Source organism: Leptospira sp. B5-022, assembly GCF_000347035.1.
In the GTDB taxonomy this organism is placed as follows: domain Bacteria; phylum Spirochaetota; class Leptospiria; order Leptospirales; family Leptospiraceae; genus Leptospira_B; species Leptospira_B cinconiae.
Genome location: NZ_ANIJ01000010.1, coordinates 1 through 56,197, shown reverse-complemented (window position 1 = coordinate 56,197; position 56,197 = coordinate 1). Strand labels below are relative to the sequence as shown.

The following is a 56,197-nucleotide window of genomic DNA, read 5'->3' as shown; positions in this document are numbered from 1 at the left end:
TATCTTGCCAATTTGGGGATGCTCCAAAGAGCTCTCAGAAAGATCGGGCTCAGTCTGAATAAAATCAAACATATCTTCTATACTCATAATCATTTGGATCATCTCAGCGCGGTTCTCATGATCCGTTATTATACGGACGCGAAATTATACGCAATGAAAGGAATGGCCTCAGGTATCGGAAATTATCTGGAACATGTGGAAATGTTCAACAGAGCATCCAAACGATTGGTCTACAAAGGACATAGGGTTCCGGAAGATCGTAAAAGAGAACTAGCAAGGATAGAAGAAGGGAACCTAAACTTAAGAAATACATTAAGCAGAGGAACTCGTATCGATCCTATCTTAAAATTCGATATAGAATTAGTCGAAGGGGACGTGATCCATGCAGGCGGGAGAGATATCGGATTCCTACATACTCCGGGTCATAATCTTTGGCATCTTACTCCTTATATCCTGGAAGAGAATATATTTTTCACAGGGGATTTGGTCTTACAAAATATCTCTTCTATTTACGCGGAGATAGACGGGAATCTGGAAGAATACTATCGTTCTTTAGAGAGGATCTCTAAGATGAGCATTCGCAGGTTATTGCCGGCCCATGGACCGGAACCCGAGTCCCCTCAAAAGGCAATTAAACTTCTACATAAAACGTTGCAGATCTTGGAAAGAGGTGTGATCCGCAGACTTAAGGAGAAAGAATACGATCTTTCCGCTTTAACTTTAGAAGCGATGGGAGAGAAGGTGGCTAATTCAGGATATTATAATACTGCGATGGCGATCTTACATTCTATGGTCCGTAAGTTTATAGATAAGGGCTGGGTGGAAATTATAGAAACCGAACCGCCTTACGAGACATACCGCTGGATTGCTGGTCAAGAGTCACAGAGTTAGAGGAGTCACAGTGTTTTTTCGCACAGAGTCACAAGGGCACAGAGAGGTTCTTCAATAAATGACTCTTAACTATACTACGTGTCTTAGTGCCTCTGTGTGAACCATCTCTATGTCTCTCTTAGCCTTTGTGTCTCAAACCTCGGGGATCACTTCTCCGAAAAAGCGTGTTTCTTTGATCTTCAAGTTGTAAGCCTTGATAAACAAAAGTTCCAGATTGATCACATCTTCTCTATTGTATTTCAAAAGAAGATCTAACGCGTCTTGGTCGTCGTACTGAACATACTGCCACCATAATCGTACTGCATCCGCACCGTTTACTTCGTAAGGAAGATCTCTTTTGATCCCTAAAGCTTTTTCACATCCTTTCAGACCACCTTTGATCCCGAGGCTGCGAAGGATGTACATTATATCCAAATGGCGGTTCCTAAATTTTCTTCCGAATTCTTTTTCTAAAAAAGGGACATCGAATGCAGCTCCGTTATAAGTCACAAAAACTTGGGACGAAGAAAGTTCTTCCGGAAAATCATCCATATTCCTTCCTCGTAAATATGTTTTGAAATTGTTACCGTCGTAGGTCCCCACAACGGTAACAAAATCCCCACTGCCTAATCCGGAGGTTTCAATGTCCAAGTAGAGAAGATTATCTCGAATAATCGGGAATAATCTCCATTTTTGTTGGTTGGGTAGGGCAAAGAAAAAGTAATCCCAGTTCTTTCTGTCCATTTCCTTTCTGGAAAAATCCAGAGAGTCCAAAAGTAATCTGGAATGCATGTCTGAAGGGGACTTTACTTTTTCTTTAAGTATTTCTCTGAATTGTTCCCAATAAAGAATTCCTTGGTCCCAGAGTTTTCCTTCTTCGATCACGTCGATTCCGGGGAGATGGCAGAATGTGTGTTCTAACAATGATCCCCCTGGAAGTTAACCGCTAATTTTGAAAGATACCTTCTTTCCGACAAAGAAGAATAACGTGAATAATAAAATAGTATATAGATAAAATGGAAGATTTCCCCATTCCGAATAGAAGGTATTTCCACCTTCTTTCAATTTTGTTGCGGGAAGTAAAAAGGACCTTGTATCCTTTTCTCCGTATCTGGTCGGATGGTTTAAACTTCTGCCATACGGATCCACTGCGAATGAAATTCCTGTGACCGCTGGACGCACCAGAGTAAGTCCGAATTCTATCGCTCTAAATCGGACAGCTCCTCCATGTTGCCAAGCTTCCACCTCGGAAGAGAACCAGGAATCATTAGTCGGATTTACAAAAAACGTAAATGTATCCTTGGATGCGAATTTTAGGGAGTCTCTGACAAGATAAGAAAACATCGCTTCGTAACAGATCAAAGGTAGGATCTGGTAGGAAACTTTCTCCACTTTGCCGGAGCCTGTTAAAATTGGACGGAAATGATCGGGATTTTGGATCAAAGGAGTTTCTTCTTCCGTTGGAAAGGAGGGAACTCTTTCTCTTTTTAAGGAGCGATTTCCGATCAATGGTCTAGGATCTCCTCCTGTGATATAAAAGGATGTTTCCTTAAACAGCTTTCTTAAAAATGGAAACGTCGATTCGAAAGGAATATATTCCCCGAAAGCGAGTAATCTTCGTTTGTCATAACGGATCACTTCTCCATTGGAAGACGAAAGAAGTGTGACCTGGTTTTTTAAACCTTCCGGGAATCGATTCAGCTCATTGTATAAAATATCGGCGCCGGTTTTGTACGTTAGATACATTAGGGCCCCATGGAATGTGGACGAATATACTCCTTGTACCGAATTTTCGTTCGGTATGGTTCCATGAAACGGGACTGCGGACTCCGGCAAAAATAAAAGATCGGGAGGAGGGGAGGTTCCCAAAGAAGAGCGAAGGCCTAACTCTAGGCTAGTGCTGATTGTCTGTCCTACGAATTCAGGATTTTCGGCCAGTTCCCTTTTGCCCGGCGATGTATTCGGTTGTATTAAGACTCCCGAAAGTTTTAGGACATCGTTCTCGATCGCAGGAGTGGAATTCGGAACACTATAATCCGGAGCGGAATAGAGTCGAAAACTTCCCAAGGTCCAAACAATTCCAAAAATGATAATGCCTACGATCCCGTACTGTTTTAAAGAATTGTTCCTAAACAATGTTAAGGATGAACTTCCTAAAAGTAGAAAAAATCCCACTCCGAATACACCTGTCCAAGATGCGATTTGGGAAAAAGATAGATTTCCTTCCGCTAAATTTCCCCAGTACCAAGGAAACAGTTGAGGAATTGCGAGATCGGATAAAACTCCCCAAACAGGAAAAATCGCCCAGCCGAATAGTGTAGTCTTGTCCGGGGAGTTAATGTGTTTATTATATAAGAATAAACTAAAATTCCATCCCAAATAAAAAACGATCAGTTTGCAATGGGAGAAAATCCCATACACTAAAAACAATGTCCAAGAAACTATAGCACCCGCTCCCGAAATTGCGGAAATAGAGGATGGGATCCAATAAAATACGATCAAATTAATGATCTGGGAAAGACCCAAAAGCCAGAAGATCGCCGACTTAAGTTCCCATTTTCTTAATTCCAAAAATAGAATATAGGTGCAGAACGCCGAGAGCCCTCCTGCGGGAAAAAACTCGAAGGGCTCCATTCCGAAAAGAATTCCGGACGCAATCCCGATCAGGCACAAAAAGGGGCGGATCGGATTTCTGGAAAACCGGATCATTTACCTTGCAATCGTCGTTGGTCTTCTTCCAAGGCTTTTCTTCTCGCGTAAGCCTCTGCTTCTTCTTGGCCTAGGATCTTAACTCTGATCTCGTTCAGGGCCTTTTCCTTCTCTTCCGGTCTCGCTGTTGGATGAGATTTTATCCAGGCTTGTTCTTCTTGAGCGGTTTGCTCTTCCTTCTTCTTTTCCGTTTCAATTTCTTTTAGGACTTTTTCAATCCGATCTGCTCCGTCCTTTCCGAAATATTTTTCCCGAATTGCACGCACTTGAGGATCTTTTTCCGCGGCGGATAATTTGTTGAGGTCAGCTTCTTTAAAATAAAGTTCGGTTTCGTATTTATTGAACTTAGGCTCTCTTTTGTTGATTGTATTATAATAATTTCCGTAAACGCTCTTACGATATTCTTCGTATCTCGCAAGTTTTTTGTCTCCCGGAAGATTTTTGACCTCGTTTAAAAATTGGTCATATCCGAATTGGAAATCCTTTTCCGCTTCTTCCAATCCGAAGATCAATTTTGCATCCTGGTCGGAAAAGATCTCTCTTCTTTTTTTCTTTATGATTTCGTAAATTTCTTCCTGGCTTTTTCCCCTAGGCTGCTCGAACTCTCTTAAGACGATCTCATAGGAAAGATACTTTCTGAACAAACCGACAAGTCTTTCTCCATCCGCTCCCGGATATTGTTCCAAGATAAACGCTTTTACTATTTCATTACATTGTTCAGGAGTATAATCTGTAGGACATTTTCTTCTCAATTCCCAAAGAGAAGATACCAGATCTAATTCTCCATTCGCGGCGTATTTTAAGATCTCATCATAACTTAACCATTCTCCGTCCTTATACAATTCGCGAGAGGTCGCCATGATCTCCGGATTGATGATCCATTCTCCGTTCTCGTTTTGGGTCACAGTAAAACCTGGAGAATCGTCTCCGTCAAAGCCGAAGTCTCTACCCACTGAACCGGGTTCCCAGAGAAGGAATACGATCAATACGATAAGGAATAAAAAACCAGAGGCAAAAAGCCAGATTTTGGGGGGGATTTCTTTTAAACGTTCTAACATTTGAAATATTTACCGGTTGGAAAGCATTGAAGCTATTGATCGGGTGCGAGAAGGCAAGAGTTTTTACGGAAAATAAATTGGCGATTCAGGTCCTTTTTTAAATGATTCCTTCATGTCTCTTCCTATTCTTTTTTATCCGGAAGGAACCGTTGGTGCTTCGGAAATTTTCTCCTATTTCCGGAACTTAGATATAAGATCGTATCCTGCCAAATCTCCGGAAGAGATCGAAATATTTAAACCTACAATTTTGATCGCAAACACTAGGCTCAAGGTAAATCGAGAAACTTGCCTCAAGTTCCCTAGTGTCAAAATTTTTGCGACAGTGAGTTCCGGAACGGACCATGTGAATTTTTCGGATCTGAAAAAAGAATCCCGTGTTTTCATCAATTCTCCGGGAAGTAACGCGGGTTCCGTTGCGGAATATTGTTGGGTCTCACTGCTTCATTTTTTTTCGGAAGAAAAATTGAGAAAGAAAAATGTGGGTATCATCGGCTTCGGAAATACAGGGAAGAAGTTCGCAAAAATTTTAGAAGAAAAGAGAGTCCCCCATATCTATAACGATCCATTCATAAAGGATCGTTCCCAACCTATAGATGAGATATTAAAATGCCAAATAGTTAGTCTTCATGTTCCTCTTACTTTCGATGGTCCTTATCCAACTGTGAACTTGCTGGATAAAGATAAAGTTTCCAAATTGAAAGAAGGTACACTTCTTCTAAACACGAGTAGAGGAGAAGTCTGGTCCGAGGAAACTTTCCAAACTATTTTGGACAGAAAAGACCTATACAAAGTGATGGATGTGTTTTCTCCGGAGCCTCCTAAAGGAAAAATTGCGGAACAAATGGCGGATTTGGAAAATTCGATCTTTACTCCTCATATCGCAGGGTATAGCCAACTGGGAAGATTACTCGGGACATATAGGCTTGCGGAGAAATTATGTATTTTATATAAAGAGAATCCTCTTCCCCCACTTTCCGAATTTTTACAACCGAATCAACCGATCTCTACGGAAACTTTTTTAAAAGAAGAGGACCGGAATTTGAGAGAATCCTGGAAAAATCAGGACTGGGAGTATTTTGAAAGAAGAAGAAATTCTTACCCGGCTAGAAAAGATTTGGGACTTGCGGATCTATATTAGATAATTCTAAAATTTAACCCGCGGGCTTCGGAGGGGGATCTATTATTTTACCAAAGCTTTTTCGCCGGGGAACAAAAGGTATTTAGGTCTTGTCTTAGCTAAAATATCATCTATCACGAAAACTTCTCGTGTTCCTCTTTTTCTTTCAAAGGGAGCCTCGTATAAAAATCCTAAAAATACAAGCTCCGAATTTTTATGAGTAACAAGATCATCTTGCCTTACTTTACGTGTGATGTCCAAAGTAAGGACCTTCCAACCTGAAAAATTAAAGTGTGTAAGCAGGATCTTTTTCTGATCCAAACTGGAATCCCTGACTAAAATAAAAAGAGAACCTCCGCCGTCGTTTGCATACACATGGAACTTGAACTCTTTTACGAATTCTTGAGAAGACCATGGCTTCTTGAATAAGATCTGGAAAGATTGGTTTTTTTCCGCGCTGAGTTCCACATACAAAGATTTTTCGGATTCCCTTTCGGGAGTCCTAAACACGGTTGAGATCCTTACTTCCGGACTAAAATCAGGACCTAGTTTTGCTTTTACGTTATCTTCTCCGAAGATCTCTGTTTCGAAATCTTGGACCACGGATTCTTTATAAATTCCGGAAAGATCCTTGGATAAGATCGAGCCGGATAAGATAAAAATTCCGGTCCATATAAACAGGGAAAAAAATCGCAAAAAATGAGTTTGGATCTTTTTCCGGCTCATGTTTTTTATTTCGGTCAGATCTTCAAAAATAACTACTATCTCCTTTTTTTTCCTGGGATCTATTTCTCTAAAAACTTGATGGTGTTTCCGTCTTTCTAAGAATCAGTTCTATGGATCCTTCGGAAGATTCTTATTTCCCGACCCAATTAGAATTCGGAGAGGCATTCCGTTCCGCTTTTCATGAATTTTTCGGAGATGAGAAAGATTTACAGTACGAATTATACGATTTAAAGTCGGTAGGATCCGGGCCCAAGGCAAATTGGGCGACCTTTTCCATTCGAAATCCGTTGGGTGGTAGATCTCTAGTATTTAGATTCGATCCTGATTCAGGTTCCTTCTATGCTATGTTAAAAGTGCAGGTCATTCCTGGGGAAGAAGATTGGAGCCTCGATTCTCTTTTTCAGAAAAAAGGTTTTTCAGAGGTGGGCTCAGCAGAGGTACAAAATACAGCGGGAGAATGGCTATTTCATTCCTTAGCAAGGCATTATTTAGGGACAATATTCAGCCATTGTCCTCGCATTCTCGAGCCTGATTATAAGTTGGAACCCTAAACTATCTGACACAAAGCCTAAAAAATTCGACATAATCGAACGATCCATATCCCAAAAAAAGAAGGGAAAGATCTCTAGGCAATTTGTTATTAAGTAAAAGGCCCAAGACATGAAAAGGTTCGTTCTCTTACTCAGTATCTTACAGATCTTATATTGCAACCAAGCAAAGGAAGTGAATATAGACGCTTCTCAGTCCTTAGTGGGCCTTTCCTTGGACCTGACATTATCCAACCAACTCCAACCGCCTGATAACGGCGTTGAGTTTGCGGCTGTCGGTTTAGCTTGCTCTTTATGGACTAGTATTGACGGAGTTACTTGGGCTGTGAATACGGGGTCCTCTGTTTTTCCGGATTGTTCTGGAGGGAACTTATATTCGATTGCTTATGGCAATGGATTGTTTGTGGCAGTAGGAACGCTTAGTGGTGATTTTACATCCAGAACAAATAACTGCGGACTTTGGACCAGTCCTGATGCGGTAACATGGTCTCGGATTCCTTGTCCGAATTCGGTTACATACCCAGCTCAAGGAAATCTTCCACTACGCTTCATCACTTATGGTTCCGTAGGCGGAGTGAATAAATTCATCGCGGTAGGTTCTAAATTTGTGTACTCTTCCGGCGAAAAATTATACACGATCCAAAGTTCGGACGGAGTTTCGTGGACTGTACTTGAAACTATCGCAGGAGTAGATTACGGGTCTGTTGACGCTTCTTGTATACCTGCAATTTATAATAATACATTGTATTGTTCCATGGAAGTGGGATCCTATACAGCTATTTTAAGATATAATCCCGCCGCCTCCATCAACGCTTTGGAATCATTTCCTCCGGGAGGAAGTTCCGTAGAGTCGATGGTATGGAATCCTCCGACAGCTTCTCCTTATGAGATGACTACATTTCAGTTTTTCAGATCCCGCTCAAATAATCTCTATTTGGTGGGGACTAGAGCAGCCGATTCCGTATCTGTGAGTTCCAAAATGAATCCGAGCGGTACATGGCCTGCTTCTGTCGCAACAGGTTTTGGAACAAATAGCAGGCCGAACGGATTCGCAAGCGACGAATCAGGAAATATTTACACTTTTGGAAAATCTTGCAAATGGGCCTATTCCTCTAACCAAGGAAGTTCTTGGACTTCGATTAACACATTGGGTGCCTGTGGAACTACTAGTCCTTTTGAGGAATGGATGTCTGCGACTTATAGCTCAAAACTAAATAGGCTCGTGGTGGTTGGAGACTCAGGTTCCATCGGGACTGCTGGAATTTCACCGACTCTAAGTTCGGATTGGACATACTTGCAAGTTTCAGGTATCACTCTTCAAATTACTTCTGTCACAAGCAAATCCAAGTAAGCTCTTGCAAAACCTAGATCCAAAATAAATCTGGGAAGTGTATGGACCCAATTCTAATCATAGTGATCGTATCCGGATTTATCGTCGGGATCATCTACGGACTCTGGATCAAAAAAAGACATAAGAGCCTGTCCCAAAAGGTCCAGGCTCTTGAAGCCCGCACAGCGGACTATAAAGAATTAAAATAATCTAATCCTTGAGTATAGATCCCTTACTTGAGGGACTCTAAAAAAAATCCGAAAATTGACCGTCCTGCATTCTTCATTTGTTATCTAATAAATAGAGATGAAGAATCAAAAATTCAGATTAAGACTTTGGAAATTCTATCGGATCATCAGACCGCTGATGGCTATCTTGATCTCTTTAGCATTCTTACTTGTCAGCATTTATCTTCCGATCAAGGTTTGAACCTTTCGAAAGACCTCGATTCAAAACGAACCTTAAATTTCGCAGTTTTCCTGAGGAAGAAATAACATAGACTTAAAGAATACTTTCAGGATTTCTCTACCTACGGTTTGCAGAGCCCTCTTATTGGAAATATCGGATTGGATCTGTAGTCCGTCAAAAAGAGCAAGTAATGTCCTGGCAGAAAGTTCGGGAGAAAGATCGACTCGGATCTTGCCGATTTCCTGTGATTCCCTAATTGTCTTAGCGAAAAGTTTTTCCAAAGAATCATAAAAACTTAATATTTCTTTTTCCATCGCTCCGCAAGCGGTGGCTTCCGCAAATAAACGCGGACTACAATTCCCTTCTACCGCCAAACGATTCGCGAGTCTTTCTAAGTATTCCACCAGCCTGAGGTGGGGAGGGAGGGCCATTACTTCCGGATCTTCGAACCCGAATCTTTCCCAAGATAGAAAATTTTGGATCAGAGTGTCTCTGATCTCCTCTTTGCTCTCGAAATGGAAATAGATCCCACCTTTGGTCAATCCTGCCGCATCCGCAATATCCTGAACGGAGGTCCTTTCGAAACCCTTACTAAAGAAACAGTGCATAGCCGCCTGAAGGATGGATTCCTTTCGGACTTCCTCCGGCATTTTTTTCCAGCCAGGTTTTGCTTTGCTCAGTTTCATTCCTGCCCTCTGTTTCCGTATTTTTCCTTCGCTCGTCAAACGAATTCTCCAAATTTCCTAAAAATAAATACCAACCGGTAGGAATTTTAATTGACCGGGTCCGTCCAATAAATACCGAATGGTAGGAAATAACTTGAGTGAGAATTTTATGATCCAGGCATTATCTAAGGAAGGAATATCCTCCGAACTGAAACTTCCCAATGGCCAAATACTCAAAAACAGAATTGTAAAGGCTTCTATGGAAGAAGGTCTTTCGGATAAGGAATTTCTACCTAGCCCAAAATTATTCAAACTTTATGAAAGATGGTCCCAATCGGGCGCGGGCCTTCTTCTTACCGGAAACGTAATGGTGGACGTGAATGGGCTTACCGGTCCGGGGAACGTGATCTTAAGAAAGGATATGGATCTTTCTGCTATCAAACGATGGGCGGAGATCGGACAATCCGGCGGCTCCAAAATTTGGATGCAGATCAATCATCCCGGCAGACAAACATTCGGTTTTATTACGGAAACACCCGTCGCTCCTTCTCCCGTAAAAGTACATATACCGGGAAGAATGTTCTCTAAAGTTTTCGGTGTACCCAGAGCTTTAAGAGGAGAAGAGATCGAAATCCTCATCCAAAAGTTCGTAGATGCCGCTGTCCTAGCCGAAAAAGCGGGATTTAACGGAGTAGAAGTCCATTCGGCTCACGGATATTTATTGAATCAGTTCCTTTCTCCTATCAGTAATATTAGAAAAGATGAATGGGGCGGCTCTTTGGAGAATCGGGCCAGATTCCTTTTGGAAGTATTAAAAGGTATCAAATCTTCGGTTCGATCCGATTTCGGAATCGGAGTTAAACTGAATTCCGCAGACTTCCAAGGAGGGGGTTTTCAGGAAGAAGACTCCATCCAAGTTATCAGAATGCTGGAGCCGATCGGTTTGGATCTTCTGGAAATTTCCGGAGGGAATTATGAGTCGCCTGCAATGCAAGGAACAGGCACAAACAAAAGAGAAGCGTACTTCTTGGAATTTGCCAAAAAAGCGAAAGAGATCACTAAGACCCCGCTATTAGTTACAGGTGGTTTCAGAAGCAGATCGATAATGGAAGAAGCTGTGCTTTCAAAAGAAGCGGACCTAGTAGGGATCGCAGCACCTTTTGCATTTCATCCTACGTTCGTAAAAGGATTACTTTCCGGGAAAATAGAAAATGTTTCCGTTGAAATACCGAAACTTTCCAATCCTGCATTAAATTCACTTTCTAAGATGTCCGCGATCCGTCTTCAGTTCAGAAGGATGGGAGAAGGAAAAGAACCTAGGCTTCCTGGTTCTTTGATTTGGAATATGATCGCCGATCAGATTAGAGGAAGACGTAACGCTAAAAATTATAAAAGACTGCTTCGTAGACTCTTGAAGCCTGCGTAGCTGACTATCGAAAATTTTTGGAACGAAATTCTTTAAAGCGGATCGTATCTAAATGACGACTTGATCCATTGAATAGCAAACCTTAAACTGTCCGTCGGAGAAATTCCGACGGACCTTTTTTTGTTTATTTTCTGGAGAGAGAATTCTCTTGTATTTTTGCTCCTAACATCAAAGGAGATTCTTTTAATAAAAAAGACAAAGCTAGGTTCAACACACCAAGACCTATGAATATTTTTAAGAATAGATCGATTCCTAAAAAGTTCAGCCCTAAAATAAAGAAGATCCCTGAAATCTGACCGATCCAGAGTAAAAGCCCTTGCGAAGAAGATTCAGGAGCGGGAGAAGTGATCTCCGCACAGTATTGGAATCCGATCGGCGCTCCGATCCCAAGTAAAAAAAATCCGATTAAAAATGCTCCGGTTAACACTAAGGTGTAATCATTGGCTAAGGAAAATAATATCATTCCGGGTAAAAATCCGGCCATAGAGATCACAAGGAAGGGCTGCCTTTTGCCTACTTTATCGGAAATTAACGGAACAAAAATGCCTGCGATAATTCCGGACATAAGCATCATTCCGGCTATTTCTCCCGACTGAGTCATGTTCAGTTGTTTTGTTTCGCAGATCTGATCTATACAAGTGCTGACTGCATTAAATATTCCTAAACCGATCAGGAATAGGAGAAGGGATTTTCTCATATCTTTTTGGCTTAAGATATGTTTTAAACCTTCGAATACTTTAAATTTGGAATCCTGCAGATTTGCCCTATCCGGAGCCGTAGGAGGCTTCTCCTTGAAAAATGCTAAAAACAATATCGCCCCTACCAAAGCTATCATTCCGTAATTTAAAAGTATACCTGGTATCTCCTGAGGATTCGGATTTATTTCTCCCAACATTCTAGGAGTGATTGCCATTACTAAAATAATACCTACAAATTGCGCCAAGGTTCCGATCGCTACTGCAGTTGCTCTTTCCGTAATCGGGAACCATTGTACGCTTACTTTTGTGACCGCGTTTAATATGAAGGGTTGTGCAATCGCTAAACCGATCTGAGATGCGATGACTATGCTGAAATTATCTGCATATACTCCTTTGCTTAAGGAGAAAATTCCGGTAAGGGCCGCGCCCACTCCTACTCCGATCCGAATTCCGTAAGTATCTATGATATAAGAAGCGGGGATTGCCATTAACACGAATACTCCCATGAATATTAGGGAGAGAAGATCTATCTGAAGGCTTGATACATCGTAAAATACTTTAGCCTCTCTGGCAATCGGCGCAAAAGTCAGCCATTGGATCTGGATAATCGCAGTAATTAACGCGTATAGACCAAGAATCACCCATCTGTAGCCGTATACTTTTACCTGGTTTTCACGCATAGAAAGCCCCGTTTTTATTTAAATAGTGAAAGATAATAATTCGCATCACTTAGGTCCGAGGGAATCATCAATATTTGCTCGGAAGTAACAATGACAGTATAAGAGGTGTATGTTCTAGTTCCAAGCAAATTATAATTTTGGAATAAGAAGTACCCGCTATTTTCATTCCTAATTATAACGACTTAAATATTATGCGAATAAGTGATTTCGTGAAATGTAAGACGCATATAAGTGCGAGGTAATTCGGTCCTATAATTCCGTTCTTTTTTACATCACTACAGGTTGTATGTGTGAGATAGTACTTTAAGAAATAAGAAAGTTGTAAGTTTCGATTTTAAAAGAAGGACCGACTTCTTAAATTCGGACGTTCGACTTAAACAATGCGGACGACCGTTTTCTTTTTTGCCTTATGATATGAGGTAGTGGAGAAAATTTATGTTAAAAAAATGGGCTTTGGTCTTTGTATTGGTTTCCACCATTATAAAATGTGAAACAGGAAATTTAGAAGATAGGACAACGTTACCGAAATATCCGAATACTTCCCTGGAAAAAGTGATCCAATTGGATCGTCCTCCCGGCAATATTAGCGCTTCCGCTTCCGGAAGGATCTTCTTCTCCTTCTTTCCTCAAGGATCTCCCCCGATCAAAGTAGCGGAGTTAAAGAACGGTCAGGTTCTTCCTTTCCCGAACCAGAACTTCCAGAAAAATTTTAACACTGTCCTATCGGTGAGAGTGGATGATAAGAATCGGCTCTGGACCCTGGATTACGGCAATTTAGGATTAACAAGACCGAAAGTTTACGCATTCGATATAGAAACCGGAGCTACGATCCACGAGTATGAATTCCCCGTTTCGATCGCACCTAAGGATTCTTTGCTCAATGATATGCAGATCGATACGGTAACTGAGACTATCTTTATTACGGATACAAGTCCTTTGATCCCCGATCCTGGTTTAGTGGTTTATGATATCGCAACCAAAAAAGCAAGAAGGCTTCTAAAAGACCATGTTTCCGTAGTAGGGGAAAGAAACGAGATTGTTGTGAACGGAGCTCCCTTTCAAGTGGCGGGGGTTTCTATTATATTCAATGCGGACTCCATAGCATTGGACCAAAATAGAGAATGGTTATATTTCGCTCCTTTCACTTCTGGAGAACTATACCGTGCTAAAACCACCGTTTTACGGGATTCTACGCTAACCGCAGCCCAATTGGCGGCGCAGGTAGAAGAATATTCTTTAAAAACAATGAGCGACGGTATCAGTATCGATACAGGTGGGAATATTTATGTGACCGATGCGGAGCATTCTGCGGTGAACCTGATTGATCCGGATAAGAAGATTACCACATTATTTAAGGATCCAAGTTTTCGTTGGCCCGATGGATTCAGCTATGCCCCGGACGGATATATGTATCTAACTTGTAGTGCATTAAACGAAGTCTTTTTACAATTAGATAGTACGATCTTAAGTAGAGGACCTTACTATATCTATAGATTCAAACCGGAAGCGGAAGGGATCATAGGTAGATAATTTCTTTATTGGATGAGTTAGGGCGACTCTCTCGCTTCGCGAGAGATCGCGCTGCTTCGGATTCGCGCATTCGCGCTCATCCGGGCAAAGCCCGGACTAAAGTCCTGCGCATCGCTGTCGCGGTCGTCTGACGCGATTCTGTTGACACGAAAGGACAATCGCATATAACCGCCTCCTTATTCTAGAAAACATTCTAGAAAAAAGGATTGCCCTTTTGGGAGGCCTTTTCATTCTCCAGATGAGTGAGCGCTCACTCATCTGGCATATTGCCACTGCTGGGCCTCGGAGGATCTACTGCATGAAATCAAAAGTCTATGTTTTGGCTTACGATATAGGAACTACCGGGACCAAAACTTGCCTATTTGAAATTGGTAATAGACTGACTCTTGTACATTCCGCTAGCCAAGAATACGGACTCACTCTTTTAGAGGGAGGAGGAGTGGAACAAGACCCTCAAGATTGGTGGAATTCTATGAGAGATACCACTGCCCAAGTCTTAAAAGAATCCAAACTCGATCCGGCTGAAATTCGCGGGATCTCTTTTTGTTCCCAAATGCAAGGTCTCGTTTTAGTGGATAAGGATCTAAAACCGGTCCGTCCGGCAATGAGTTATATGGACCAAAGAGCCGGCGAAGAAATGAAAAAAGGGATAGAGCATGGGATCAAGATAGAAGGTTTAAATGCTTATAAACTTCTTCGTTCCTTACAGATCACCGGAGCGGTTGCCGGAAGTGTAAAAGATCCATTATGGAAATATAAATGGGTCGAGGCAAAAGAAGCCGAAAAATTTGCGAGAGTCCATAAGTGGTTGGATGTGAAAGATTATCTGACTACCAGATGTACCGGCAGAGCTACCATGACCTTGGATTCCGCGTTTGCAACTTTCTTATATGATTCTCGTCCTGGAAAAAGCCGTTGGCATAAGGGACTCTGTAAAATGTTCGGAGTCCGTCCGGAACATCTTCCCGATCTCATCCAATCCACGGACCTAATCGGCGGACTGACCGAGATTTCTGCAAAAGAACTAGGGCTCAAGGAAGGAACTGCGGTTTTCGGCGGAGGAGGGGATGCCACTCTGATCGGTATCGGAGCGGGCGCGGTAGAAGAAGGTGACACTCATATTTATGCGGGAACTTCCGGTTGGGTCTCTACGGTAACTAAAAAAAGGACTGTGGATATCAATGCGAGAATTGCGTCTATCGTAGGTGCTAGAGCGGGTTATTATAATTATTTCGGAGAACAGGAAACCTCGGGTAAATGTCTGCAATGGGTTAAGGACCATCTTGCCCTGGATGAGATAGATGTTTATTTAGAAAAAAAGAATGTAACGGAAGGAGAGGATGCGGTTCACGAAAGCCTTTTCGCATTCTTATTCGAATCTATCAAGGATACTCCCGCTGGAAGCGACGGGGTGATCTTCACTCCTTGGCTGCATGGAAACCGTTGTCCGTTCGAAGACCCTGCAGCAAGAGGAATGTTTTTTAATATAGGTCTGGATACGGGAAAAAGAAAACTGATCCGGTCCGTGATCGAAGGGATTTCCTTTCATAAACGCTGGATCTTAGAATTATCTCAGGCTAAAGTCCCTGCTTCTTCCACCGTCCGATTTGTGGGCGGGGTGGCACGTTCTCCTATCATTTGCCAGATCTTGGCGGATATTACGGGCAAAACGATAGAAACTATCGACCATCCTCAAAATGCAGGAGCAACGGGAGCGGCAGCGATCGCTGCATTAGGATTAGGTAAAATTCATTCTTTCGAAGAGATCAAAAATTTAATACCTAGTAAGCAAAGATGGATCCCGAATCCGGCGAACAAACCGGTTTATGATCGGAATTTTTCCGTGTTCAAAAAATTATACGAGGCTAATAAAGCGCATTACGCAATCTTAAATACATATAATATCCTGCCATAAAAGGGGGGAGGATATTGAAGCCTAAAATTAGATGCTTATCGATAGTGTACGTTTAGAGAAGGAATATAAATAAAAAGGACCGAGTGTATCCCATAAGGGATTCTTTGTGAAATGAACAATAGTGTATGGATATTTTTGAGATTCAAAAATATTATTCGCGAACTCGGTTCAGGCAGGGTGTCAACAAATGAAGAGAATAGAACAGTCCAATCGAGTTCGGGGGAAAATTTTAGAAGTATCCCGAAAACTTTTCGTAAGCGAAGGATATGAAAAGGCAACCATTCGTAGGATCATCGAGGAAGCAGAGATCACTACGGGAAGCTTATATCATTTTTTCAAGAATAAGGAAGAGATACTCCTCGCGATCGCAAGCGAAGTATTCAACGAAGCGGGTGAGACCGCAGAACGTCTGGTCGGCGAAATGGATCCTCCTTTGGTTTTTGCAATGGAAGTCGGATTACAATTTTATCTTTGCCAGAAAAAAATTACCATCGCGGAAACTTACTTGGCGGCGTATAAGACCCAAGGTGTTACCGATATGATCGGGAACCGCGGTTCTCATAGAAGCAAAGCTTTATTCGAAAAATATAATCCTGAATTCGACGAACAAGAATACTTGATCCGTACTTTGGCTTTCAGAGGAGTATTTCAAAGCCTTTTGGAAGAAATGGTGTATTCCGGAAAAATTGACAGACTCAGAATGATGGCTACGGTCATACAATTGGGCCTGACTACATTCGGAGTTCCCAAAGAAGAAATGGAAATCGCATTACAAAAAACGTTCCGACTTCTGAAAGAAAGAGCCTCCGAGATAGAAGCGCTTGCAGAAGGACTACTACAAATTTTCGTAAACGGACGATAAAATGCAAGACTGACGAGAGATTAAACTCTCGAAAGTCTTTCTTCCATTCCTTCCGCCACCTTACGAACGTCTTTTTTATTGATGACCACCTCGTAAGCGGCATACATGATAGGGACCTCGTTTGGATCGATTTTCATTAGGTTCGGCATTACCTTCAATCCATAGAATCCGTTAGACATCTTTTCGGAAGGATGACCGTTTGCTATATCGTATCCGGTCTTTCTGTCTTTTGCATCCGTTCCGAAACAAGATAACATAAAGTCGGTCAAACCGGATAGACCTTGGAATGTTTCCGGTTTTCCTCCCATCTGCACTCCCACTTTTACCATCTCGTTAAAGAAACGATTGGAAAGATGGAAGAGTGAATTGTCCACATTCCCACCCAGAGTCTGTTGGAAATAACCTTCTACAATTCCCATTACCAAAGCGTAAATTGTTTTGAGCGCCCCGCCAAGCTGGACTCCCTTTACGTCCGTAGGAATGATCGCAGGTCTCGGAAAAATATAACCTGTAGTTAATAATTTTTGAATACGAGGGATCAGACTTTCGTTCACTGCCGCGATCTCGAATCCTGAAATTTTTCTTTCCATGATCTGATCCGGATAAGAAGCCCCGGAAATCACTCCGATCCTGTCGTCTTCTATACCTAAACCGTGTTGTAGATCGTCCAGGATTAAACCTGCACTCGTAAATCCTTTGATAATATTGAAAAATGGAGCCTTGTTCTTAGAAAGATAAGGTTGCAGATCCGGATAGATCGTATGCAATTCCCAAGGATTGGTCCCTTGGATAAACAAGGTTGCGGTTTTTAATTCTTCCGGATCGGAGGTGAATGTCAGGTTCGGAGGAAGTTTATAAAGGGAATACGTTCTGAGATCCCTTCTTTCCGCATTGGACTGAGAAGTGTATTCTTGGTCCGGATGATAGACTAGAACGCTGATATCTTTATTCGCCAATACGGTTGCTATCGCAATTCCCATACTGCTGTTTCCGATCACTACCACTTTTTCTTTCGGTTCTTTCGGGACTTTGATCAGTTTGTTTTGGTCCCTGGCATCCGCACTATACAAGTTCCTATAAATACCATGTTGGTGTTTGTTCAGATTTTGTCCTACAAGCAGAGCTAAATTATCGATCAGGAATTGTTTTTTGTCTCCATGTTCCGGGAAAGGAAGATGTTCTATATCTTTGGGGAAATGGGCCATTTCCTTTTTGGATAATTCCCCGACTAATACCGGTTTGCCGATGGTAAGTTTACCCGCTACTTGGTTGAAGAGTAAACTTGTGGTAGGAAGGATCTTGTCCGTCTTCTCTAAAGAAATGGGAAGAATAACCTTATTCGCAACATAGTGATAGACAGTGTCCACAAAAGGCATCAGTCTTCCGTCCCTGGATCGGGTCCCTTCCGGGAAGATGGCAGCGATCTTTCCTTCCTGTTGCAGTTTTTGAGAATGTCTAAAGGCCCTCATATTAATTTTGGTCATCACATCGGAAAGACTCGGGTTATCCGCCATGTCTCTTTTGGAGCAGACCAAAAGAGTTCCGAACATATAGAGTCCGAGCCTAGTAAAATCAGGTTCGTAAGCCAATCGTCCCGCGATAAACACCAATTGTTCCGCGACTTCTCTACCTTCCGGCGAAGCATGATATAATAGTTGGAAGATTGCAGGAGCGTCCAAATGGCTGAGGTGGTTGGAAATCAAGGTAACCGGGTATTTTCCGATCAAAGGTTTTACTGCGCTTAAGTTTTCGATCCCTTCTACCGTAAAAAATTTCATGATGGGAGAAAGAAATTCGATCATGAACTCTCTTGCTTTCTTTTCAGGCGGGGTGTACACACCTATTCTTTCCAAAGAGGACGGATCCTTAAAAACATCCATGACCGGAGGCATCGGAGTAACGGAACAAAGATAAAGAAATTTCTGAAGTATCTTTTTCGCCTCTTCTTCGCTCATCCCTGATCTTTTGAATAGGTGAATGTTCTCGAAGAATTCCTTCTGCCATCTTCCGACGGATTGTTCTTTTTCTGCCATGATACGTCTCTGTCTTTAGGTCTTGCGGTTAATCTGGTTTCGGTGCTTAGAGCTCGAACTTTAAGGTTCGATACACGATTTCCGGAGAATACTTTCTATCCTTGGAAGGCTTATTGTCATTCTATTTTTTGGGAAAAACGATTTGAATTCTACCCTAGCCAAAAGGAACTGTTCTTTGGGGCTTTTCGTAAAGAACAGATGACACATAATCCTCCAGAGTTTAGTGAGAAAAAATGGATCCCGGACGGATTTCATTTTTTCGGACCGAACGAGAGTTCGGAAAGAAGGGAACTTCTAAATTCCCTGAGTTCCAAGCTCCAAGAATTCAAGTACTCTGAGGTATTTTTACCTTCTTTTGATTATTCATCTTCTTTTTTGCTTACCATGTCGGCGGAAGACTCCTCTGCTCTATATCGATTCAGGGATTCCGATGGAAATGAGATCTCTCCCAGCGCTGATCTAACCGTCCAAGCTGTAAAAGGTATGGCAGGTTTTGCGCACCGCAAAGAAAACCAACGTATTTTTTATCAGGGAAAAATTTTCAGGGACTATGGACGTAAAAGCGGTTCTAGAAAGGAGATCCTACAAGTGGGCGCGGAACATATAGGCGGTTCCGGTGCTCCGGCTATTTTAGGAATTTTGAAAGAGATTTCCGGATTATTCTCCGGAATTAAACTGCGTTCGCCATTAACCGTAGTGCTCGGTAACGTCGGGGTTTTTCATTCCGTTCTGGAGTCTTTGGAACTTTCCAGAGCTGAAAAAAGGCAATTGTCGTTTTTATTATATAGAAAGAATCTTCCGGAGATCAGTCGTTTTCTGGAAAGCCGAAACGCTTCCAGGATATTTCCGGTTTTAGAATCTTTGTGTTTGGGATTTGTTTCTCATAAGGAAGATCTAAGCAAAAAATTCGCTTCTTTAGTACTTTCTAATTCTTTCCAAAAGATTATCGCTGAAACGGCGGAAATTATAGGTTCACTCGGCGAAACGCCCGGTGTGGAATTCTGTTCCGATTATACTCTTATTCCAGATTTGGAATATTATACCGGATTCGTTTTCCAAGGGTATGTTTCCGGAAGTTCGGAACCTGTTCTAACCGGAGGAGCTTACGACCATTTGTACGAATTATTCTCCGGAACCCAAAAAGACGCCTGCGGATATGCGATCAATGTAGATGCATTGGAAGCGGTGTTGGACCAATCGGTAAAAGGCAATTTTGGCGGAGATCCAAATAAGAGACATGTCAATCGATTGGACCGACTGTAATTATATGCAAAAATTGAAATTATATACAAAAGAAACAGGAATGAAGGAATAATCCAATGCCCGCAACATTAGTGGTCGGAACCCAATGGGGGGACGAAGGGAAAGCAAAAGTAATCGATTACCTTTCCAAAGATACGGATATCATAGTACGTTACCAGGGCGGAGCCAACGCTGGACATACAGTGGTGGTTCACGGTAAAAAATACGTTTTTCATTTGGTCCCTTCCGGGGTCATCTACGACCAAACCATCTGTGTGATTGGAAACGGCGTGGTCTTAGATCCTATGTTCTTTATAGAAGAATGTGACAAACTTCAGGCGGAAGGATTTCCGGTGTATGAAAAACTTTTGATCAGCGATGCTTGCCACTTACTTTTTCCATTCCATGGACTCATTGATTCCGCTAGAGAAAGTTCCTGTGCTCCGGATCGTAAGATCGGTACCACTAAAAAAGGGATCGGTATCTGTTATGCAGATAAGATGATGAGGATCGGCCTTAGGGTAGGGGATCTTCTCGAAAACGATTTCGAGACCAGACTACAACATCTGGTGGATGAAAAAAATAAAGAGCTCGTTAAACTCTATGATGTAGAAGAGATCTCCACCAAAGAAATTTTAGAGAATATAAAAAGATTTTATTCTAAGATCCAAAAGAATATTATAAATACTCCGTATTATTTGGAATCCCAATTGAAGGCCGGTAAAAAAGTTCTCTTGGAAGGTGCACAAGGAACCGGATTAGATGTGGACTTTGGCACATATCCGTATGTGACTAGTTCCAATCCGACAACGGGTGGAGCGTTCATCGGATCCGGGATCGCATTCCATCATCTGAAAAACGTGATCGGAATTACGAAAGCGTATACCACCAGAGTGGGAGAAGGTCCTTTTCCTACGGAACTTCACGGAGAAGAAGGAGAAAAACTCAGAACTCTCGGTGCGGAATACGGCGCTACTACCGGAAGACCTAGACGCTGCGGTTGGTTCGATACGGAAGTACTCAGACACGCCGTCCGTATCAACGGACTTACATCCATTGCACTTACTAAGATAGATGTTCTTTCCGCTTACGATAAAATTCCTGTGGCAGTTGCTTACGAAAGGAACGGTAAAAAACTGGATTGTTTCCCTTCTCAAGGACTAGATCAAGTAAAGGTGATTTACGAAGAATTTCCCGGTTGGAAAACCGATATCACCGGGATCGGAGAGTTCGATAAACTTCCTTCCACTTGTAAGGACTATATCCGTGCCTTGGAAAAATTGATAGGAGTTCGTATCGATTTGATCTCCACCGGACCGGACAGAAAGGATACGATCGCTTCCGGATTCTAAAATTGGACAAAAATTTTCATCTAGTTCGCCTTCGCAAGCGGGCTTCAGGAGAGAAGCGACTATATTTTTTTCGTTTAGAAACTTCTCCAAACTGGTAAAAAACTATTGGAAATTCGTTTGACCAGTGAGGGCCGAAAAATATCGTGTTCTTACGTTCGAGTCGTTAGCTCAGTCGGTAGAGCATCTCACTTTTAATGAGAGGGTCTTGGGTTCGAATCCCAAACGACTCAAGGCTTGAGCTAAATTAAACGCCGCCATCGTCTAGTGGTTAGGACACCAGGTTTTCATCCTGGTAACCGGAGTTCAATTCTCCGTGGCGGTACCAACTCTCTTCTTTTTCTTCCCATAAATCTTACAGACTTTTTTCAAATCGCAAGACTCACATAGCTCGGCGATATAAACACTTTTACATTTACGTAAGATCCCGAGCCTGCAAAGAGCAAAGTCCATTCTCAACGGATCTTCCGGATAAAACTTTTGGAAATAATCGGTGATCTCTCTGGATTTTTTGAGATCGGAAGTCCTTCTTTCCGTAATTCCCAAAATATTAGAAAGACGATTGATATGAGTATCTAAAGGAAATAATAATTCGAATGCCTGTATGTTCTTGTACAAACCCAGGTCCGGTTCTTCTTTACGGACCATCCATCGTAAGAACATACAATAACGTTTATGTGCCGATTTAGGATTTCCGAGCCCGATCAAAAAGCCCAAACCGTAGGACTTCCAACCCGGATCCAATGAATGTAAAATTTCGGAAAGCCTGGATTGAAAACCGGAGATCCTTTTTTCTAAACCTGTATCTTTAGGATGGATCGGAGTAAACCAGGATTCTAAAAATTTTTCCCCCGATCTTTCTATTTCCAAGTAAGCCAATCGGATCGCTTGTAAGAATAGAAGAATATCCTTCTCTTTTTGGAAACGATAAGGTCCTAATTTGTTTTTCCAGATCTTGGTTCCATGATTTAGTAGATATTCTTTGGGTCGTTTACCCATCGGTTCCAAAAGTCTGGAAAGAAAACCCCGGATCGCGGTCACATTCCCATAGGCGAATAACGCGGATAACAGTCCGACAAATTCCCTGTCTTCCTGTGATTCGTAAAGATAGCATAAAAATAACGGATCGGAGTCTAAGAATTCAGGTTTGGTATAATTCCTGTACAAAAGATCGAAACTTTTTTTGAGGTTTTTCTCTTTTGGCAGGGTAGAAGGAGGCATGTTTAGTTCCGAGCGACTTCTTTTTAAGAAGCCACTTTTGCTCTTAATGCGATATAGGAACGAGAAGCTAGTTTTCTTTGTAAGATCCCTTCCATAAATGCGGAAGCCTCTAATAATTTTGAGAGATCTATTCCGGTTTGGATTCCCGACTTATGGAAGAAGTAAACCAAATCCTCTGTAGCCAAGTTTCCGGATGCGCCTTTCGCATACGGACAACCTCCGAGTCCTCCGGAAGAAGAATCGAAGGATCGAATTCCTAACTCATAGGATTTTTGGACGTTCGAGATCGCCATTCCATAGGTATCATGAAAATGTCCTGCCAATTTATTCGCAGGGATTTCTTTCAGAAGAATGTTGAGTAAATTTTCCACTTCTGCGGGGACTGCCGTGCCGATTGTTTCTCCCAGCGAGATCTCGTACGCTCCTTGGTCCAAAAGTATTTTAGAAACTTCTAAAACCTTTTTCGGATCGATTTTTCCTTCGTAAGGACAATCGATTACTGTAGAAACATAACCTCTTACTAATACCCCGTCTTTTTTTGCTTCCGCAAAAATTTCCTTAAATCCATCTATGGACTCTTGGATGCTACGATTGATATTTTTTTTAGTGAATGATTCCGAGGCGGCTGTGAATACCGCTACTTCTTTAAATCCGGAAGAGGTTGCAGCTTGGTAACCTTTAAGATTCGGAGTGAGCGCGCTAAAGTGAACATCTCCTTTCAGATCCAAAGAGGCGGAGAGTTCTTTTGCGTCTCCCAATTGCGGAATATTTTCTTTTTTTACGAAAGAAGTGGCCTCTATATGTTTTAGGCCGGCTGCAACCAGTTTTTGAATATAAACTAGTTTATCTTTTGTGGGGACCTCCGACTTTTCATTTTGGAGTCCATCTCTTGGTCCTACTTCCGTAATTTTCAAACTCATGTCTTTAAGGGATTGGTTGTCAGAATTCTAAGCAAGCACTAAACCGGTATCCGTGTCCGAAAAAAAAGAACCGATCATCGTTCTGGAAGAAGTTTCCCTCACTTCTTCCGAAAGGACCTACTTGTCGGGGGTGAACCTTCAAGTTAAGGCAGGAGAATTTCTCGGAATTTTGGGCCGCTCCGGTTCCGGAAAGTCCACACTCTTACGACTTATATTAGACCTTCCGCTCCCATCCTCTTGGAAAAAAACAGGCCGCATTCGGATTTTCGGAAAATCCAAACAAGAAGTTCCTGCCAAATGGATACAACCGGTCTTCCAAGATCCTGTTTTGGGTTTTAATCCCATTTGGACCTTGGAAAAAAGTTTAAGAGAACCTTTACAATTATTCAAAGAAGAAAACCTATACGAGTCTTTGTTGGAAAAATGGCTTCCGCTCTTAAGCTTGGAAGCTAAGGATCGAAATCGTCTTCCTTCTTTTTTTTCGGGAGGAGAATTACAAAGATTTTCACTTCTTCGCGCGTTACTTTGTCGGCCTAAAATTTTATGTTTGGATGAGGCTACTTCCGCCTTAGATCCTATCTTGAATCATCAGGTTTTACAAGCTCTCTCCGAGCTGAATAAGAAAGAGGGGGTGACCATTCTTTGGGTGACCCATAATGTAAAATCGGCGGGAAAATTCTGCTCTAGGGTTTTAGAATTGGAGAAGTTAAGTCGTATTCCGATAGACTCTCAATAAAAAGTATATTTGATCCTAAAAAAAATCGATTCTTTTGTCGGGAATTTGTTAATCCGAGCTTTATTTGTTATACTATCACATGAATGGCAGGAAGAGAATTTATGGATTTTGTATATCCCGAAAACCCGCTTAATGTTCCGAATGATCTGACGATCCCTACTAAAAATCAGAAAAGAAATCTATGGTTGTCCGTAGCCGGTCTTGTCGGATTCGCAATCGTGTATATTGCGATCGCTACTTGGTTTACATGGGCCACTTTTTATTTGGTTTCGGAAGGTTTTCATTCTCGAAATTCGAATCTATTTACTTTTATTTCCGCCTTGGCTTCCGGTATGATCTCTTTTTTTATGATTAAGGCATTGTTCTTTGTTAAGAAAGGAGAAATTTCCCAAGAATATGAAGTAAAAGAAGAAAGTGAACCTAAACTATTTCGATTCCTATATAGATTAGCGGATGAAACTGGTGCGCCTAGGCCTCATAGAGTGTTTCTTTCCTCAAGGGTCAATGCTTGCGTATTCTATGATCTATCCATTTTGAATTTTTTCTTCCCATCCAAAAAAAATTTGGAGATCGGTCTCGGGCTTGTGAATGTGCTTACAATCAGTGAACTCAAAGCGGTGCTGGCCCACGAATTCGGACATTTTGCTCAAAGAAGTATGGCGTTAGGAAATTGGGTTTATATCGCTCAGCAAATGGCCGCTCATATCATTGCAAGACGGGATGCTTTAGACGATTTCCTGAAAAGTTGGTCTTATACGGATCCTAGGCTAGCCTGGATCTTTTGGATTTTGCGTTTGGCAATTTGGTCTTTGAGAGCCTCTTTGGAATCTATTTTCAATTTGGTACTCATCGCTCAGCATGCACTTTCCAGAGAAATGGAGTTCCAGGCGGATTTGGTTGCCGTATCCGTAACCGGGAGCGATGCCTTGATCCATGCATTACATAAATTGCAAGCAGCAGATTCTACTTGGGATAGCGCTCAGAACTTTTTTTACAGACAAGCGCAAGAGTATAAGGCCGCTGCGAATATTTTCAACGTTCATTTACGTACTATAGATCATATGGGTAGAATTTTGAACGATCCGGGTTTTTGCAGAGTGGCTATTCTTCCGGACACAAATCCGAGCGAACATCGGGTTTTTACAACAGACATTGCACAACCTCCCAAGATGTGGGCAACACATCCTTATAATCATGAGCGGGAGAATAACGCTAAAAGAAGATATATCCCTGCGAAACTGGATGATAGGGAAAGCTGGGTGATCTTCGACAATCCGGAAGAATTGAAGGCAAATTTTATGAAAAAACTTCTTCTAAATTTTCCGGAAGAAGTATCCACCGACGAAGGGTTGCTTGGAAAGCTGGATGAGGAATACCAACAAGAATATTTGAATAGTAAATACCGAGGAGCGTATCTAGGACGTTCCTTTACCCTTTATGCGGAGAAGCCGGAAAATTTTTTGGATCACAAGATCGAGTCCCTTTCCAAAACTTTGGGAGAATTATATCCTCCTAGCTTATCCGAAGATTTGGAAAAGTTAAGGAATATGGAAAGAGAACTTGGGTTACTCTCCGCATTAAAAGACGGATTTTTAGTGCCGCCGGATGGGATCATTCGATTTCGAGGGAACGAAATTAGAAAGAGAGAACTGCCTAAGGTAATCGAATCGATTCGGGAAGAATACGAACAGGTTTTGGGAAAAGTTTCTGAACACGATAAACTTTGCCATTCGGCATTTTTTCAGGCAGCAAAGGAAATCGGAAAAGGTTGGCCGGAATATTTATCCGGACTATTGGAAGTATTACATTATGCGGATCATTCTAGAGCGGATGTGGACGATGCTCGAGGATTGTTGAACAACGTGTATGCAGTTGTGACTGCGGATAGAGATGTGAGTTCCAGAGAATTGGATCGATTAGTTAAAGCAGGTACCGAACTTTTTAATGCTTTAGAGATCGTTTTCAGAAACGCGGAAAAAATAGAATTGGATTCTGTACTTTTAGAACGTTTGGGAGTGGATTCTTGGGCCTCCGGACTGGGGAAATTCGGCTTTGTACCTCCAACACGGGAAAATATGAACGAATGGTTAAAAGTCGTGGACTCTTGGATAGATCTCACGTATAACTCTTTGTCGCAATTACGTTATACTTCCTTGGAAGAGTTACTTAATGTGGAAGCTAAGATCCTGAATTGGACTTTGGACAAAAAAGCAAAAGTGGAGCCCGCTCCGAAAGCATCCGTACCGGTGAAAGATTATCCTAAACTGACTCCCGGTAAAGAAAGAAAATTGCAAAGGAGACTCGGGTTATGGGATCGATTCCAGACTGCAGATGGATTCATTCCGGGTTTACTCCGATTCTCGGCATCTTCTGCGATAATCGGCGGGATCTTTTACTCTACGGTCCATTGGATCTTAGTTTTATAATAAAGAGTATCTCAAATAAAAAACCCCAAGGCTGATATCGCCTCGGGGTTCCAACAAAACTAGATCGAAGAGTTTTTTAGAACTCGATATGATACAAGTTTTTGCGGTCTTTTTTGTCCTTATACAAAGCTAACAGAATGTCTATCCGATAAATGGAAGAACGAAGACTTGCTTCTAACAATCTGAGAGCTTTGATCTGGTTTTCGAGAGACATCTCGTTGAGTCTAGTCACTTCGGTTGCTTCGAAAACTTCGTGGGTGACCTCGCTCGATTTTAAATCTGCCGGTTTGAAGACGATTTTCTTATTCTCGAACATCACCTCGTAGTAGATCCTCTTACTTTCGGATGCTAGAGTGATATCGGATACCTTCCCACCGTTGAATTGGAACGTGATGTACTTGAGCAAATTACTCTCGTAACCGTCTTCAACTTGGAAAGGAATGTCTTCCGTGACAATGGTTTGGCGTTTCTCATACTTCGGCATCAGGACCACGAGGATATCGTGTTTGCGCTCCAAGTCTTTTAATCTCTCGCTGATCGTTGTTTCCAGACCTACGATGATCTTTTTCAGGGACTTGGTGTACTCGCTGGTTTCGTCCTGAAATACGTCCGCCTCGTTGACCTTTTGTTTTTGTTGGGCCAATAACGGAACGAAGAAGAAGAGGGTCGCCAAAGCGAAAAGCCTGGTTTGGTTTTTCATTGGATCCTCCGTCCGTAAGATTGGACGAATTCTTTCGGTTTGCCAAGTCTTTTTCGGGTTTAGGTTATTGCCCTTCTTCCTTCTCCGCTTCCTCGTCTGCGGCCTTGATTTCCGCGAACCTTTTTGCCAGGTCCCTTCTTCTTTCTATAATTTTCAGGGAGAATTCCGTAAAGAAAGGGTCGTTTGGGTATTTTAGCAACTCTTCATATTCTTTTGCGGCCGTGACATAATCGCCTATCTTACTTGCTGTTTCCGCGAAGTAGAAATGGAATTTTTTATTATAAGGTCGCTTCTTCCCTTGGTCGTCGTAAAGATCCGTGTTCCGGAAGATCTTATACGCGTAGTAATCTCTTCCTCCCATAATCTCCAGGCGGGCTAAACCGAGCTTGGCATCGGGGCTATTCTGGTCTATGGATAACGCTTTTTTAATATAAATCTGGGCCCTATTTTTCAGATCGGTTTTGATATAATGTTCCGCAAGAAGCACCAAGGCCTCCGTTTGGAACTGGTTCAGCTCCACCGCTTTTTTATAATATATGACTGCTTGGATCTGTTCGTTTAGAAGTTCGTAAAGGACTCCCAAATGTAAATAAGTTCTGTAATATTTAGGGACTTCCGCGATCGCGTACTCGTATTGGAATATCGCTTTTTGGTATTTTTTTTCTATATGATAGGCTCTTCCTAAATTGTATCTGAAAGCGAAGAAGGAAGGATCGAATCTCATCCCGGCTTCCAACATGGAGATCGCCTTCTCTCTTTTTTTAGGATCTGCGGACTGTAATAACCCGACTGCTTCATTGTTAAAGATCCCGCTATTTGTGATCTGTTTGCCTTCGTATTCAAAACTTGCTTTGGAAGGAGGGGGGGCTCCTTTCCAATGTCTGCCGGCTGCCACTATAAAGTCCTGTTCGGAGCGGGCCAGGCTCCCGTCTTGGTAAAACTCAGGATCTAAAAAATCATTCTCTCCCCAGAGTATCCCTGCGTACTCCGAGTCTCCGATCTTGAATTGTGCGTAAGCGATATTGGGAAAGATCAAGAACAGCAATATGCAGAGTGGCTTGGCAAAATTTAAGCCTTGTAAATACTCTTTTAAAAGGGAAATTGTCCTCATTGGTCTCATCGCAAACATCGATCCCAGTATTGGAATGTTCCGGCCTATCGTACAGTATCGGACGAAAATCGGTTTTAAAGAACGTTTCCTTCTCCGTTTTTCCGAACGAGGTTTTATTTGTGAGAGGAATGAACGGCTCCGGAAAGACCACACTCCTCAAGTCCATTTTGCAACACGATAAATTCAAGGACCGGATCAAATTCCCTTCTTTTTCGCCTAAACTTTCTTACCTGGGGCATGATCTGGGTTTATATACTACCTTAAGTCTGGAAGAAAATCTGGAATATTTCAGAGGTATCGCGGGAGATTGCCGTCCCGAAGACCAGATCGTTTCCTGGCTGAAAGATTTTCGTCTTTGGCAAAGAAGAAAGGACCCTGTTTCTTCTTTTTCGCGGGGAATGAAACAGAAGGCGGCACTTGTCCGTGCTCTTTTGCCTAACGTGGATCTCTATCTTTTGGACGAACCGTTGACCGCTTTGGACAGCGAGGGAGAATCCAAGGCAAGAGCCGTTTTAGAGAATGTGTTGGATACTTCTTCCATTATCATGGTGACCCACGATCCTAATTTTAGTTTAAATGCAAAATTTAGACTTTTGGAATTGGGAGAAAATTCCAAATGAAAGCGATCTTAGCTCTGATCAGAAAAGAGTTCCGTCTATTGGGAAAAGCAAGTAATGGGATCTTATCATTACTCGTTTTAGTTTCCGCGATGGTGTTTTTATTCCATTATGCACTGGAAAGGAACGGAAAAATAGATCTGATCGCGCTCATTGGATTAAAATGGGCCATACTATTTGTCGCCTCATTCGTATTAGTCGGTCAATTCACCTGGGAAGAAAGAGAAGCGGGTGGGGGAACCGCAAGTAGACTATTCATTTCTCCTTGGGTTTTATATTTTTCTAAATCGATCTTAGTGTTCATCGCATTGGCTGCGGCCGCTATTTATCTAATGGGGCTTTTCGCATTGATGTTTTCCTCGTTTCCCGCGAATATAAACGAATTCGGAAGACAGATCGTATTTTTCTTTCCCGGTCTATTATGCCTTTCTTTCTTAGGAGTTTGTCTTTCCCATATCAGTTTATCTTCCCGTTTGAAAGAGATACTTCTACCGTTGCTGCTCGTACCTCTTTCAATTCCGGTATTTTTGTATGGAATGGAAGCGGAGAGAAAATTTATCTCCCAACCTTTTTCCGCCTTGGTCGGTTCTTTTTCTCTAATTTTGGCATTCGCAGTTTTTTACGGATCTATGGGTGCACTTCTGGTAGAAATGACTTCCGACGAATAGGATTATTCTTGATACAATTTGCGGATACCTGCACACTTCCAAGCGTATGAATATTCGCCTCCTGCATCCCGCCTGGGACTGGATACTCTCTCTTTTGTTTTTATCGATTTTTCCGTTTGCGGTGCTTCTGGGTTTATATTATCCCAATGTGATCTTAGAGCAGGGAATTTCTCACAGGATTTTTTATTTTCATGTGCCAGTCGCTTGGGTTGCGTTGTATGGTCCCGGAATTTCTTCCATTTGTGCGGTCGCTTATTTGGTGACCAAAAATCGAACCTGGGATACACTTTCCCTTTCCGCAAATAAGATCTCCCTTTTGTTTGCGATCGGTGTTCTATTCTCCGGACCGATCTGGGCATACTTGGCTTGGGGAACTCCTTGGGATACGACTGACGCTCGTTTAAATTCTTTTTTCGTTTTAGTGCTCAGCCTTGTGGCGTATTTTCTATTACGGTTTTTGGTCCTGGACCAAACGAAAAAGTATATCTTCTCCGCTTTTTTAAGTTTGTTCTGCAGTGTGAACGCAATCTTAACCTGGGGAGCCATTCGTTGGATGGATAATCCTGGAAATCACCCTTCTTCCGTATTGGGAAAGAAGGGAATGGATCCCGATATGAGGATCTCTTTTTGGTTAGGGATTTTGGCCTATCACCTACTTTTTCTGATCTTATACAGGTTAGTCTACCGTTTGGATAAGATCAAAGCGGTCCGAGAAGAATTGTCTGATTGAAAAATTTGCTCAATTTAATAAAATACGAATTTTGTAATGATAGGAAAGGATCGTGGATAGAGAGAAGCAAGAGAGCCAATTGAATTATTCCGACTATTCCATCCTTGCGGTCGATGATTCGGATATTAATCTTAAACTTCTGGTTCATACTTTAAAACCTCTGGGCTTCCAAGTTTTAACTGCGATGAATACGGAAGAAGCTCGCACACTTCTCGCAACCAATCAGGTGGACATACTTCTTCTGGACGTGAGTATGCCCGGCCAGGACGGATTTTCTTTCTGTAAAGAGCTCCGAGAGATAGATAGATTCAATCTTCTTCCTATATTATTCATCACAGCTTATAACAGAGAATTGGGATTCGACGAGGCGATCACCCACGGTGGAGACGACTTTCTTCATAAACCTTTTCAACCGAAAGAATTAGTCGCAAAGATCAGAGCGTTTATCCGGATCAAAAATCTTCAGGACGAACTTTTGCACCAAAAGAAGAAGTACGAAAAGGAACTGGTCATGGCGAGAAGGGTGCAGCAAGAACTCGTACCCGAAAAACAATTAGAGTGGAACGGCTTTAGTGTAAATTCAGTCTTTCATCCTTTGATGCAGATCGGTGGCGATTTCATCGACGCATGGATAGAAGAAGATAAACTTCATGTGTTTATCGCGGATTGTTCCGGCCATGGTCCATCGGCCGCCCTTCTTTCCGCAATGGTAAAGATGCAGGTTTCTAATTTAGGAAGAAGTAATACTCTTGTGGAAAAAGTTAAAACTCTTCGACAACAATTGGAAAAGATCCTGCCGGAGGATTTTTCCATCACATTCTTTTACGGTATCTTAGATAAAAAAGGCAATTTCGAATATGCCAATGGAGGTCATCCACCTCCGTTATTGTACAATAACGGCAATGTAGAAGAATTGCCAGGCATGGGACCTCTTATTATTCCGATTGAGCTTGGAACGGAGGATGAGTTCAGGTCCGTGGTCCTGGAAAAAGGCACTTCTCTATTACTTTACACGGATGGGGCCACTGAAATAACGGATGAGAACTATAATATTTTGGGCGAAGAAAGTCTGAAAAAGATCCTGAAAGAAGCCGTGGAATCCAAGGAAGACATATTAAATTTTTCTTTGGAAAAAATACTAGCACATTCGGGAAATATGACCCACGACGATGATATCGCTCTCATGGTTATCCAAGGATGAGTGAACTCCCCAAACCTTCTTATATAGGCAAAGTTAGAGACGTATACGATTTAGGAAATTCCCTGATATTATCTTCTACGGATAGGATTTCCGCATTCGATGTGGTTTTTCGCCAGATCGTTCCCGGCAAGGGAAAAGTTTTAAATAAGATCTCCGCAGAATGGTTTTCCTACTTTAAGGATATTCCGAATCATATTATTGAGACCGATGTTTCTAAGTTTCCACCTCCTTTTAAAGATCATCCTGATCTAAAGGATCGGTCCGTGCTTGTAAAAAAATGCAAACGGATCGATTTCGAATGTGTGGTCCGCGGTTATCTTTCCGGTTCCGGTTGGAAAGAATACAAACAGGACGGAACACTGGCTTTTAAAAAACTTCCTCCCGGTCTGCAAGAGTCCCAAAAACTGCCGGAGCCTTGTTTTACTCCTGCGATCAAAAACGATACGGGCCATGACGAGAATATCTCCGAAGAGAGAATGAAAAACGAGATCGGATCCGAACTCTTCTCAATTTTGAAGGAAAAATCGATTTCCATCTATACCAGGGCCGCTGAACTGGTAGCTAGGGCTGGGATTTTGCTCTGCGATACCAAATTTGAATTCGGGATTTTGGACGATAAAGTCATCCTGATCGACGAAATTTTGACTCCGGATTCTTCTCGGTATTGGGCTGAAAGTGCCTATGTTATCGGGACTACTCCGCCCAGCATGGACAAACAGATCTTAAGGAATTATCTGGAAAAATCGGGCTGGAACAAGGTTCCTCCTCCTCCGGATCTTCCGGAAAGTCTGATTATGGAATTGCAAGAGGCATATAAGGAAATACAGGACCGACTATTAAAATGTTTATCGCAAGAATCAACGTAACTCTAAAAGAATCCGTTCTCGATCCTCAAGGGAACACTGTGAAGTCCACACTCCAGGAACTGGGCGAAAAATCGGTCCAAGACGTAAGAGTCGGAAAATATATCGAGGTCAAATTGGATTCTCCGGATCTGGAAACAGCAAAGAAGACGGTAGCCAATCTCTGCGAAAAACTTTTAGTTAATCATGTGATTGAAACGTATCGTTCGGAGATCGTAACGGAATGAAAGCGGCTGTAGTCACTTTTCCCGGTTCTAATTGTGATAATGATATCGTAAGAGTCCTTTCCGAGTTTTATTCCGCGAAAGTAGATAAGATCTGGCATAAGGACCAATTCTCCGAAAAATACGATTTGGTCATTCTCCCTGGGGGATTTTCTTACGGAGATTATTTGAGATCCGGAGCAATGGCTCCTTTTTCTCCCGTCATGAAATCGGTAAAAGAACATACCGATCGCGGAGGAAAATTATTCGGGATCTGCAACGGATTCCAAATATTAGCGGAAGCCGGTTATCTTCCCGGTGCGTTAATACGTAATAGAAATTTAAAGTATGTATGTAGGACGATCGGTCTTAAAAAAGCGTCTAACGCGAATAAGATCAGCGGTAGTCTGCCCGATGATAAGATCCTCAGAGTTCCGGTGGCTCATGGAGACGGATGTTACTTCGCTTCCGAAGAGATCCGCAAACAATTAAAGGACGAAGGTCGGATTTTATTTCTGTATGCGGGAGACAACCCGAACGGAAGTTTGGACGATATCGCAGGGATCTGTTCTCCCGATTTTAAAGTGGCAGGTATGATGCCTCACCCCGAAAGAGCGATGAACCCGATCACAGGAGAAATGGACGGTAAAACCGTTTTGGATCTTCTCATCGCTTCTTAACTTTTCGCCTTGGCATGGAAATCCTAAGTTCTTTCGGTCTTTTCTAAAATTGCGATCCCGTCCGAGATTTTTTCCTTTTTAGATTTAGTCTTGATCCATCCGGAAACTGTATATAATGTTTTTATAAACTTTTCGGTTCCCAGGTTTTTGGGACGGGAGAAGCTTGCCTCTATCTCAGGTTCTAGCTCCAGCTCTAATTTCGAATTTTGATCTCGGACAATCTTACGTTTTCCGTTCCCGGTCCAGACTGCACTCCCAAGATCCGAAACTTCTCCATTGGTCCAAACTAGGATCTCATCTTCCAAATAAAGATGGACCTTCTTCTTCGTAGAAACGTTCAGATAGATCCTATTTTCCAATGGGAATACTTCCGGCCCGTACCCTTTTCCGACAGTATAAGACAAAAGTCCATTCTCCAAAGAAACGGATAGATCGTTCCAAGAGAGTTGTCCTTCTACCCTTAGATCGGGAGAATGATTTTTAAAGATCCAATCTTTGCCGGAAGGAGAAATTTGAGTGAACCAGCTGCCCTTATTCTTCTCTCCCGTATAAGCCAAAGCATCCAATTGAAAGTTCAGATTTTTTTCCCAAATCGCGGAATGTGTATAACCTTGGCGAATATTATCATCCAACCTGAAATTGAATCTTTTGTCGGATTTAGTAAAACTCCAATAACCGTTCTTAAAACTTCCCTGGTGGATAAAAGAAGAAGTTCCGTTCTCTAAAAGAGAGATCTCCTGCAGGTTCCCGGTCTCTCTATTCCAGAGTAAAAGATTTGCTCCCGATCTAAATTTGCTCGCATAGATCCTGAGTTCTAAAAAGATTTTTTCGCTTAAAATATCTACGAGCACTGAATCTACGGATCTGAATCTGGCAAAAAGTCCTGCGTTGTATTCTTTGGAATTATCGATTTGTACAGGACCGAAATATTTTCCAAACAAAGGTTCTAATGTGGAAGGATGAAGAATGGAGCTTAAATGTTCTTTCATGGATGGTTCATTTAATGACGATTAGTCGGCTATTTTCTCTCGCATAAAAACTCGTTTGAGACGGGGCTTTGTAACAAAAGAAAACAAATAATTTGCCATTATCCGGAAAAAGGGTAAGAAAAAAAGGGAATTTTCCAAGCTTTCCTCTTCATTCCTAACACTGTTTCAGGGAAATATGCTTGTGTGTAAACTTCAACCGGATTCTAGTAGTGAAGGAATCTGCATGCTCGCCGAATACGAGTCCCAACAAATTCTATCTCTGGGCGAAGGTTATTATACCCCTCATTACCAGCCGATCTTAGATGTCGGAAATCGTAATATTATAGGTTACGAGGTTTTGGGCAGAGTATTTTCTCCCGAGTCCAACGAATACCATTCCTTAGGTTATCATTTTCATAATCCGGATACGGATACCGTACGTTTAGTCCATATAGATCGAATCATTCGTGAAAAAGCGATCAAACATGTGAAGGAAACCGGTCTCAAGACTAAAATTTTCCTGAACATGATGCCCAATTTTCTCTCCATGGTGTACACGGGAGAAGTGTTGGATATCAAACGTCTTCATATTCTTCATCTGATCGATAAATACGATATTAACCCGAACGATCTAGTTTTGGAGATCACGGAAGACAAGTTCGAAGGAAATATCGAAAAACTTTTATATATAGTAAGCCTATTTAGAGAAAGAGGGATCAAGATCGCGGTCGACGATCTTGGGGTCGGTTTTTCCAATTTGGAAAGGATCGGTTATATCCATCCGGATATTATGAAAGTGGACATAAAAATTATGAGAGAAAGTTTGAATAGACGTTCTTTCAAAAATGTTCTCTCCGCGATCTCGGAAATGTCCCAAAGGCTGGGTTCTCAACTTTTATTCGAAGGAGTAGAGAACGAAGATGAGCTGTATCTTGCTCTTTCTATGGGAGCCAATCTTTTACAGGGTTTTTATTTCTCTCGTCCTACTCTCGATTTTCAGGACAAAAAACGTTTTAATAAGACGCTCAAAACATCGCTCGAAAAATTCTCCGGACTTAGGTTCTTGGAGATCCTAGAAAATCTCAGAAAAGAGCAGTCTTTCTTGGATCAATTTGTGGACTTATTCAAGGATCTGGAAACTTCTTCCGAAGAGTCGATGGCAGAGGCATTGAGCGGTGTTTTGGACAGACTTCCGCTGGAAACCACTTCCGTTTTGGTTTGTGATATGCACGGATATCAGATAACTCCTACATTTAAGAGAGAAGCTTACGATCTACCTTGGACAAGGTTACTCACCGAAGTAGGGAATAATTACGCTTGGAAACCGTTCTTTATTCGTCATAAGGCGGAAACCTATCATTCCAGCCGAGTTTCTGGATTTACCGAACCTTTTCATGATATAGAGACCAAACGTCAATATGTCTTATTCACCCTGAATCTGGGCGAGGATCACGTTCTCATTCTCCGCTTGGACTGGGAATCGTACTGAAGTCCCGACTTCCAAACATCTTTCCTATTGATCTCCGCCTCAGGAATAAAAACATAGTCCTAGGCAGGGGTCCTATACGTGGCGGAACTACTCAAAATTTTAAATCTTCGCGCCGGAGTGGAAACCGAATCCGGTGAAGTACAGGAAATCCTAAAAGGGGTAGACCTTACTATCGGCGAGGGCGAAGTCCATGCCATCATGGGTCCAAACGGATCCGGAAAAAGTACATTATCAAATGTCATCATGGGTCACCCAAAATATAAAGTGATCTCCGGGGATATACTTTTCCAAGGGGAATCCCTTCTCGAAAAGCCGACCGACGAAAGAGCCAGGGCGGGTATTTTTCTCTGTTTTCAATACCCCACGAGCATTCCCGGTGTGACGATCGGAAATTTTTTACGCACCATCTTAAAATCCGTCCGAGGCAAGGACTTACCTGTAAAAGAATTCCGCAAAGAATTAAAGGAAGCCACCGCTTTATTAGAAGTTCCTGATACTTGGATCGGAAGATACGTGAACGACGGTTTTTCCGGCGGGGAGAAAAAAAGGAACGAGATCCTTCAGATGACCCTTCTCAAACCGAAACTTTCCGTTTTGGATGAAACCGATTCCGGTTTGGACATCGACGCACTTAGAATTATCAGCGAAGGGATCACTAAAAACAAATCCGCAGATAGATCCATACTCCTCATCACACATTACCAAAGAATGTTAAATTACGTTACCCCTGATTTCGTTCATGTTTTTGCACAAGGCAAGATCCTTAAAACGGGCGGAAGAGAACTTGCCCTTGAATTGGAAGAAAAAGGATACGATTGGATCCTAAACGGAGCGAACTAAAGGAATGCTTTTGGCGGAATCCATTTCGGAATACATCAAGGAGAAGAAGGAACCTTCCATTCTTACCGAATTCCGTACGAACGCCGAAAAACTTCTGAACTCCGCAACATTTCCCGATTCTTCTCTCGAATCTTGGAGAAAGATTAGTCTTTCTAATTTTAAAATTTCTGAATATACTAAAGTTTGTCCGGATTCTTCCGTAACGGTTTCCGGAAATGCGAAGGTCACCAAATTACAGGATCTTCCTCCTGAAAAACTTTCGGAAGTCCTGAAAAAAACGGCACCTGCTATTTCCTTTTATTCCAAAGAATGGTTTCCACTTTTTGTATTTTCCAGGTTCACTCATGCGCATTATGTACAGCTGGGCTCGGATCCTTCTTCTTTACCTGAGATCAAGGTTGAATGTAAGGATGGAAATATCATTCTTCCACTTTTGATCGTGGATGCTTTTCCTGGAGCCAAGTCCAATTTTCTGGAAAGATGGGAATCTCCGTCTCAGAAAGATCTGGTTCTTATGAGCGGAGTCACCATTCTTCTTACACCTCCTAACGGTGATTTCCAGTATTCTAGTTTGGAAAATTTGGGAGATTCCACTTTTCATTTTAGAGCAACGTACGGGCTCCAGGAAAAAGATTCCAAGTTCCATGCAAGTCTTGCTTCTTGGGGCGGATATAAGGGAAAATCATTCTATGATACGAATGTTGCCGGGAAAGGATGTTGGACGCGTTATGTGGGTCTTTCTCCTTTGAAGGCGAGAGAATTCCAAGACACCGAAGTTCGTATTCTTCATTCCGAAAGCCATGCGCAAAGTTCTATTTTATACCGCACCGTCGTAAGAGAGAAGGCTCACCATGTATTTACAGGGAACCTACATATACCTTCTCATTGCAAAGATGTGGGTGCGATCCAAATCAATAATAACCTTCTGTTAGACAGGACCGCAAGAGCGGAATCCATTCCTAAATTGGAAGTATTTGCTGATAGTGTAAAATGCGAACACGGTGCCACTGTCGGAGAAATAGACGAAGAGCAATTATTCTACTTAGCTTCCCGAGGAATCTCGGAAGAAGAAGCCCGTAAAATGATCGTAGAAGGGTTCTTGAACGAAGTAGTCCGAGAATTTCCTTCCGAAACGGTTCGCGAAGAATTATCTTCCATGATAGAATCTAGGATGTTGGGGGAGTAATGGGTGACTTTCAGAGACTGGCTAAACTTTCCGATCTGAAAGAAGGAGAGATATTCGTAGCTGAAACCCGTTACCATAGGGTAGGATTAACTAGACTGGGGAACGAAGTCTGTGCATTTGCGGATCTTTGCACCCATGATGGAGAAGATATTTCGACGGGTGAATTGGAAGGGGACGTAATCGTTTGTCCAAGGCATTCCGCGAAGTTTAATATCCGTACCGGTAAGGTACTTTGTATGCCTGCAGTGGAAGATTTGCCAGTCTATAAGACTAGAATCGTGGGTGACGAAGTCGAAGTGGAATTAGAGGATTGACATGGGGAACCGAGGAGAAGAGAAACTTTGAGTTTTGATCTCGAAAAGATACGAAGAGATTTTCCGATTCTATCTACTCAGATAGGCGGCAAGCCCTTGGTGTTTCTGGACAGCGCGGCCAGTTCTCAAAAGCCTAAGTCCGTCATCGATACCATTCGTAAATATTACGAAGCGGAGAATGCGAACATCCACCGCGGAGTGTATTCTCTTTCCCAAAAGGCCACCGAAAAATACGAGATGGCCCGGATCAAAACTTCCAGATTCATCGGAGCTGCCTGCGCTAAGGTTGTTATATTCACTCGTAATACTACCGAATCCATCAATTTAGTGGCTCAGTCTTGGGGACGCACTAATATCCATGAAGGTGACGAGATCGTACTCACCGAATTAGAGCACCATTCTAATTTGGTTCCTTGGCAGATGTTGGCCCAGGAAAAACAAGCCGTCTTAAAATTTATTCCTCTCAACCAAGATTCCACCTTGGATCTTAGCAATTTGGACGAGGTCATCACTGAAAGAGTAAAGTTAGTCGCTCTTGCTCAAATGTCCAATGTGACCGGCACTATTCACGATCTATCTGCGATCATTCGCAGGGCCAGAGAAGTAGGAGCAAAGGTATTGATAGACGGTGCCCAGGGGATCTGTCATCTTCCCACAAATGTCCAAAAAGAAGATTTTGATTTTTATGCATTCTCTGCTCATAAGATGCTCGGACCGACAGGCGTAGGAGTTCTTTACGCTAAGGAAGAGATCTTAGAAACCATGCCTCCTTGGATGGGAGGAGGAGATATGATCTCCAAGGTTTGGAAGGAAAAGTCCACCTATGCGGATCTTCCTGCAAGATTGGAGGCCGGGACTCCGAATATTTCGGGAGTGATCGGATTTGGAGCCGCTATAGAATATTTGGAATCTGTAGGAATGCAGGAGATCAGAGATCACGAGTTGGAACTCCTACAATATGCCTTGGATCGATTGGAAGATTTCGGCGGTTTGGAACTGTATGGAACAAACGATCTAAGCAAAAGAGGAGGAGTAATTTCCTTCAATTTCCCAGGAGTTCATCCTCACGACGTAGGTTCCATTTTGGACGAAGAAGGGATTGCAATCCGTGTGGGACATCATTGCGCTCAGCCGTTTATGGATTTCAAAGGGATCGCCGGCACTTGCCGCGCTTCTTTCTATCTTTATAATACCAAAGAAGATGTAGATTCTCTTTTGGTAGGTCTAAAGAAAGTGAAGGAGATTTTCGGCCGTGTCCTTAAGCGATAGTCTTTACCAAGAAGTACTACTCGATCATTACCAAAACCCGAGACATCACGGAAAGATGGAACACTCCGATCTTCATGAAGAAGGTGTCAATCCTCTCTGCGGTGATGAGGTGGAACTATTCCTGAAACTGAAAGGAGATATAATCTCCGAGATCAGTTTTGTGGGGAAAGGTTGTTCTATCTCCCAAGCCTCCGCTTCTATGCTTACGGACAGTCTTTACGGTAAAACAATCACCGAAGCAAAAACACTTCTCCACGAATTTAAAGGAATGCTTTTAGAGGATAAGGTCCCAAATTTTTCGGAAGAATATGAAGACCTCGAATCCATGGAAGCGGTAAAGAAGATTCCGGCGCGAATCAAATGTGCCACGCTTGCCTGGAATACTTTGGAAAAAGCGATCGGAAAGTAAAAAAAAATTTGGCCAAAAGAGCTTGACTTAGGTGGCCCCGGTGGCTACAATTTTGACATGAGAGCGGTTGGGATCAAAGATCTTAAAAATAATCTAAGTAGCTTTCTGGATTTTGTACGAGGAGGAGAGACTATCCTTATCTTGGACAGAAATCAGCCTATTGCAGAGATCAAAAAATTCGACCAGAAATCGGATCTCACCAAACAATATTTAGAAGAAGCAATCGCTTCTAATTCTATTATTCCCGCGAAAAATCAGAAAGGAATCAATATTCCGAAATCCATTCTGTTAAAAGCTGGAATCAAATCTAGAGTCTCTACAGCTTGGAGGGAAGCTTACCAGGCAGACAGGGATTAAATGGTCTTATATATAGATACTAGTCTTCTATTAAATATTCTTTATGCAGAAGCCGGTTACAAAGACCATTTGGATTATTTCAACAGATCGGATCTCAAGTTCGGTTCTATCCTACTTGAGATAGAAAGTTTCAGAAGTTTACATTTCACGTATTCGAAAGAATCCAAACATTTACCTAAAAATTGGTTTAAAGACGCGGAAGGATTCCTGGGCAAGTTCATTTCTCAGATCAATTTAAAAAATCTGGATGACGATGTTCGGACTGAAATCCGAAAGAATAAGGATGTCCTGGAATTAAAATCCTTGGATGCAGCTCATTTAGCCACCGCATTGCATATACGAAAGTCTATCTCCGACGAATTGATCCTTTGCTCCATGGACGAAAAATTCAGATCCGTGGCCAAAAAATTGGGTTTTAAATTGTATCCAAAAAAAATAAAAATTTCTTCAGATCGCAAGAACTATCAAGCAAGAGTAAAAGTTTAAGCTTAGGATACTGGAAACAGTACCAAGGACTGTAATGGATTTCGTTCAAAAGGCTCTCTGGTTTATAGAAGGTCATTCTAAAGAAAATATTTCTCTAGAAGATGTTGCAAAGAATGCAGGGGTTTCTCCCTTTCATTTGACCCGCTCTTTTTCTTTGACCATGGGAGTTTCTTTGATGAAATATCTGAGAGGACGACGTTTGAGCGAAGCCGCAAAAATATTGGTGGAAAATGGATCCAATATTTTAGATCTCGCTTTGGATGTCGGCTACGGATCTCACGAAGCATTTACTAGAGCTTTTAAGGATCAATTCTCTATCACTCCAGAACAGGTAAAGTCCCAGGGGCATCTTGGTAATGTGAACTTAGTGGAGGCAATTACCTTGAACTCAGAACCGATTCCTAAAATCGATCCGCCCAGATTCGAAACCGTCCCGCCTAGACTATTTGCGGGTATTGTAGAACGTTACGATTGTCAAATGCCTGCAGGTATTCCAAATCAATGGCAAAGTTTCGGAGCATACCTTGGAAATATTCCTTCTCAAGTCGGAGATGCTGCTTACGGAGTTTGCTATAATTTCGATGCAGAAGGTAACTTTGATTATATGTGCGGAGTAGAAGTTTCTTCTTCTTCCGGATTACCTAAAGAATTTCAGATACTTAAGATCCCTGCGCAGAGGTACGCAGTGTTTACTCATAAGGGTCATATTGCCGGGATCAGAGCAACATTTGCCGCTGCAGGCAAATGGTTTCCGGATTCCGGTGCAAAACCTTTTGAGGGTGCAAACCTGGAAAGGTATGGTAAAGAATTTAATCCTGTTACAGGAATGGGAGGAATAGAAATTTGGATCCCGGTGGAGGATTGAACCTTCCTAAAGGCCTTGCGGCTCCTGCTCGCAGGGCTTTGGCAAATAACGGGATCCATTCCTTATCTCAACTTGCGAAATATTCGGAAGAAGAATTGTTGGAATTCCACGGGATCGGCAAGAACGCGATCCTGGTCCTTCGTTCCGCTTTGAAAGAGATCGGAAAGGACTTGAAAGTTTCCTCCTGAAATTCGAAACTATCATTTTCGAATGAAAGAAGTATTTTTCATTTTTTTAAAATTGGGCTTAGTATCCTTCGGTGGACCTACCGCCCACTTAGCTTATTTCTATCAAGAATTCGTAATACGAAAAAAATGGGTCTCGGAAGAGGTTTATAAGGAATTATTAGCAATTTGCCAATTCCTTCCCGGCCCCGCAAGCAGCCAATTGGGGATCTGTATCGGTACTCTTCGTTCCGGTTGGAAAGCGGGATGCGCGGCTTGGGTCGGATTTACCTTACCTTCTGTCTTATTGATGGTCGGTTTTGGAATTTTATTAAAATCGAATATAGTTCCTGATCTGAAATGGGTCCACGGTCTGAAATTGGTCGCCACTGCGGTTGTAGCTCATGCAATCTTGACCATGTGGAAAAATTCCAAAAGTCATCCTTACAAGATCTATTTGGTCGTCGGTTCCGCGATACTGACATTGGTATTTTCAAATGCATTTATCCAACTGATCGTAATTTTGATCGGTGGATTGATCGGATTTTTTCTATTTACAGAAGAATCGGATCTTCCTCAGATTTCTGTCTCCTTCTCCATTCCGAAACGGGTCGCATTTTGGTCCTTGGGAATTTTCTTTCTTCTTCTTTTCTTATTACCATTATTAAGGTCATTCTTCGGTTCGTTTCCTTTTACGATCTCTGATTCATTTTATAGATCGGGCGCCCTAGTTTTCGGCGGAGGACATGTGGTCCTTCCTTTATTGGAAAACGAAGTAGTACGACAAGGTTGGATCGGAAAAGAAGAATTCCTAGCAGGATATGGGGCCGCTCAAGCGATGCCTGGTCCTTTGTTTACGTTCGCTTCTTATTTAGGTTTTATGATCTTTGGGTTAAGCGGGGTGATCCTCTCTACCGTTTTCGTATTTCTTCCTTCTTTTCTTTTGGTCTTTGGATTTTTTCCCCTTTGGGAGAAGATACGAAATTATTCCAAAATGAGGACAGTCATAGACGCCATCCAGTTTTCCGCTCTCGGAATTTTATTGTCCGCATTTTGCACTCCTGTTTTCACTTCTTCCGTATATTCCGCTTATGATCTTTTCGTATTCGTTGTTTTATTTGCCATGATGGTTTTTCTAAAAGTCCCGAACTGGTTGATATTGATCTTAGGAATAAGCGCCCCGTTTTTAAATCCATTCTGATGGAAAACGATAATAGTCCTTAAAATTCTTTACACTAAGTTATTCTTCCGATAGACTGTGTTAGATGCAATTATTAGAACAACCAACTCAAGAGATCGAAAAAAGGGTCTACGCAGAGATCCATAGGGTAGAAGATCCCGAGATCGGTATCTCCGTCGCGGAGTTGGGTCTGATCTATAAGATCCAGGTAGAAGGTGATAAGGCAAAGATCGAAATGACTTATACTTCTATGGCTTGTCCTGCCGGCCCTCAAATGAAACAAGAGATCCAAGACAACGCGCTGAGAGTAGAAGGTATCAATTCTGTAGAAGTGGAAGTGGTTTGGACTCCAAAATGGGATCCGAGAGCAATGGCTTCGGAAGAAGCTAAAATGGATCTTGGGATCTTCGATTATTAAGAATCTATCTTAAAGTCCTATACAAAACAATTTCTTTTAGTGAGGTCTTTGCCTTCCCCTTCGCTTACACGTCCTGCGTAAACCTCCGGGCCGCTTCGCCATCCTGGCTTCGCTCTCAGGCAAAGACCTCACTAAAAGGAGATTTTAGAATATTTTGAGATAGGTTTTTAAGATAGGATCTATAGGTTTTTATGCAAGATCCTTCCATTTTCCATATAAAGAGCGGAAGTCCCGAAATACTCCAGATCTATTGGGTCGTGAGAGATAAGAAGAATCGGCATACTGATCTTCTTTCTTAAACTTTTTAATTCTTCTCTCATCTTCTGTCTTAGATCCGAGTGAAGCGCTGCAAACGGTTCATCCAAAAGTAAAATTTTAGGATCTCGAACAAGCGCCCTTGCAATCGAAACTCTTTGTTTTTGTCCGCCCGAGAGATGTTTCGGATAACTTTCAGAAGTCTCCTCTATCCCGAATAAATTCATAAGATAAGAAACCGTTTTTTTATCTTTTTCATTCAAAGTTCGAAAGAATTTATTCAATCCGAATTCTATGTTTTTTCGCACTGTGAGATGAGGGAATAGTCCGTAACTTTGGGGAACGTAACCTATATTTCTTTTTTGAGGCGGGATATACTTTTTGGAAGAAGAATCAAAATAAACACTATTTGCAAACGAGATCTTTCCCGAATCCGGTTTTAAAAGTCCGGCTAATGCCCGTAAGGTGAGACTTTTTCCCGCTCCGGAAGGACCGTATATTACCTGGAATTCTCCCGAAAATTCGAATTGTACATCCAACTCGAATTTTCGATTTCCATCGGAAAGTTTTTTTCGGATATCTACGATAAGTGACATTAAGGAAGTATAAACTTATATTTTAGAAAAGTTTCTTTCGATTCGGGAGATTTTTTTAAGAACTCCAGAAAGGTTTTTGCCTCTTCCGGATTTTTGGTCCCGGTTACTACGATCCCCGGATATACGATCGGTTTGTGCCCGCTTAATGTCAGCGCGACCCTGACCTTAGATTCCGCAATTGCTGCATCCGTGAGGTAAACGAAACCGGCTTCGACTTCTTCTCTTCCGACATAATCCAATACCTGTCTTACATTTTCCGCTGGTATGAATTTTTCCTTTAAGGAAATATTCAGATTGTTCTTAGTTAGGACTTCCTCTGTATATTTTCCCGCCGGAACAGAGCTTGGGTTTCCGATGGCGATTTTTTTGATCTCCGGTAGTTGTAGATCTTCCAACTTTTTGATCTTGAACCCGCCGTCTTTTGGTTGGATCAGGACTAACGTATTTTTTAGTAAAATCGTTTTGGTAGAAGATTCTAAAACTTCCGTATTGATCCCTCTATCTACGAAGTCTCGGTCCGCTGAAATGAATACATCCACAGGAGCTCCTTTTTCTATCTGTTGGTATAAACTTCCGGAAGATCCGAAATTAAATACCGCTTTGACTCCCGTTTTTTGTTTGAATGCGGGTCCGAGTTCTTTGAGCACATCGGTTAAACTGGATGCAGCCGAGACTGTGATCTCTTTTTCCTTTTCTTGAGGATAAGAAGCGGATTGGATAAATAAAAGTAGAGCAGGGAGTAATTTATGTAATTTTTTAAACATTTCGTTTAATAAATTCCTTACCAATGGGATTTTTTCAGTAAGATCCCGGAAACTGTCAATACCAATACACAAGTGATCGATGCTACGAATACTAAGATCAAAGAGAACTCGTCTTTTCCGGATTGAACGGAATCATAAATCGCAAGTGCTATTGTTTGTGTTCTTTCCGGAATATTTCCTGCGATCATGAGTGTTGCCCCGAATTCTCCCATTCCTCTTGCATAGGCCATCATGGAGCCTGCCAAAATCCCTCTCCAGGAAAGCGGAAGAATTACCATTAAGAAAGTTTCCCATTTGGATTTTCCTAAAGTGAGTGCGATCTCTTCATATTCGGGATCCAGATCTTCGAAAGAAGCTTTTACGGATCTATAAACTAAAGGAAAGGATACGATTGTGGATGCCAGAACTGCTCCATGTAAATTAAATAATATAGAATATTGGAATTGTTCCAGAAGAAAATGACCTATTATCCCTTTTTTACCGAATAAGATCAATAGGTAATATCCAAGCACCGTAGGCGGCAGCACCATCGGCAGGGTCAAAACTGCATCGGCGAATGTTCTTCCGAAAAATCGGAGCTTGGACATCCAATAGGCAAAAAATATCCCGAGTAAGGCGGCGAAAAATGTTGAAAAAAGGGTTACCTTAAGTGTCAGAAGCAGAGGATATCTGATGGAGTCCCAATTAAAAGTATCCATCAGGCTGATTTAAAGTTTAGAATTCCATAATGTTAGGGAAGAGCCGGTAGTTAATGCCCAAAAAAAACAGAATGCATAGAAGTTGAAATTATAATAATAATCCTGATCTCTTATAAAACTTACGAAAAATACGTCCGGTAATAAGATCCCAAGCAGCAGTAATATCCCGGAAAATCCTTGGAGGATCACGATTGTCTTACCTACCCATTCACTTCTCCAAAAGCCGCCGAAAAAGAATGTCAAGAAGCATGGGATGATAAAAAATATATTGGAAGCGGTTCTCACATTAACTTCTTCTATACCACTTCTGCTAGGTTCTATTCCGAAAAAACTCCCTAGTTTGGAAAGTAGATCTTGTTGGGACTCTACCCCTAAGTTGATGGAGTAATTGATCCAGCTTCCTAAACTAAAGAATAATTGCAGTAATGCCAAAACGAATATCAACTTTTCCTTTCCGGTTTTTTCGGAATAGAATTCTATAAATCTTCCTAAAAGTTGGGAAAGAAATTTTTTCCATCCGTTCAACACGACGGGTGTGGCGGGAAAAGCGAGACTTAGATCTCTGAGAAGATTTTTGATCATCCTAAAGAAACCGTCATTTCGACTTCTACGGGAGCTCCTAACGGAAGAGCGGAATTTCCGACTGCAAAGCGCGCATGACGTCCTGCTTCTCCAAAAATACTTAAGAGCAGATTGGATGCATGATTTGCAACTAGATGTTGTTCCGTAAAATCGGGACTGGAAGCAACGAATACCCCGATCTTTACGATACTCTTGATCTTATCCGGATCTCCGATCACTCCAGCAATGGCAGCTAGTCCGTTTAATGCAGCTTGTTCGGTAGCTGCTTTCACATCTTCTACGGAAAGACCGGCCCCGAGTGTTCCGGTAAGCATGAGTTTGCCGTCTTTTAGAGGCAATTGGCCGGAAGTGAATACCAGATTTCCTGTTTGTATGGCAGGTATATAGGCGGCAATCGCCTTAGGTGCAGGTGGGAATTCCAGCCCTAGGGATTTGATTTTTTCGAGTATGCTCATTCTCTTCTATTCCTGGATGGTTTCTCGTTTTTTCAAGCACGTATTTCGTTCCGGGCCGGGGGATTTTCCTTTACGTGAGGGAGACTTTATGACAAGCTTCATGTAGGCAAGCATGTCCTCAATACTCGAATTGGAACCTCATCCAGAATATCCGGAAGCCTATATGGTATGCCGTCGCACGGGGGTCCATTTCTATAAATTGGCAAAGGAAAGGGATTACGAAGATTCCTACTTTCAGGAAGAATACAAGAATCAGTACAAAAAGACCTATTACGAGGACGAACCTCAGCTTAGAAATTTAGCAAAGGTGCGTCTAGAAATGATGAGCGCATTCCAAGACCCGAAAGGAAAAACTCTTTTCGAAATCGGATCTGCTGCCGGTTTCTTTTTATCCGAAGCGGAGAAGAAAGGATATAAGGTTTCAGGCATGGAACTTTCGGAAAGTGAAGCGAAATACTCCAAATACAAATTAGGTTTGGATGTGATCTGCGGCTCGTTCCTGGACGATTCAATTTTTCCAGAAAAGACATTCGATGCAGTCTGTGCGTTTTTTGTAATAGAACATTTCCCGAATGCGGAGCTTGTTTTCGAGAGGATCAATAAATTGTTAAAGCCAGGTGGCCTCTTATTTTTAGGTCTTCCTTCTTTGAACGGACCTTCTTTTCAAACCAATCCGGAAGAATGGTTTCGCACTCATCCGTCGGACCATTTTTGGGATTACTCACCCGATTCTCTGAAAAAAATGTTGAAAATGTACGGTCTCGTCACGGTATATAGGAAACCTATGTCATACCACCCTACTAGAGATAAGGGATGGAAAGGCAAATACCTGACGCATCGGCTCTTTGTTCGTTACGCAAACCTCTCCTGCTACGCCGACACATTCCACTCAATCGCGATTAAAAAAATATGAAATTCGAAGAATTAAATCTTGAGCCTAACCTGCAAAAAGCAATCCAAGAAGCAGGTTTTACCGAGCTCACTCCAATACAAGAAAAAGCAATCCCTCCAGGAATGGAAGGCAGGGACGTAACCGGTTTAGCCCAAACAGGCACCGGAAAGACGGTAGCATTCTTGGTTCCTACCATTCACTCCATTTTGACAAGAGGAATACAAGGGATCAGCACCTTGATCCTTGCTCCAACTAGAGAGTTAGTGATCCAAATTTCGGAAGAAGCCGAAAAGTTACTGAAATATACGGACTACCGAGTGGTCCCTATTATCGGTGGGACCGATTATAAAGCCCAGAACAGGGATCTGAACGGACTCAACGGTTTGATCGTTGCGACTCCCGGAAGATTGATCGATCTAGCGAGAAGTGGAAGCGCAGACCTCGAAAAAGTCGAGTTTTTCGTTTTAGATGAAGCGGATCGTATGTTGGATATGGGTTTCATTTACGATATACGTTGGCTTCTTCATAAATGTAAGAATAGAAAACAAACCTTACTATTCTCGGCTACACTTTCCGTCGAAGTTATGCGCCTCGCATATCGTTTTATGAACGAGCCTGTGGAGATCCAGATCAATCCCGATAAATTGATCACCGAAAGGATCGATCAGAAACTGGTTCACTTGGGAAGAGAGGAGAAGTTGCCTTATATGGTAAACTCCATTCTTGCCGAAGAATTGGAAGGGCAAGGAATTATATTCACAAATTTTAAAGTGAATATTCCTAAAATAGTACATTCTCTCAGAAAATTCGGGATACCTATCACTGGGATATCTTCCGACTTGGATCAGAAAAAAAGACTGAGGCTGATGAGGGATTTTAAATCCGGAAAGTTCAAGTTTATGGTGGCAACGGACGTTGCAAGCCGCGGTATCGATGTGGAAAATATCGAAGTTGTTTTCAATTTTGATCTCCCTCAAGATACGGAGAATTACGTTCATAGGATCGGAAGAACCGCTAGAGCGGGGAGAATGGGTAAGTCTATCAGCTTCTGCTCCGAATCCGATTACGTAGAATTGGAGAAGATAGAAAAATATCTGAAACAAAAAATAGAAGTTCTACCGGTCCATGAAGAAGCGCTCACGTTCCCCGTGGGAGAATTCCAAGTATTTGTCGGAGGAGACGCCTTTGATAATGCTCCTGTCGAAAGAAACGGGAATCGAAACCATGGTAAAGATAGAGGCCCTAAAAAACAAAGAGGGGAATTTCAACGCAACGGGAACCAAAGAGGGGAGAAGACCTGGAACCAAGACTCTGGAAATCGCAAAAAGGATTTCAACAGAGACTCCAAACCGGGCAGACAAGGCGGCGGACATAAAAAAAGACCGGAAGCTGCGATCCAAGAGGCTCAGGAATTCTTACAAAAAGCGGACAGTGTATTCGGAGCTAACGGCGATCGTAAGGACAAAAACCGGAAAAATCCTAAAAAAGGAAAACAACGTCCCGAATTCCAAAAACAACATTCTCCGAATCATACAAGTAACGAGAATAAAAAACAAAAATCGAATTACGATAAGAGCAAACGTAACCTATTCGATATAAACGATTCTAAAAAATCCTCAAATAAGAAGAAGGGATCAATTTGGACAAGGATCAAATCCTTCTTTGGGGGTTAGGATTCTTTTTATTTTTTAGCGCGCCCGTTTTTGCCGAGTCCAGGATACAGACAATCGGCAAGAACGGATACGTTCCCTTCGAAGAGATCCGTAAAAAGATCCCTGGACTACAATCCAAATTCGAATCCGCTACGTTAGTAGGTTCAATTTCACATGCTTCAGGCGAAATCCGTTTTCGGATAGGAGCCTCTTTCTATGCGATCAATGGTAGTTTAGAAAAAACGAATTTACCCGTAGTTTATAGAGAGAAGGATTTTTTGCTTCCTCCCGATATTGTGGAAGCGATTTTTGTGCGATTATTGCCCGGGGATGTGAGTTACGAATTTAAAGAAGGCGAACTTGTTTTCGATCTATTGCCCAAAGCGGAAAGATTAAAACTTTCCGCGATCATAGTGGATGCGGGTCATGGGGGAAAAGACCCGGGAACTTCTTCCGATAAAGGGACCCAGGAGAAGTTCGTCTCTTTACAAGTGGCCCGGTTTCTGAAAAAATTCCTGAACAAGGTTTATCCGGAAGTTCGAGTGATCTTAACCAGGTCTAACGATTCTTTTATCGAATTAGAGAGAAGGTCGGAGATCGCAAATCGAGAGATCCAAAAGGGCGGATCGGTTTTATTCGTAAGTTTGCATTGTAATGCTTCTATTTCTTCGGATGTGAACGGATTCGAAGTCTATTATTTGTCCCAAACCCCCAGCACGGAAACCGCAAGAGAAGTTTCCTTATTCGAAAACGGGATTTCCGGCAAAAAGGGTGGGGCCGCCTACGGGAAGATCCAGGCCGGAATGATGTCGTCTATGATCCAAAGTAGAAGCCGCCTTCTTGCCAGAAGTGTCGAATCCGAGATGAAAAAAAACCTTGGTCCAAAGATATTGTCTAGAGGAGTGAAGAAAGCGGACTTTTCCGTACTCAGGGGAAGTTTGATGCCTGCCATCCTAGTCGAAATGGGTTACCTCACCCATAACAAAGAGTCCGAGGTATTGGCCGATAAATCCTACCAAGTGAAATTGGCCAAAAGTATATTAGAAGGTGTGAGAGCGTATGAACTGGCAAAAGATTAGGGAAATTTGGGATCGCTTTCTTACTCATTTGGAGACCTTCTATGTTTGGGTTTTCGAGTTAGCTACCAGAGCCGCCGATTCTAAAGAATCCAAAAGGATCTTATTCTTAACTTATTCTTGGATCATCGTATTATTATTCCTTACCGGTTTCATTCTCGCCGGAAAAAACCCGTTAAAATTGCTCGTTCCATTTACCTTATACGATCTACCTAATCTAGATCATAGAAAGGAAATCGTAATATACGGTTCGGATGGAGAAGGCGAGGTTTTTCCCGTAAAAAGAAAAGTTCTCTTAACAGGTGAGGATTTCCGGCACGATGTTATAACCTTAGTAGGAGAGGCTGGGGAATCCAGTTATTTCGACCCTACCGTTCCGAATGCTTCCGCACAATTTAGGAATTTGAAAAAACTTCCGAACCTACAGGACTCCGTGATCTCTATCTGGAAAAGAGGAGATGTATTGATCTTGGATCTGAGAAAGTCCACATTGGAAAATCTACTTTCCGATATGAAATTCCGTATCGATTATACGTATGCAAGTCAAATGACGGAAGAACAAAAGTCCGCGGAGATAGAGCGTAAAAAATTGGTCTTATTGTCTTCCGCGTTCTTGGCTGTGGAAAAGACCTTATTCGAAAATTATCCCGATCTAAATCGGATCGAATACAGGTTAGGTGGAGAAGCGGGAGATCTGCCCGGTTTAAGCTATTTACTTTCCACTTCGCATACAAGACAGTAAGATTTTCCCCGATATTCGGGGTTTTCCCGTGGAAATTAACTGGATCAAAGGGTTGTTTTGACCCTTTTCGAAGCCGATAGTATTAAAGACATGTCCGGGTCCAAACGAACAATCTTAATCGTTTTTATACTTATGATCGTATGCGGTGCTATATTGTCAGCAGCTCCGGATCTCCAAAATTCTCCGGATGTAATGAATATCAATGATTTCCGCACGGATCGTGTCGCATTCCATTATATCCAATTAGTGGACAAGGAAGGAAAGGCCCTTCCGGAAAGAAACCTGAATCGAGATACTTCTGAATCCACATTACTCATTATTGATAGAGGACAACTTACACTTTTGAAGGATGGATTCGACGATCCAGTCCAGATAAAGGAGAAAGAAAAGGATTATTTAAATAAAATTTATAAATTCACCAGATTAAAAGATTTGGAACAGGAATATTATAAACTACCGGAATCGGAAAGAACCAAACCTTCTTCTAAAACGGAACCAAACCAGGCTGAAACAAACAAGCCGAACGCGAGTGCAGCTACATCTTCCGAGCCGGAAGAGAAGAATAAGGAATTCGACCTTCTATTAAAATATGATGATGAACTCCTAAAGTCTTACGCGGCGGAGAAGGCCGCCTATGCCGAATACGTAAGGACCGAACGTATTTACGGAAAAGATTCCCCCAAAACAAGTTCGCTTAGAGCAAGATTCGAAGAAGTTCGATCCAAAACCCAAGAAAGGAAAAAATTCCTATTAGGTTTTTTGCATAATACTTCCGCGGATTCGAATCCTTATCCGGGGGATCGAAAAGAACAAGTCTTCTATACGAATCATTCCAACGGAGTACCGGATTTTTATCTACATTCTACCACTCCAAGAGAAGTGGACGGTCTTATGAAAGGAGAGGAAGAGGTCGGAAAAAAATACGGACAACTTTTCAAAACCGCAGTGGACCGATTGATCGATTCTCAAATTGATAAACTATATTATTATATTTGGAACCGGGATATGACGAATACCCGGATTAAGGTAGACCGTTTTTTAAAAGGAAAGAAAGTCACAGTAGTTACCGGAGATTCTACGGTTTATACTATGATAGATAAGGAAGGGGACGGGATCACCGAATCTTTCTTTGTAGATTCGCCCGGCCTAAAATTCTCCTGGGGGAAGGAAGTCCCCAATATCATTTCTATCTCAAATTGTACGGATCAGGCGATCTTAGCTAAGATCAAAGCTTTGGGAGACGATGTTTCCTCCGGAAGGATCCCTAAAAAAGTGGATAAGTTGGATCTTACCATTCCGGAAGAACAGATCCTTTTAGAATTAAAACCGTTATTAAAGAACTTATAGTCGTCCGGCTATAAATGCAATGTCATTGCGACAAGTATGATGTTCCGGGCTTCAAGAGCCGCTAGGCTCTTATCGTCCTTTAAAAACCGGCTTTCTCTTTTCTTCAATCGAACGAATGGTTTCTCGAAAGTCTTGAGAAAGAAAGTTCAGAGCCTGCGACTCCGCTTCTTTTCGTAGAGCTGCATTCAGTTTTTCACGATCGTAAATATTCTTCTTTAATTCGCTAAGCGCCATAGGAGCGCTCTCGCTCAGCGAGATTGCGATCTCGGTAGCTCTTTGTAAAACTTCCGCTTTTGGAACGGAATCATAACAAATTCCTAATGAATGAGCTTCTTTGCCGCTTACTGTTTCCGCTAAGAATAAAAGCCTATTTGCGATTTCCATTCCGAATAATTCTTTCGTCAGATAGCTGGATCCCATTCCCGGATGAATTCCCAATTTTACGAAATTGAATTGGTATTTTCCTTCATTCGCAAAAACCCGTAGATCGCAAGCCAGAGTGATGGAAAGTCCCGCGCCGATCGCATGACCATTAGCGGCACAGATCACCGGAACGTTCAGATCCCTAACGCTTAGGAATAGATTATAAAATTCGAACATTTCTTTTTTGTTCGTTTCGAAGGACTTTTCGGCAAAAGATTTTAATAATTCGAAATTACCACCGGCAGAGAAAATATCGTTCTTTCCGGTAATGACAACCGCTCTAGGCGGGTTCTTTTTCAGCTTTTCGATGTGAGCTTGGAACTCCAGACCCATTGAGACGGTCATGGAGTTTTTAGTTTCCGGATTATTCAGATAAAGAATTTCAATTCTTGATTCGGAAGAAAGTTCTACTGTTTCTGAATCAACCAATGCCATTAAACAGCTTCCTGCTTTAATTCAAAACTTTCGTACCAGACTCTATCGGAAACGGAAAGAGGTTTTTCTCCGATACCCATTTGATCGTAATAATCCAATAGAATTTCTAAATGAACATTTTCCTCATCTTCTAAAGTCCAGAAAGAACTATCGATGGATTTAGAAACAAGCGCCTGGCCTCTGACAGAGTCCACGAAATAATCCGGTTTATTGGAGAAAATCAGATGAGCGGAGATCAGATCGAATCGAATAGTATCCACTATTTTAGAAAATTCGGAATCAGATTTATCGAAATAACGGGAAGCTATCTCGGTCTGGAAATAATCACCCCAGGTAAGAATGTCCGGTTCCACTCCCGTGCGTGTTTTGATCTCTTGGAGTTTTTCCTCTTCTAAAAAAGGTTTGGAAGCGAATTTATCCACCAGTTCTCTTAGGGAAATCAAGTTAAGGATCTTATTCGCGGAAAGTTGTCCACGACGCATCATATCGAAAAGTTCTGGATTCAGTTCGGACTTGTTCTCTGCCATGCTTTATTTTTCGGCAAAAGTATAAAAATCCCCCGCACAATTTCCTTCCGGAAAATACTCGCCTATGTCTCATTTTCGAAAAAAAGAAGAACGTGGCGAATTCCTATCGGTAGTACTGGATTCCTAAAGTCCCGAAGTCGAAAATAAAGATAAGGGAAAATTTTACCCATACCGTTATGGCTGTAGGACGATCGGATACACTCCAGGAACTGATTACGATTTTAGAAACGATGTTTGGAGAAACAATCATCGGTTCCGATATCAATTTAGTTAAACACCTATTCTATAGTCTAAAAGCGGACCAAAGGGAATTCCCTTTCGATTACGAAGGAGAAAAGCTTACCTCCGTTGTCGAAGAGGTGGGCGAAGACACTCTCGTTCTATATGTTCCTTATCTTCAGCCAAAAGGAATACTCAGAGCAAAAATCAGTTTCGAAATCTTGAATATATTATACCAATTCGAAGTGGTTCTTTTGGATTTTTGGGAAGACCATGTCCGGGTAAAGATCCCTTCCGAACTGCAAGCAGCCGCATTCCGTAAAAATCTCAGGGTGGCAGTGGACGATCTTTTTATGAACTACGTGATCCTTTATCGTTCCTTGAGCGGTGGAGAAAGAGAGCTCGGAAAAAATCTAAGCGTAGAGCAAAGATTTTTCCATCTCATGAAGGAGATCAAAAAGGATAATCCAAGTCTGAAATTGATCAATTTAATGGTTACCGAATATATTCTTGGAATTTCCAAAGACTATGAGCTCGTGTTTTTCGGACCTGGGAAAGATGGGGGACTTTTCGGGGATTTTATCAGACAATACAACCGTTCAATTTATGTTCCGGATTGTTCTTTAATTAAAAGTTATATAGGGGAGGAGAAGGATCCGTATCTGGATAATTTCCGGGACGAATACTTACGTTTGATCCAAACCAGGGGGCAGGCAAAGGCGGATGAATTTTTCAGAGAGCTTCAGAAAGAAGAAGTCCGAAATTTTTTGATTTCTTATATAGTTACTCCTATCCGTTTATTCAATGATCCAATCGGTTATGTGAAAGTGTTCTCCACGGCCATGGATAAATTTTCCATCGTGCAGCAGCAGGCATTATATATCGAGGAACTAGGGGATATTCTCACTTACGCTCTTACGAAAGTTTATATTCGCCAAGAGAACTTTAGAAATGAAGAGGCAGTTACCCGTATCTTGGATATCAGTATGAACGGTCTCTTGTTCGAGATAGAGGATGAAAGGACTTTTAATTATTTAAAAAAACATAATATTATTAAAATGTTTATTCCGATTTCCGAAAGGAACCTGGTCCTAAGGGGAGAGGTTGTGCGATTCTTGGAGGTCGCTGACGGAAAATTCCAACTCGGAGTGAATTTTTTCGATTCTAATCCGGATGATATGGTCTTTTTACAACATTATATCTTCAGTAAGAAGATGCGGATACTGTTCGAATAACTATCCTTTCCTTCGAATCGCAACCGCTCCGTTCCCGGGCGTTTTCTCATCCGAAGGAGAACGATCCCCACTCAAACAAGTACCACCACTAACCAGCACATCCAATCCGAATACATTAGCATTCTTAATGAAGCTAAACTCATTCAAGTAGAGTTGAGAATACTTTGGAGTTATATATCCGTAAGAAGCAAAGGCAGTCTTTAAAACTCTATGATTACCTTCAGCTACTTGGTTGTGGACTCCATTCTTACTCCAACGATTCCGAGCAAATCTAAACCTATTGTCCTTTGATCTCGCAGAGTGATTTACTGATCTATGATTCCTGTATATTCCCCAAAGCCAAGGATAGCCTTGATCTGTAAAAAGTGGAGTGCTGGTCGGGAGATGCTCTTTAATAAGAGGTCCTAAAGTCTCAGCCTTTTGGTTTGGAACAGAAGAGAAGAATACTGGTCCATGCTTGATAGCAATGGTTTGAACTAAGGTCCCAATCTGTTTCCCACCAAGCTTTTCTGAAAGATATATAGAAGAGGTTTGTCCTCTGTGACTATATCTTTTCCTTCCTTGGCTTGCTCTTTCACCTGCAGAATATAATACAGCAGTGTCTACGCATACGTAGGGCCTCTTTGCCATGATCTTAGTAATATCTCTATTCTCATTTGGTGGTAGTAGGAAGTCCTTGAACTGATCGTTTAAAGCATCGTATGTTAGCTTCTTATACTTTGGGTTTTGGTCAGATGCAAAGAGTTGGAATCTTCTCTTTAGTAAGCTCGCTGCATTATATCCTATCCTTAGTCTCTTACTTAGTTCTGTTGCTGTTACTACCTTTGGATATTGGATTAGGGATTCATAAAGTAAGTATCCGAACATCCATATTGGTAGTTTGAAATGATGTAGAGGAGTGTAGCTCAGTCTTGAAGTTAGATATCTGCATTGAGGACATCTTATTAGATCTGGTCTAGTGCTGATTTCTTTATCTAAGATTCTATTGTTACACTCAGGAGTTGGGCAATGCTTTGGGTAGAAGTCATTGAGTATCTTCTTGGTTATCTTTGTGAAATACTGTGTATTAAGGGCTAAATTTTGATATTTTTTTTGAAGGTGTGGCTCATATG

59 protein-coding genes and 2 tRNA genes (1 of these 61 cut by a window edge) are annotated in these 56,197 nt (G+C 41.9%); 41 read left to right on the top strand and 20 right to left on the bottom strand.

Annotated features, from left to right (window positions below):
• Positions 1–891, top strand: the 3' portion of a protein-coding gene (locus LEP1GSC192_RS03670; RefSeq protein WP_020768571.1) for an MBL fold metallo-hydrolase. It extends 144 nt beyond the left edge of the window; only the last 891 of its 1,035 coding nucleotides appear in the window; its start codon lies off the left edge, out of view; its stop codon occupies positions 889–891.
• A 132-nt stretch (positions 892–1,023) separates the two neighbouring features.
• Here LEP1GSC192_RS03670 and LEP1GSC192_RS03665 read toward each other — a convergent pair whose 3' ends face one another.
• The 3 genes from LEP1GSC192_RS03665 to LEP1GSC192_RS03655 are packed head-to-tail and all read right to left on the bottom strand — an operon-like array spanning position 1,024 to position 4,637.
• Entirely contained in the window at positions 1,024–1,794 is a 771-nt protein-coding gene (locus LEP1GSC192_RS03665; RefSeq protein WP_036088933.1) for a ribonuclease H-like domain-containing protein, read from the bottom strand.
• Between the two features lie 15 nt (positions 1,795–1,809).
• Positions 1,810–3,579 (bottom strand): apolipoprotein N-acyltransferase, encoded by a 1,770-nt coding sequence (locus LEP1GSC192_RS03660; protein ID WP_020768533.1) that lies wholly within the window; start codon positions 3,577–3,579, stop codon positions 1,810–1,812.
• The gene (locus LEP1GSC192_RS03655) at positions 3,576–4,637 is read right to left on the bottom strand and encodes a lipase secretion chaperone (RefSeq protein WP_020768637.1); all 1,062 of its coding nucleotides are present in this window, start codon (positions 4,635–4,637) and stop codon (positions 3,576–3,578) included. The genes LEP1GSC192_RS03660 and LEP1GSC192_RS03655 overlap by 4 nt, the downstream gene beginning before the upstream one ends.
• A 112-nt stretch (positions 4,638–4,749) precedes the next feature.
• Here LEP1GSC192_RS03655 and LEP1GSC192_RS03650 point away from each other — a divergent pair, with 112 nt between their 5' ends.
• Positions 4,750–5,775 carry an NAD(P)-dependent oxidoreductase gene (locus tag LEP1GSC192_RS03650; protein ID WP_020768619.1) on the top strand — a complete coding sequence of 342 codons (1,026 nt, stop codon included), beginning with the start codon at positions 4,750–4,752 and terminating at the stop codon, positions 5,773–5,775.
• 42 nt (positions 5,776–5,817) lie between these two features.
• On the opposite strand, the gene LEP1GSC192_RS03645 is transcribed toward LEP1GSC192_RS03650, so the two are convergent.
• Positions 5,818–6,480: a flagellar assembly protein FlaA gene (locus LEP1GSC192_RS03645; RefSeq protein ID WP_306819313.1), complete on the bottom strand. Its 663-nt coding sequence runs from the start codon at positions 6,478–6,480 to the stop codon at positions 5,818–5,820.
• Between the two features lie 110 nt (positions 6,481–6,590).
• Between LEP1GSC192_RS03645 and LEP1GSC192_RS03640 the strand changes: the two genes are divergently transcribed.
• From LEP1GSC192_RS03640 to LEP1GSC192_RS20125, 4 genes are all read left to right on the top strand, one after another.
• Entirely contained in the window at positions 6,591–7,031 is a 441-nt protein-coding gene (locus LEP1GSC192_RS03640; protein WP_020768643.1) for a hypothetical protein, read from the top strand.
• Between the two features lie 109 nt (positions 7,032–7,140).
• Positions 7,141–8,379, top strand: a complete 1,239-nt coding sequence (locus tag LEP1GSC192_RS03635; protein ID WP_020768555.1) for a hypothetical protein — start codon at positions 7,141–7,143, stop codon at positions 8,377–8,379.
• A gap of 41 nt (positions 8,380–8,420) precedes the next feature.
• Complete coding sequence (locus LEP1GSC192_RS19770) at positions 8,421–8,567, top strand: hypothetical protein (protein ID WP_020768645.1); 147 nt, start codon at positions 8,421–8,423, stop codon at positions 8,565–8,567.
• 97 nt (positions 8,568–8,664) lie between these two features.
• Complete coding sequence (locus tag LEP1GSC192_RS20125) at positions 8,665–8,787, top strand: hypothetical protein (protein ID WP_255349068.1); 123 nt, start codon at positions 8,665–8,667, stop codon at positions 8,785–8,787.
• Between the two features lie 32 nt (positions 8,788–8,819).
• On the opposite strand, the gene LEP1GSC192_RS03630 is transcribed toward LEP1GSC192_RS20125, so the two are convergent.
• Entirely contained in the window at positions 8,820–9,452 is a 633-nt protein-coding gene (locus tag LEP1GSC192_RS03630) for a TetR/AcrR family transcriptional regulator (protein WP_020768654.1), read from the bottom strand.
• 133 nt (positions 9,453–9,585) lie between these two features.
• Between LEP1GSC192_RS03630 and LEP1GSC192_RS03625 the strand changes: the two genes are divergently transcribed.
• Complete coding sequence (locus tag LEP1GSC192_RS03625) at positions 9,586–10,857, top strand: NADH:flavin oxidoreductase/NADH oxidase family protein (RefSeq protein ID WP_020768564.1); 1,272 nt, start codon at positions 9,586–9,588, stop codon at positions 10,855–10,857.
• 124 nt (positions 10,858–10,981) lie between these two features.
• On the opposite strand, the gene LEP1GSC192_RS03620 is transcribed toward LEP1GSC192_RS03625, so the two are convergent.
• Positions 10,982–12,235, bottom strand: a complete 1,254-nt coding sequence (locus LEP1GSC192_RS03620) for an MFS transporter (protein ID WP_020768641.1) — start codon at positions 12,233–12,235, stop codon at positions 10,982–10,984.
• Between the two features lie 435 nt (positions 12,236–12,670).
• Between LEP1GSC192_RS03620 and LEP1GSC192_RS03615 the strand changes: the two genes are divergently transcribed.
• The 3 genes from LEP1GSC192_RS03615 (at position 12,671) to LEP1GSC192_RS03605 (ending at position 16,542) form a co-directional block, all read left to right on the top strand.
• Complete coding sequence (locus LEP1GSC192_RS03615; protein ID WP_020768569.1) at positions 12,671–13,765, top strand: L-dopachrome tautomerase-related protein; 1,095 nt, start codon at positions 12,671–12,673, stop codon at positions 13,763–13,765.
• Positions 13,766–14,063: 298 nt separating this feature from the next.
• Positions 14,064–15,680 carry an FGGY-family carbohydrate kinase gene (locus LEP1GSC192_RS03610; protein ID WP_020768672.1) on the top strand — a complete coding sequence of 539 codons (1,617 nt, stop codon included), beginning with the start codon at positions 14,064–14,066 and terminating at the stop codon, positions 15,678–15,680.
• Positions 15,681–15,867: 187 nt separating this feature from the next.
• Entirely contained in the window at positions 15,868–16,542 is a 675-nt protein-coding gene (locus LEP1GSC192_RS03605; RefSeq protein ID WP_020768617.1) for a TetR/AcrR family transcriptional regulator, read from the top strand.
• Between the two features lie 20 nt (positions 16,543–16,562).
• Here the strand turns inward: LEP1GSC192_RS03605 and LEP1GSC192_RS03600 are convergent, their stop codons facing one another.
• Positions 16,563–18,575 carry a 1-acyl-sn-glycerol-3-phosphate acyltransferase gene (locus LEP1GSC192_RS03600; RefSeq protein WP_020768626.1) on the bottom strand — a complete coding sequence of 671 codons (2,013 nt, stop codon included), beginning with the start codon at positions 18,573–18,575 and terminating at the stop codon, positions 16,563–16,565.
• 198 nt (positions 18,576–18,773) lie between these two features.
• Between LEP1GSC192_RS03600 and LEP1GSC192_RS03595 the strand changes: the two genes are divergently transcribed.
• The 4 genes from LEP1GSC192_RS03595 to LEP1GSC192_RS03580 all read left to right on the top strand — a co-directional run bounded on the left by LEP1GSC192_RS03595 (position 18,774) and on the right by LEP1GSC192_RS03580 (position 21,494).
• Positions 18,774–19,838: an ATP phosphoribosyltransferase regulatory subunit gene (locus LEP1GSC192_RS03595; protein ID WP_052005202.1), complete on the top strand. Its 1,065-nt coding sequence runs from the start codon at positions 18,774–18,776 to the stop codon at positions 19,836–19,838.
• 56 nt (positions 19,839–19,894) lie between these two features.
• The gene (locus LEP1GSC192_RS03590; protein ID WP_020768624.1) at positions 19,895–21,169 is read left to right on the top strand and encodes an adenylosuccinate synthase; all 1,275 of its coding nucleotides are present in this window, start codon (positions 19,895–19,897) and stop codon (positions 21,167–21,169) included.
• A 157-nt stretch (positions 21,170–21,326) separates the two neighbouring features.
• Positions 21,327–21,399: transfer RNA gene (locus LEP1GSC192_RS03585), tRNA-Lys, on the top strand.
• A 20-nt stretch (positions 21,400–21,419) separates the two neighbouring features.
• Positions 21,420–21,494, top strand: a tRNA-Glu gene (locus LEP1GSC192_RS03580).
• Here the strand turns inward: LEP1GSC192_RS03580 and LEP1GSC192_RS19370 are convergent.
• Complete coding sequence (locus LEP1GSC192_RS19370; protein WP_081603564.1) at positions 21,473–22,387, bottom strand: TIGR02757 family protein; 915 nt, start codon at positions 22,385–22,387, stop codon at positions 21,473–21,475. The two genes, LEP1GSC192_RS03580 and LEP1GSC192_RS19370, sit on opposite strands and share 22 nt — an antisense overlap.
• Before the next feature lie 23 nt (positions 22,388–22,410).
• A complete protein-coding gene (locus LEP1GSC192_RS03575; protein ID WP_020768579.1) occupies positions 22,411–23,307 on the bottom strand; it encodes a hydroxymethylglutaryl-CoA lyase in 897 nt (298 codons plus the stop codon).
• 52 nt (positions 23,308–23,359) lie between these two features.
• Here LEP1GSC192_RS03575 and LEP1GSC192_RS03570 point away from each other — a divergent pair, with 52 nt between their 5' ends.
• Positions 23,360–24,043: an ATP-binding cassette domain-containing protein gene (locus tag LEP1GSC192_RS03570; protein ID WP_020768683.1), complete on the top strand. Its 684-nt coding sequence runs from the start codon at positions 23,360–23,362 to the stop codon at positions 24,041–24,043.
• A 101-nt stretch (positions 24,044–24,144) separates the two neighbouring features.
• Positions 24,145–26,469 (top strand): M48 family metallopeptidase, encoded by a 2,325-nt coding sequence (locus LEP1GSC192_RS03565; protein ID WP_020768581.1) that lies wholly within the window; start codon positions 24,145–24,147, stop codon positions 26,467–26,469.
• A gap of 76 nt (positions 26,470–26,545) precedes the next feature.
• Here LEP1GSC192_RS03565 and LEP1GSC192_RS03560 read toward each other — a convergent pair whose 3' ends face one another.
• Positions 26,546–27,169 (bottom strand): hypothetical protein, encoded by a 624-nt coding sequence (locus tag LEP1GSC192_RS03560; protein WP_020768682.1) that lies wholly within the window; start codon positions 27,167–27,169, stop codon positions 26,546–26,548.
• 64 nt (positions 27,170–27,233) lie between these two features.
• Positions 27,234–28,280, bottom strand: a complete 1,047-nt coding sequence (locus LEP1GSC192_RS03555) for a lipopolysaccharide assembly protein LapB (RefSeq protein ID WP_036088927.1) — start codon at positions 28,278–28,280, stop codon at positions 27,234–27,236.
• Between LEP1GSC192_RS03555 and LEP1GSC192_RS03550 the strand changes: the two genes are divergently transcribed.
• From LEP1GSC192_RS03550 to purQ, 7 genes are read left to right on the top strand one after another with little or no spacing between them, the layout of a single operon-like run.
• Positions 28,280–28,900, top strand: a complete 621-nt coding sequence (locus LEP1GSC192_RS03550; RefSeq protein ID WP_036088924.1) for an ABC transporter ATP-binding protein — start codon at positions 28,280–28,282, stop codon at positions 28,898–28,900. The two genes, LEP1GSC192_RS03555 and LEP1GSC192_RS03550, sit on opposite strands and share 1 nt — an antisense overlap.
• Entirely contained in the window at positions 28,897–29,565 is a 669-nt protein-coding gene (locus tag LEP1GSC192_RS03545) for a heme exporter protein CcmB (RefSeq protein ID WP_020768633.1), read from the top strand. The genes LEP1GSC192_RS03550 and LEP1GSC192_RS03545 overlap by 4 nt, the downstream gene beginning before the upstream one ends.
• 46 nt (positions 29,566–29,611) lie before the next feature.
• Positions 29,612–30,295 carry a cytochrome c biogenesis protein CcsA gene (gene ccsA / locus LEP1GSC192_RS03540; protein WP_020768542.1) on the top strand — a complete coding sequence of 228 codons (684 nt, stop codon included), beginning with the start codon at positions 29,612–29,614 and terminating at the stop codon, positions 30,293–30,295.
• Positions 30,296–30,347: 52 nt separating this feature from the next.
• Entirely contained in the window at positions 30,348–31,496 is a 1,149-nt protein-coding gene (locus LEP1GSC192_RS03535; RefSeq protein WP_020768614.1) for a PP2C family protein-serine/threonine phosphatase, read from the top strand.
• Positions 31,493–32,362: a phosphoribosylaminoimidazolesuccinocarboxamide synthase gene (locus LEP1GSC192_RS03530; RefSeq protein WP_020768698.1), complete on the top strand. Its 870-nt coding sequence runs from the start codon at positions 31,493–31,495 to the stop codon at positions 32,360–32,362. The genes LEP1GSC192_RS03535 and LEP1GSC192_RS03530 overlap by 4 nt, the downstream gene beginning before the upstream one ends.
• Positions 32,338–32,586 carry a phosphoribosylformylglycinamidine synthase subunit PurS gene (gene purS, locus LEP1GSC192_RS03525; protein ID WP_008593368.1) on the top strand — a complete coding sequence of 83 codons (249 nt, stop codon included), beginning with the start codon at positions 32,338–32,340 and terminating at the stop codon, positions 32,584–32,586. Before LEP1GSC192_RS03530 ends, purS begins: the two co-directional genes overlap by 25 nt.
• Positions 32,583–33,242, top strand: a complete 660-nt coding sequence (gene purQ / locus LEP1GSC192_RS03520) for a phosphoribosylformylglycinamidine synthase subunit PurQ (RefSeq protein ID WP_020768622.1) — start codon at positions 32,583–32,585, stop codon at positions 33,240–33,242. Before purS ends, purQ begins: the two co-directional genes overlap by 4 nt.
• A 23-nt stretch (positions 33,243–33,265) precedes the next feature.
• Here purQ and LEP1GSC192_RS03515 read toward each other — a convergent pair whose 3' ends face one another.
• The gene (locus LEP1GSC192_RS03515; RefSeq protein WP_020768657.1) at positions 33,266–34,231 is read right to left on the bottom strand and encodes a hypothetical protein; all 966 of its coding nucleotides are present in this window, start codon (positions 34,229–34,231) and stop codon (positions 33,266–33,268) included.
• A 223-nt stretch (positions 34,232–34,454) separates the two neighbouring features.
• On the opposite strand from LEP1GSC192_RS03515, the gene LEP1GSC192_RS03510 reads away from it, so the two are divergent.
• The 12 genes from LEP1GSC192_RS03510 (at position 34,455) to LEP1GSC192_RS03455 (ending at position 43,187) form a co-directional block, all read left to right on the top strand.
• Positions 34,455–35,699, top strand: a complete 1,245-nt coding sequence (locus LEP1GSC192_RS03510; protein WP_020768646.1) for an EAL domain-containing protein — start codon at positions 34,455–34,457, stop codon at positions 35,697–35,699.
• A gap of 78 nt (positions 35,700–35,777) precedes the next feature.
• The gene (sufC, locus tag LEP1GSC192_RS03505; protein WP_020768608.1) at positions 35,778–36,539 is read left to right on the top strand and encodes a Fe-S cluster assembly ATPase SufC; all 762 of its coding nucleotides are present in this window, start codon (positions 35,778–35,780) and stop codon (positions 36,537–36,539) included.
• 4 nt (positions 36,540–36,543) lie between these two features.
• On the top strand, positions 36,544–37,725 hold the full coding sequence (locus LEP1GSC192_RS03500; RefSeq protein ID WP_020768687.1) for a SufD family Fe-S cluster assembly protein: 1,182 nt from the start codon (positions 36,544–36,546) through the stop codon (positions 37,723–37,725).
• Complete coding sequence (locus tag LEP1GSC192_RS03495) at positions 37,725–38,039, top strand: non-heme iron oxygenase ferredoxin subunit (RefSeq protein WP_020768670.1); 315 nt, start codon at positions 37,725–37,727, stop codon at positions 38,037–38,039. Before LEP1GSC192_RS03500 ends, LEP1GSC192_RS03495 begins: the two co-directional genes overlap by 1 nt.
• 27 nt (positions 38,040–38,066) lie before the next feature.
• Positions 38,067–39,308: a cysteine desulfurase gene (locus tag LEP1GSC192_RS03490; RefSeq protein ID WP_020768616.1), complete on the top strand. Its 1,242-nt coding sequence runs from the start codon at positions 38,067–38,069 to the stop codon at positions 39,306–39,308.
• Entirely contained in the window at positions 39,292–39,717 is a 426-nt protein-coding gene (gene sufU / locus LEP1GSC192_RS03485) for a Fe-S cluster assembly sulfur transfer protein SufU (protein ID WP_020768644.1), read from the top strand. Before LEP1GSC192_RS03490 ends, sufU begins: the two co-directional genes overlap by 17 nt.
• A 57-nt stretch (positions 39,718–39,774) precedes the next feature.
• Positions 39,775–40,074, top strand: a complete 300-nt coding sequence (locus LEP1GSC192_RS03480; RefSeq protein ID WP_020768568.1) for a type II toxin-antitoxin system Phd/YefM family antitoxin — start codon at positions 39,775–39,777, stop codon at positions 40,072–40,074.
• Positions 40,075–40,560: a PIN domain-containing protein gene (locus LEP1GSC192_RS03475; RefSeq protein WP_020768663.1), complete on the top strand. Its 486-nt coding sequence runs from the start codon at positions 40,075–40,077 to the stop codon at positions 40,558–40,560.
• A 34-nt stretch (positions 40,561–40,594) separates the two neighbouring features.
• Complete coding sequence (locus tag LEP1GSC192_RS03470) at positions 40,595–41,425, top strand: AraC family transcriptional regulator (protein ID WP_020768671.1); 831 nt, start codon at positions 40,595–40,597, stop codon at positions 41,423–41,425.
• A complete protein-coding gene (locus LEP1GSC192_RS03465; protein WP_232420947.1) occupies positions 41,422–41,613 on the top strand; it encodes a DNA-directed RNA polymerase subunit alpha C-terminal domain-containing protein in 192 nt (63 codons plus the stop codon). The genes LEP1GSC192_RS03470 and LEP1GSC192_RS03465 overlap by 4 nt, the downstream gene beginning before the upstream one ends.
• A 22-nt stretch (positions 41,614–41,635) precedes the next feature.
• Positions 41,636–42,790, top strand: a complete 1,155-nt coding sequence (gene chrA / locus LEP1GSC192_RS03460) for a chromate efflux transporter (protein WP_020768664.1) — start codon at positions 41,636–41,638, stop codon at positions 42,788–42,790.
• Positions 42,791–42,854: 64 nt separating this feature from the next.
• A complete protein-coding gene (locus LEP1GSC192_RS03455) occupies positions 42,855–43,187 on the top strand; it encodes a metal-sulfur cluster assembly factor (RefSeq protein WP_008593331.1) in 333 nt (110 codons plus the stop codon).
• Positions 43,188–43,366: 179 nt separating this feature from the next.
• Here the strand turns inward: LEP1GSC192_RS03455 and LEP1GSC192_RS03450 are convergent, their stop codons facing one another.
• The 5 genes from LEP1GSC192_RS03450 to LEP1GSC192_RS03430 are packed head-to-tail and all read right to left on the bottom strand — an operon-like array spanning position 43,367 to position 46,537.
• Positions 43,367–44,038 carry an ATP-binding cassette domain-containing protein gene (locus tag LEP1GSC192_RS03450; protein ID WP_020768595.1) on the bottom strand — a complete coding sequence of 224 codons (672 nt, stop codon included), beginning with the start codon at positions 44,036–44,038 and terminating at the stop codon, positions 43,367–43,369.
• On the bottom strand, positions 44,038–44,802 hold the full coding sequence (gene modA / locus LEP1GSC192_RS03445) for a molybdate ABC transporter substrate-binding protein (RefSeq protein WP_020768535.1): 765 nt from the start codon (positions 44,800–44,802) through the stop codon (positions 44,038–44,040). Before modA ends, LEP1GSC192_RS03450 begins: the two co-directional genes overlap by 1 nt.
• Before the next feature lie 17 nt (positions 44,803–44,819).
• Positions 44,820–45,500 (bottom strand): molybdate ABC transporter permease subunit, encoded by a 681-nt coding sequence (gene modB, locus LEP1GSC192_RS03440; RefSeq protein WP_020768593.1) that lies wholly within the window; start codon positions 45,498–45,500, stop codon positions 44,820–44,822.
• Positions 45,501–45,509: 9 nt separating this feature from the next.
• Positions 45,510–46,082, bottom strand: coding sequence for a hypothetical protein (locus tag LEP1GSC192_RS03435; RefSeq protein ID WP_020768662.1), 573 nt, complete (start codon positions 46,080–46,082; stop codon positions 45,510–45,512).
• On the bottom strand, positions 46,079–46,537 hold the full coding sequence (locus LEP1GSC192_RS03430; RefSeq protein WP_020768599.1) for a RidA family protein: 459 nt from the start codon (positions 46,535–46,537) through the stop codon (positions 46,079–46,081). Before LEP1GSC192_RS03430 ends, LEP1GSC192_RS03435 begins: the two co-directional genes overlap by 4 nt.
• Positions 46,538–46,649: 112 nt before the next feature.
• On the opposite strand from LEP1GSC192_RS03430, the gene LEP1GSC192_RS03425 reads away from it, so the two are divergent.
• The 5 genes from LEP1GSC192_RS03425 (at position 46,650) to LEP1GSC192_RS03405 (ending at position 52,246) form a co-directional block, all read left to right on the top strand.
• Positions 46,650–47,450, top strand: a complete 801-nt coding sequence (locus LEP1GSC192_RS03425) for a bifunctional 2-polyprenyl-6-hydroxyphenol methylase/3-demethylubiquinol 3-O-methyltransferase UbiG (protein WP_020768623.1) — start codon at positions 46,650–46,652, stop codon at positions 47,448–47,450.
• Positions 47,447–49,102 carry a DEAD/DEAH box helicase gene (locus tag LEP1GSC192_RS03420; RefSeq protein WP_020768561.1) on the top strand — a complete coding sequence of 552 codons (1,656 nt, stop codon included), beginning with the start codon at positions 47,447–47,449 and terminating at the stop codon, positions 49,100–49,102. Before LEP1GSC192_RS03425 ends, LEP1GSC192_RS03420 begins: the two co-directional genes overlap by 4 nt.
• Positions 49,069–50,160, top strand: a complete 1,092-nt coding sequence (locus tag LEP1GSC192_RS03415; RefSeq protein ID WP_020768567.1) for an N-acetylmuramoyl-L-alanine amidase — start codon at positions 49,069–49,071, stop codon at positions 50,158–50,160. The genes LEP1GSC192_RS03420 and LEP1GSC192_RS03415 overlap by 34 nt, the downstream gene beginning before the upstream one ends.
• The gene (locus LEP1GSC192_RS03410) at positions 50,141–50,899 is read left to right on the top strand and encodes a hypothetical protein (protein WP_020768550.1); all 759 of its coding nucleotides are present in this window, start codon (positions 50,141–50,143) and stop codon (positions 50,897–50,899) included. The genes LEP1GSC192_RS03415 and LEP1GSC192_RS03410 overlap by 20 nt, the downstream gene beginning before the upstream one ends.
• 90 nt (positions 50,900–50,989) lie before the next feature.
• Complete coding sequence (locus tag LEP1GSC192_RS03405) at positions 50,990–52,246, top strand: hypothetical protein (protein WP_020768651.1); 1,257 nt, start codon at positions 50,990–50,992, stop codon at positions 52,244–52,246.
• 69 nt (positions 52,247–52,315) lie between these two features.
• On the opposite strand, the gene LEP1GSC192_RS03400 is transcribed toward LEP1GSC192_RS03405, so the two are convergent.
• Complete coding sequence (locus tag LEP1GSC192_RS03400) at positions 52,316–53,104, bottom strand: enoyl-CoA hydratase/isomerase family protein (RefSeq protein ID WP_020768548.1); 789 nt, start codon at positions 53,102–53,104, stop codon at positions 52,316–52,318.
• Positions 53,104–53,631 (bottom strand): hypothetical protein, encoded by a 528-nt coding sequence (locus LEP1GSC192_RS03395; protein WP_020768607.1) that lies wholly within the window; start codon positions 53,629–53,631, stop codon positions 53,104–53,106. The genes LEP1GSC192_RS03400 and LEP1GSC192_RS03395 overlap by 1 nt, the downstream gene beginning before the upstream one ends.
• Positions 53,632–53,807: 176 nt before the next feature.
• Between LEP1GSC192_RS03395 and LEP1GSC192_RS03390 the strand changes: the two genes are divergently transcribed.
• Positions 53,808–55,085, top strand: a complete 1,278-nt coding sequence (locus LEP1GSC192_RS03390; RefSeq protein WP_036088913.1) for a PilZ domain-containing protein — start codon at positions 53,808–53,810, stop codon at positions 55,083–55,085.
• Here the strand turns inward: LEP1GSC192_RS03390 and LEP1GSC192_RS03385 are convergent.
• Positions 55,086–56,197: transposase (locus tag LEP1GSC192_RS03385; protein ID WP_020768553.1), on the bottom strand; the 1,112-nt coding region annotated here is incomplete at its 5' end.

Excerpts from the sequence above, each read along its gene's own strand:
- LEP1GSC192_RS03495 (WP_020768670.1), top strand. The coding sequence starts at position 37,725 with ATGGGTGACTTTCAGAGACTGGCTAAACTTTCCGATCTGAAAGAAGGA.
- modA (WP_020768535.1), bottom strand. The coding sequence starts at position 44,802 with ATGTTTAAAAAATTACATAAATTACTCCCTGCTCTACTTTTATTTATC.
- LEP1GSC192_RS03590 (WP_020768624.1), top strand. The coding sequence starts at position 19,895 with ATGCCCGCAACATTAGTGGTCGGAACCCAATGGGGGGACGAAGGGAAA.
- LEP1GSC192_RS03595 (WP_052005202.1), top strand. The coding sequence starts at position 18,774 with ATGACACATAATCCTCCAGAGTTTAGTGAGAAAAAATGGATCCCGGAC.
- LEP1GSC192_RS03620 (WP_020768641.1), bottom strand. The coding sequence starts at position 12,235 with ATGCGTGAAAACCAGGTAAAAGTATACGGCTACAGATGGGTGATTCTT.
- LEP1GSC192_RS03430 (WP_020768599.1), bottom strand. The coding sequence starts at position 46,537 with ATGAGCATACTCGAAAAAATCAAATCCCTAGGGCTGGAATTCCCACCT.
- LEP1GSC192_RS03605 (WP_020768617.1), top strand. The coding sequence starts at position 15,868 with ATGAAGAGAATAGAACAGTCCAATCGAGTTCGGGGGAAAATTTTAGAA.
- LEP1GSC192_RS03640 (WP_020768643.1), top strand. The coding sequence starts at position 6,591 with ATGGATCCTTCGGAAGATTCTTATTTCCCGACCCAATTAGAATTCGGA.
- LEP1GSC192_RS03400 (WP_020768548.1), bottom strand. The coding sequence starts at position 53,104 with ATGGCATTGGTTGATTCAGAAACAGTAGAACTTTCTTCCGAATCAAGA.
- LEP1GSC192_RS03405 (WP_020768651.1), top strand. The coding sequence starts at position 50,990 with ATGTCCGGGTCCAAACGAACAATCTTAATCGTTTTTATACTTATGATC.
- LEP1GSC192_RS03390 (WP_036088913.1), top strand. The coding sequence starts at position 53,808 with ATGGCTGTAGGACGATCGGATACACTCCAGGAACTGATTACGATTTTA.
- LEP1GSC192_RS19370 (WP_081603564.1), bottom strand. The coding sequence starts at position 22,387 with ATGCCTCCTTCTACCCTGCCAAAAGAGAAAAACCTCAAAAAAAGTTTC.
- LEP1GSC192_RS03455 (WP_008593331.1), top strand. The coding sequence starts at position 42,855 with ATGCAATTATTAGAACAACCAACTCAAGAGATCGAAAAAAGGGTCTAC.
- modB (WP_020768593.1), bottom strand. The coding sequence starts at position 45,500 with ATGGATACTTTTAATTGGGACTCCATCAGATATCCTCTGCTTCTGACA.
- LEP1GSC192_RS03450 (WP_020768595.1), bottom strand. The coding sequence starts at position 44,038 with ATGTCACTTATCGTAGATATCCGAAAAAAACTTTCCGATGGAAATCGA.
- LEP1GSC192_RS03530 (WP_020768698.1), top strand. The coding sequence starts at position 31,493 with ATGAGTGAACTCCCCAAACCTTCTTATATAGGCAAAGTTAGAGACGTA.
- LEP1GSC192_RS03515 (WP_020768657.1), bottom strand. The coding sequence starts at position 34,231 with ATGAAAGAACATTTAAGCTCCATTCTTCATCCTTCCACATTAGAACCT.
- LEP1GSC192_RS03655 (WP_020768637.1), bottom strand. The coding sequence starts at position 4,637 with ATGTTAGAACGTTTAAAAGAAATCCCCCCCAAAATCTGGCTTTTTGCC.
- LEP1GSC192_RS03615 (WP_020768569.1), top strand. The coding sequence starts at position 12,671 with ATGTTAAAAAAATGGGCTTTGGTCTTTGTATTGGTTTCCACCATTATA.
- LEP1GSC192_RS03545 (WP_020768633.1), top strand. The coding sequence starts at position 28,897 with ATGAAAGCGATCTTAGCTCTGATCAGAAAAGAGTTCCGTCTATTGGGA.
- LEP1GSC192_RS03660 (WP_020768533.1), bottom strand. The coding sequence starts at position 3,579 with ATGATCCGGTTTTCCAGAAATCCGATCCGCCCCTTTTTGTGCCTGATC.
- LEP1GSC192_RS03560 (WP_020768682.1), bottom strand. The coding sequence starts at position 27,169 with ATGAAAAACCAAACCAGGCTTTTCGCTTTGGCGACCCTCTTCTTCTTC.
- LEP1GSC192_RS03575 (WP_020768579.1), bottom strand. The coding sequence starts at position 23,307 with ATGAGTTTGAAAATTACGGAAGTAGGACCAAGAGATGGACTCCAAAAT.
- purS (WP_008593368.1), top strand. The coding sequence starts at position 32,338 with ATGTTTATCGCAAGAATCAACGTAACTCTAAAAGAATCCGTTCTCGAT.
- LEP1GSC192_RS03425 (WP_020768623.1), top strand. The coding sequence starts at position 46,650 with ATGTCCTCAATACTCGAATTGGAACCTCATCCAGAATATCCGGAAGCC.
- LEP1GSC192_RS03510 (WP_020768646.1), top strand. The coding sequence starts at position 34,455 with ATGCTCGCCGAATACGAGTCCCAACAAATTCTATCTCTGGGCGAAGGT.
- LEP1GSC192_RS03410 (WP_020768550.1), top strand. The coding sequence starts at position 50,141 with ATGAACTGGCAAAAGATTAGGGAAATTTGGGATCGCTTTCTTACTCAT.
- ccsA (WP_020768542.1), top strand. The coding sequence starts at position 29,612 with ATGAATATTCGCCTCCTGCATCCCGCCTGGGACTGGATACTCTCTCTT.
- LEP1GSC192_RS03480 (WP_020768568.1), top strand. The coding sequence starts at position 39,775 with ATGAGAGCGGTTGGGATCAAAGATCTTAAAAATAATCTAAGTAGCTTT.
- LEP1GSC192_RS03650 (WP_020768619.1), top strand. The coding sequence starts at position 4,750 with ATGTCTCTTCCTATTCTTTTTTATCCGGAAGGAACCGTTGGTGCTTCG.
- LEP1GSC192_RS03420 (WP_020768561.1), top strand. The coding sequence starts at position 47,447 with ATGAAATTCGAAGAATTAAATCTTGAGCCTAACCTGCAAAAAGCAATC.
- LEP1GSC192_RS03645 (WP_306819313.1), bottom strand. The coding sequence starts at position 6,480 with ATGAGCCGGAAAAAGATCCAAACTCATTTTTTGCGATTTTTTTCCCTG.
- LEP1GSC192_RS20125 (WP_255349068.1), top strand. The coding sequence starts at position 8,665 with ATGAAGAATCAAAAATTCAGATTAAGACTTTGGAAATTCTATCGGATC.
- LEP1GSC192_RS03500 (WP_020768687.1), top strand. The coding sequence starts at position 36,544 with ATGCTTTTGGCGGAATCCATTTCGGAATACATCAAGGAGAAGAAGGAA.
- chrA (WP_020768664.1), top strand. The coding sequence starts at position 41,636 with ATGAAAGAAGTATTTTTCATTTTTTTAAAATTGGGCTTAGTATCCTTC.
- LEP1GSC192_RS03635 (WP_020768555.1), top strand. The coding sequence starts at position 7,141 with ATGAAAAGGTTCGTTCTCTTACTCAGTATCTTACAGATCTTATATTGC.
- LEP1GSC192_RS03555 (WP_036088927.1), bottom strand. The coding sequence starts at position 28,280 with ATGAGGACAATTTCCCTTTTAAAAGAGTATTTACAAGGCTTAAATTTT.
- LEP1GSC192_RS03630 (WP_020768654.1), bottom strand. The coding sequence starts at position 9,452 with ATGAAACTGAGCAAAGCAAAACCTGGCTGGAAAAAAATGCCGGAGGAA.
- LEP1GSC192_RS19770 (WP_020768645.1), top strand. The coding sequence starts at position 8,421 with ATGGACCCAATTCTAATCATAGTGATCGTATCCGGATTTATCGTCGGG.
- LEP1GSC192_RS03565 (WP_020768581.1), top strand. The coding sequence starts at position 24,145 with ATGGATTTTGTATATCCCGAAAACCCGCTTAATGTTCCGAATGATCTG.
- LEP1GSC192_RS03610 (WP_020768672.1), top strand. The coding sequence starts at position 14,064 with ATGAAATCAAAAGTCTATGTTTTGGCTTACGATATAGGAACTACCGGG.
- purQ (WP_020768622.1), top strand. The coding sequence starts at position 32,583 with ATGAAAGCGGCTGTAGTCACTTTTCCCGGTTCTAATTGTGATAATGAT.
- LEP1GSC192_RS03435 (WP_020768662.1), bottom strand. The coding sequence starts at position 46,082 with ATGATCAAAAATCTTCTCAGAGATCTAAGTCTCGCTTTTCCCGCCACA.
- LEP1GSC192_RS03600 (WP_020768626.1), bottom strand. The coding sequence starts at position 18,575 with ATGGCAGAAAAAGAACAATCCGTCGGAAGATGGCAGAAGGAATTCTTC.
- LEP1GSC192_RS03475 (WP_020768663.1), top strand. The coding sequence starts at position 40,075 with ATGGTCTTATATATAGATACTAGTCTTCTATTAAATATTCTTTATGCA.
- LEP1GSC192_RS03470 (WP_020768671.1), top strand. The coding sequence starts at position 40,595 with ATGGATTTCGTTCAAAAGGCTCTCTGGTTTATAGAAGGTCATTCTAAA.
- LEP1GSC192_RS03395 (WP_020768607.1), bottom strand. The coding sequence starts at position 53,631 with ATGGCAGAGAACAAGTCCGAACTGAATCCAGAACTTTTCGATATGATG.